We start from the raw sequence: 54,342 nt of genomic DNA, 5'->3' as shown, positions 1-54,342 counted from the left end.
CGCCGAGCTGGCCGCCATCGTCGGCGCCAAGCCGCTGCCGCGCACCGAGGTGACCAAGAAGGTGTGGGAATACATCAAGAAGAACAAGCTGCAGGACGCCACCAACAAGCGCATGATCAACGCCGACGCCAAGCTCAAGGCGGTGCTGAAGAAGGCGCAGGTGTCGATGTTCGAGATGACCAAGATCATCAGCTCGCACCTGTCCTGAAGGCACGCCGGCGCCGCGGCGCCCGCACCCTCGAAGGCCCCGCCCTCGCGCGGGGCTTTTGCATGGGACGTCGGCCGACGCCGCGCCGCCGCCCCCGCAAACGAAAACCCCCGCCGGCTGGCGGGGGCTTGCGCGGGGAACGCAGCCTGCCGCCACCGCCCCGGCGCCTGTCAGGCGCCGGGGCGGTGGCGCATGCGCCTCAACGCACGACCGCGATCTCCGAGCGCTGACCACCCTTGTAGGTGTAGAGCGTCAGCGCACCGTTCTTGATGTCGCCCTTCTCGTCGAACTCGATCAGACCGGTCACGCCCTTGTGGCTGATCTGCTTGAGCGCCGGCAGGTACTTGGCCGGATCGGCCGAGTTGGCGTTCTGCATGGCCTTGACCATCACGTGCACGGCGTCGTACACATACGGCGCGTACACCTGCACGTCCACGCCGAACTTGGCCTTGAAGTCGGCGCGGAACTTGTCCATCGCCGCCTTCTGTTCGCCCTCGACGCCACCGGCCTCGGCGCAGTAGACCTGCTCGTCGGCCATGCCGTCGCCGGCCAGCTTGGGCAGCTCGCTGGTGCAGATGCCGTCGCCGCCCATGAACTTGGCGTTGATGCCCAGCTGCTTCATCTGCTTGAGCATCGGGCCCGCCACCGCGTCCATGCCGCCGAAGAAGATCACGTCGGGCTTCTTGGCCTTGATCTTGGTCAGGATGGCGTTGAAGTCGGTGGCCTTGTCGTTGGTGAACTCGCGGTCGACCACTTCGCCACCGGCGGCCTTGACCCCCTTCTCGAATTCGTCGGCCACGCCCTGGCCGTAGGCCGTGCGGTCGTCGATCACCGCGACCTTCTTGGCACCGAGCTGCTCAACCGCGTACTTGCCCAGCGTGCCGCCCAGGTGGGTGTCATCCGCGACCACGCGGAACACGTTGTTGAAGCCTTGGCGCGTGTACTTCGGGTTGGTGGCCGACGGCGAGATCTGCGGAATGCCCGCGGCGTTGTAGATCTGCGAGGCCGGAATGGTGGTGCCGGAGTTGAGGTGACCGATCACGCCGTTGACCTTGGCGTCGACCAGCTTCTGCGCCGCGGCCGTGCCCTGCTTCGGGTCGGCGGCGTCGTCCTCGGCCAGCAGCTCGAACTTGACCGGACGCCCCTCCAGCTGGATGCCGGCGGCGTTGAGCTCCTCGATGGCCATGCGGGCGCCGTTCTCGTTGTCCTTGCCCAGGTGCGCGATCGGGCCGCTGGTCGGGCCGACGTGGCCGATCTTGACGACCATCGGCTCCACCGCCGGACCCTGGGCGGCGGGCTTGGCTTCCTCCTTCTTGCCACAGGCCGTCAGCGCGATGGCGGCCGCGGCCGCGATGGCCAATTTGGTGTACACGTGCATGGGTGCCCCTTCTGGAACGGAAATGGTTGCAACGGTTTGCGCGCAACACCGGATTGCGCGCGCGAACCCAAAAGATACACCAAAACCGATATCAATCCGGGCCGTGCGCCCGCCCGCTTCGGGTTGCCCCCAAGGTGCGCACGACTTCCGCGCGCACCACGTCGGCCAGGTCGTTGACCAGCACCGGCACCTCCTCGGCCAGCCGGCGCCCCACCCATTCGGCCCAGACTGCCTGCAGCCGCTCCTGCAGCAACGGCTGCAGGCGTGCCATGACGCGGTCGACGAGCTCGTCGACGAGCGCCTCATCGAGCGGCGCTGAAGCCGGCGGATCGGACGTGCCACAGGCCGCCCGATCCGCCGGCGTGACGCCGGGCGCCACGATGTCGGTCAGCGTCGGCACCAAGGCCGGCGGCTGGCGGCCCGGCGCCATCTCAGCCCTCCGGCACCGCCGCCGGGCGGGCCGCGCGGTCGTGCAGGCGCGGGGGCCAGCCCAGCTGCTGGTAGCGGCGCCAGCGCTGGCGTGCCTGGGCCTTGGCCGCCTCGTCGCTGCCCACCACCTCGATGACGCGCGCCGGCGCCGCCTCCTCCAGCCACGACAGCCACTCGGGCTGCGCGTTGACCACCACGTCACGGCGCCCCTCGGGCTGCTGCGCCGCCGTGGCCAGCACGATCGGCGAGCGCTGGCGCAGCGCCGCGGGCTGGTCGTGCCGCACGTGCGGCACGAAGTCATCGGCCGGCAACGTCCACAGGGCCTCGTCCAGTGGCGCCAGTTCGTCCTCGGGCACCACCACCCACACCCGCGCGCGCGCGGCGTGCGCCTTGGCCAGCAGGCGGCACAGGTAGAGGCGAACGGCGCGCCCCTCCGCCCCCACGTTGAGGTGGAACACCACCTCGGTCATGCACGCGCTCCCCGGCGTTCGCGGCGGGGACGGGCCGGCGCCTGCTGCAGCAGCCAGCGCACCAGCAGCGGCACCGGCCTGCCGGTGGCGCCCTTGTCCTTGCCGCCCTTCCAGGCGGTGCCGGCGATGTCCAGGTGCGCCCACGGCACCGCGCCGGCGAAGCGCTGCAGGAACTTGGCCGCGGTCACCGCCCCGGCCGGGCGGCCACCGACGTTGGCCACGTCCGCGAAGCGGCTCTTGAGCGCCTCGGCGTAGTCCTCGTCCAGCGGCAGCCGCCAGCACGGATCCTGCGCCGCCTCGCCAGCCTCCAGCAGCGTCTGCGCCAGCACGTCGTCGCTGGCGAACAGGCCGCTGCGCACGCCCCCCAGCGCGATCACGCAGGCACCCGTGAGCGTGGCCACGTCGACGATGGCGCGCGGCTTGAAGCGCTGCGCGTAGGTCAGCGCGTCGCACAGGATCAGCCGTCCCTCGGCGTCGGTGTTGAGGATCTCGATGGTCTGGCCGCTCAGGCTGCGCACGACGTCACCGGGCTTGACCGCGGCGCCGCCGGGCATGTTCTCGCACGCCGGGATCAGCCCGACCACGTTGAGCACCGGGCGCAGGCGCGCCAACGCCGCGAACACCCCGAGCACCGCCGCCGCCCCGCTCATGTCGAACTTCATCTCGTCCATCTCGGCGGCGGGCTTGAGCGAGATGCCGCCGGTGTCGAAGGTGATCCCCTTGCCCACCAGCACCACGGGCGCCTCGCGCTTGGGCGCGCCGCGGTAGCGCAGCACGATGAAGCGCAGCGGCTCGCGGCTGCCGCGCGCCACCGCCAGCAGCGCCCCCATGCCGAGCCGCTCGACCTCCTTCGGCCCCAGCACCTCCACCTCCAGCCCCGGTCCGGCCAGCGCCTGCGCCGCCTCGGCCAGGTCGGCCGGACGGGCATGGTTGGCCGGGCGGTTGGCCCACTCCTTGGCCAACTCCTGCCCGTGCACCGTGGCCACCGCCCAGTCGAAGGCCTGCCGCAGCGCGGCGGCCTGCGGCACGCCGACCACCACCCGACGCAGCGCGCGCGGCTTGGGGTCGGACAGCGTGGTCGTGTAGCGGTAACTGGCCTCGGCGATGGTCAGCACCGCCGCGGTGACCGCGGCCTCCTCGGCGCGCGGCAGCAGCAGCGCCAGCGTGCGCGGCGCCGCAGCCTGCAGCGCCCCCCACGCCGCGGCCACCGCCTGGCGCAGGCGGCGCGCGCTGCCGTCGCCGCAGCGCACCACCACCACGCGGCGCGCCGCCACCCCGCTGACGCGGTGACCGGCCAGCCAGTGGCCGGCCTCGGTACCGAGATCCCCATCGTGCAGCGCCTGACCGATCCAGGCCGCCAAGGCCCCGTCGGCGGCGTCGGCCGTCAGGCCATCCGGCCACGCGACGATGAGAGCATCCACCGCGACGTCGGCGGCGCCGCGCAGGTCCAGGGTCTGCAGATCGAAGTCCATAATTCGCGCTCGGTCATCCCGCAGGAGCCCCGGATGTTATTCGAATCGTCACTGCGTCGCGAGCTGGCGCGCGCCTTCGGTGCGGCGCTGGTCGTGATGCTGACGGTGGTGCTGACGATGCTGCTGGTGCGCACGCTCGGCCAGGCCAGCCGTGGCGAGGTCGATCCGCAGGCGCTGCTGCTGTTCCTGACGTACGCGGTGCTGGGCCAGCTCGGGGTGGTGCTGACGGTGGCGCTGCTGGCCGCCGTCGTGGGCACGCTGGCGCGCCTGCAGCGCGACAGCGAGCTGGTGATCTGGCGCACCTGTGGCGTGGGCCTGGGCGGCTTCGTGGCACCGATCGTGCGCTTCGCCTGGCCGGTGTGGCTGGCGGTGGCGGTGCTGGCGCTGCTGGTGACGCCATGGGCGCAGCAGCAGCGCGACGAGCTGCGCCAGCGCTACGAGCAGCGCGGCGATCTGCAGCGCATCGCGCCGGGCCAGTTCCAGGAGTCGGCCGGCGGGCGGCGCGTGCTGTTCGTCGACCGCGAGGCCGAGGCCGGGCGCGGCGGGCGCAACATTTTCGTCGCCGACACCGCCGCGGACGGCAGCACCAGCGTGGTGACGGCGCGCGCCGGCACTCTCCACGGTGACGAGCGCGGCACGTGGCTGACGCTGCTGGACGGCCAGCGCTGGCAGCGCCCGGCCGACGGTGCCGGCCGGGAACTGGCCAGCTTCGAGCGCTACACGCTGCGCGTCGCCGAGGCCCCGCCCCCGGCGACGGAGCTGCGGCGGCACAGCGCGATGCCGACCTGGATCCTGCTGGCGCGCGGACAGGCGGCCGACCATGCCGAACTGGCCTGGCGCGTCGGGCTGGTGCTCAGCGCCGTCAACCTGACGCTGCTCGGACTGGCGGCCACCTCGGCCCAGCCGCGCGTGGGCCGCGGCGGCCACCTGCTGTTCATGCTGCTGGCCTTCGTCGTGTACTACAACCTGCTGGGCGCCGGCCAGGGCTGGGCCAGCCGTGGCCGCGTCGATCCATGGACGTTCGCGCTGCTGCTGCACGGGGGCGTGGCGCTGCTGACGCTGGGCTGGTTGGCCTGGCATGAGAGCCCCCGGCCGCGCCGGCTCGCCGGAGCGACGCCATGAGGACGGTGCGCCGCCTGCTGCACGGCGAGGCGCTGGGCGCCATCCTGTTCGTGCTGGCGGGCTTTCTGGCGTTGTTCGCGTTCTTCGACCTGGTCGACGAGCTAGGGGGCTTGGGCGCGCCGTCGTTGACGCGCCCGGGCGAGCGCTTCGGGCTGGAAGACGCCCTGATGCTGGTGGCGCTGCAGCTGCCGTCGCGCGCCTACGAGCTGCTGCCCATCGCGGTGCTGATCGGCAGCGTCTACGCGCTGGCGCGGCTGGCGCGCGATTCGGAGTTCACGATCCTGCGCACCAGCGGGCTGGGCCCCGGGCGCGCGCTGCGGCTGATCCTGGGACTGGGGCTGCCGTTCGCCCTGCTGACGTTCCTGATCGGCGACTACGTCGCGCCACCGGCGGCGCGCCAGGCCCAGCTGCTCAAGGCACAGTACCGCGGCGGCATCAGCGTCGGCGCCACCGGCGCCTGGCTGCGCGAACGCGACGGCGAGGCCGTCACCATCGTCAATGTGCGGGCGTTGACGCCCCAAGGCGAGCTGCGCGCGGTACGCATCCACCGCTTCGGAGCCGATGGCCGCCTGCAGGAGATCGTCGAGGCCGCCAGCGGCAGCGCCCCGCCCGGCGGTGGCGCGTGGCAGCTGCAGCAGGTGCGGCGCGAGCGCCAGCGTGACGACGGCAGCCTGACGCTGGAGACGCTGCCGGCGTTGACGTGGCCGACCACGCTCGGGGCGGAGATGCTGCAGGTGGCGCTGCTCAAGCCCGAGCGCATGGCCACGCTCGACCTGTTCCAGTACGCGCGCCACCTGCAGCGCAACGACCAGAACGCGCAGCGCTACGCCATCGAGTTCTGGCGCAAGCTGTTCTATCCGCTCGGCTGCGTCGTGATGGTGGTGCTGGCGCTGCCGTTTGCCTACCTGCACTTCCGTCAGCAGGCGCTGTCGGGCTACGTGTTCGCCGGCGTGATGATCGGCATCAGCTACGTGCTGCTCAACGGCATCTTCGGTCACATCGGCAACCTGCTGGGCTGGGCGCCGTGGCTGGCCGCGGGGGCACCGGCGGCACTGTACCTGCTGCTGTCGCTGGCGGCGCTCGCCTGGCTGGTGCTGCGTCGCTGACGCCCCTGGAGAGTCCGACCGCATGAACCTGCACCAGTTCCGCTTCGTGCTGGAGGCCGTGCGCCGCAACCTCAACCTGACCGAGGCAGCCAAGGCCCTGCACACCTCCCAGCCCGGCGTCTCCAAGGCCATCCTGGAGCTGGAGGATGAGCTCGGCATCGACATCTTCGCGCGCCACGGCAAGCGCATCAAGCGCCTGACCGAGCCCGGCCAGCTGGTCGTGCGCAGCATCGAGATCATCATGCGCGAGGTGGCCAACCTCAAGCGCATCGGCGAGCAGTACGCCGCGCAGGACAGCGGCACCCTGTCGATCGCCACCACCCACACGCAGGCGCGCTACGTGCTGCCCGCGCCGGTGGCGCGGCTGCGCCAGCTCTACCCCAAGGTCGGCATCAGCCTGCACCAGGGCGCGCCGGATCAGGTGGCACGCTGGGTGCTCGAGGACGTGGCCGACATCGGCATCGCCACCGAGTCGCTGGCGCAGTATCCGGACCTGGTGACCCTGCCCTGTTACGAGTGGCAGCACGTGCTGGTGCTGCCGGCCGGCCACCCGTTGCTGGAGCGCGAGCGCATCACGCTGGAGGACCTGGCCGCGCAGCCGCTGATCACCTACCACCCGACCTTCACCGGGCGCACCCGCATCGACCAGGCGTTCGCGCAGCGGGGCCTGACGCCGCAGATCGTGCTGGAGGCGATCGACTCGGACGTCATCAAGACCTACGTCAAGCTTGGCCTGGGCGTCGGGATCGTCGCCGAGATGGCGGTGGCGGGCGAAGAGCGCCCGCCGGAGCTGGCGGTGCGCCCGGCCGGCCACCTGTTCGGCACCAACGTGGCGCGGGTGGCCTTCAAGCGCGGCGTCTACCTGCGGCACTTCGTGCTGAAATTCGCCGAGTCGCTCAGCGACCGCCTCTCGCGCGACCTCATCTACCGGGCCCTGGAAGGTCACGGCCATGACGACCAGCTTTGACGACGCCCCGATCCGCACCCCGGTGCCGCCCAGCCGCCTGCCGACGGTGGGCACCACCATCTTCACCGTCATGTCGGCGCTGGCGCAGCAGGTCGGCGCGGTCAACCTCGGCCAGGGTTTCCCCGACTTCGACCCCGACCCGGCGCTGCCGCAGGCGGTGACCGAGGCGATGCGCGCCGGCCACCACCAGTACCCGCCGATGGCCGGTGTGCCGGCGCTGCGCCAGGCGATCGCGCGCAAGGTGACCTCGCTCTACGGCTGCGCCTACGACCCCGACACCGAGGTCACCGTCACCGCCGGGGCCACGCAGGCCATCCTGACCGCGCTGCTGGCCGTGGTGCAGCCGGGCGACGAGGTGATCGTGCTGGAGCCGTGCTACGACAGCTACGTGCCCGGCGTCGAGCTGGCCGGCGGCGTGGCGGTGCGCGTGCCGCTGGGCGAGGGTTTTCGTCCTGACTTTGCCCGCCTGGCCGCGGCGCTGACCCCGCGCACGCGCGCCATCGTCCTCAACACCCCGCACAACCCGAGCGGCACCGTCTGGCGCACGGACGACCTGCAGACCCTGTGGGCCCTGCTGCGCGACACCGACGTGCTGCTGATCGGCGACGAGGTCTACGAGCACATGGTCTACGACGGCCAGCCGCACGCCAGCCTGGCCACGCACGCGGGGCTGGCGGCGCGCAGCTTCATCGTCAGCAGCTTCGGCAAGACCTATCACGTCACCGGCTGGAAGGTCGGCTACTGCCTGGCCCCGGCACCGCTGATGGCGGAGTTCCGCAAGGTGCACCAGTTCAACGTCTTCACCGTCAACACGCCGATGCAGCACGGGCTGGCCGCCTGCATGGCCGACCCGGCCCCGTACCTGGGCCTGAGCGCCTTCTACCAGGCCAAGCGCGACCGCTTCCGCGCCGGGCTGCAGCGCACGCGCCTGCGCCTGCTGCCGTGCGAGGGCACCTACTTTCAGTGCGTGCGCTACGGCGAGCTGGCCGTGCCCGAGCGCCGGCTGGAGGAGACGGCGTTCTGCGAATGGCTGACGCGCGAGGTCGGGGTGGCGGCCATTCCGCTTTCGGCCTTTTACGGCGACGGCCGCAGCCAGGGCATCGTGCGGCTGTGCTTCGCCAAGCGCGACGCGACGCTGGACGAGGCGCTGCGGCGGCTGGCGCGATTATGAACGCGTGGCCGAAGGCGGCAGCTCGTCGCCGGGGCGCGGCGGCTCCCCGCCCCGGCGCGCCATCAGGGCGTCGAAGGCGGCCAGATCGGCGCGTGCGCGGCGCTCCTCGAGGTACCGCTCGGCCTCCAGCGCGGCAAGCTTTTCGGCCACGGCCAGCGCAATGAACTGGTTGACACTGACGCCCTCGCGCTTGCTGACCCTGTCGACCCCGGCGCGCAGCGATTGCGGCAGCCGCAGCGGGTAGGTTCGGACGTCGCTCATCGTGGATCCCTCTGCAGAAAGCGGGCCAGCCACGGCCCGGGTGGCGAAACCGGCAGGCCGAACCGTCCCGCCGCAGCACGAAAGTGCCGAACGTTGAAGGTCAGCAGGGCGTTGGCGCCGGCGTTGACGGCCGCCTCCAGCACCAGCTCGTCGGCCGGATTGCGCAACTGCGGCCGCCACAGGTAGTGAATCGGCACCGGCTCGACAAGCAGCGCCAAGGCGTCCAGAAAGATCTCGACGTCGGCCTCCGACAGTCCCGCAGCCTCCTGGTGCGACGGACGGCGGCAGACCGCCTCGTACTCCATGAACAGACTGACGCTGGCGGCCAGCACCAGCCGCCCCCGCCGGGCCAGCCGCAGCACTTCCGCCGAGGCGCCCGCCGGGCTGCGCAGGGCCGCAACCACCACGTCGGTATCGAGCACCAGCCTCATCGTCGGCGGATGGTATCACCTGCGATGTCGTCCGAAAACCTTTTGGCCATCAGGCCTGCCACTGCGCCAGCGCCTTGTCCAGGCGCTTGACGCTGACGGGGTACGGGGTGCGCAGCTCCTGCGCGAACAGGCTCACGCGCAGCTCCTCCACCATCCAGCGCAGCGCCTGCAGCCGCTCGTCGGCGGCGCCGCGGCGCTCCTGCAGCAGGCGCCAGACGCGCTGCTCGGCGGGGCGCAGCTCGGCCAGGCGCTGCTGCTCGCGCGCCGGGTCCTGGCGCGCCTTGTCGATGCGCAACTGCACGGCCTTCAGGTAGCGCGGCAGGTGCGCCAGCTGCTCCCACGGGGTCTCCAGCAGGAAGCGCGGACCCACCAGCCGCTGCAGCTGCTGCTGCAGGTCGGCGGCGCTGGCCGGCGGCAGGTGGCGCGCTTCCTTCAGCTTGCGCTGCGCCGCGCTCCATTCGGTGAGGATCTGCTGCGCCAGCCGCGTCACTTCCTGGGCGATCAGGACCAGCCGCGGGCGGCCCTCCTTCAGCCGCGCCTCGAACGACGCCTCATCCGCCGGCAACGGCTCGGCCAGGAAGGCGCGCTCCAGTGCCAGATCGACGATCTGCTGGCGCAGCGCCTCGGCGGTACCAAGCGGCATGTACAGCACCGCCAGGCGGGTCAGCTCCGGCAACTGGCGCTCCAGCGCCTTGAGCGTATCGCGCAGCTGCAGCGCAAACAGCCGCCGCAGACCACCGCGGTGCTCGGGCGCGGCCACCTCCGGCTCGTCGTGCACCGTCACCGTGACCGCATCGCCCGCATCGCGCAGCGCCGGGTAGCCGACCAGCGTCTGGCGCCCGTGACGGATCTCGACCAGCTCCGGCCACGCGCCGAACACCCAGCGCGTGTGGCGCGCGGCGCTGTCCCACACGCCGGCGTCGGCGCCACCGCCGGCCCCGACTGGGCAGGCCGCGGCGGGGGATGGGGCCGCGCCGCCCCCGGAGGACGGGGGCGCCGATGCAGAACGATCCGGCCCCTGCCCCCCACCGGCCGCTCCGGAGGATGGAGCGGCCTGCGGGCGCTTGAGCGCGGCCAGCGCCGCAAACGCCCCGCGTGCCTGGTCGCCCCACTGGGCCTTCAGCAGCGCCAGGTCGCGCCCCATCGCCAGCTGGCGGCCGTGCTCGTCCACCACCCGCACGTTCATCAGCAGGTGCGGCGGCAGGCCGTCGAGCTTGAAGTCGCCCGGCTGCACCGGCAGGCCGCTGCGCTGGCGTACCTCCTGCAGCAGCGCCTGCAGCAGGTCGCCCTGCCCGTAGCGGCCCTCCGCGATCCAGCGTTCGGCCATCGCCTGCGCGGTGGCCGGCAGCGGCACCAGCCGCGCACGCACCTTCTGTGGCAGCGTCTTAAGCAGCGCCTGCACCTTCTCGGCCAGCATCCCCGGCACCAGCCACGCCAGCCGCTGCGGATCGACCTGGTTGAGCGCGAACAGCGGCACCTCCACCGTGACGCCGTCGCGCGCGTGCCCCGGCTCGTGCAGGTAGTGCGCGCGGCAGTCCACCCCCCCCAGGCGAAGCAGCGGTGGGTAGGCGTCGGTGGTGACGCCGGCGGCCTCGTGGCGCATCAGCTCCTCGCGGCTCAGGAACAGCCGCTGGCGCTGCTCGGCGCTGGCCTGGCGCCACCAGCGCTCCAGGTCACGTCCGCTGGCCACGTCGGCTGGCAGGTAGCGGTCGAAGAAGGCGAAGATCAGGCTTTCATCCACCAGCACGTCCTGCCGGCGCGCCTTGTGCTCCAGCGCCTGCACCTCGCGCAGCACGCGCCGGTTGTGCGTCCAGAACGGCAGCCGGCAATCCCAGGTGTCTTCGGTGAGGCCCGCCACCAGACCCTCGCGGATGAACACCTCGCGCGCGGCCACCGGGTCGAGGCGCGCGTAGGCCACGCGCCGCCCGCCGTAGACCGGCAGGCCCCACAGCGTGCCGCGCTCGTGCGCGATCACCTCGGCGCTGCGGCGGTCCCACAGCGGTGCGGAGAGCTCGCGCTGGATCAGGTGCGCGGCCACCTGCTCCAGCCACTGGGGCTCGATGGCGGCGATGCCGCGACCGTACAGACGCGTGGTCTCCACCAGCTCGGCGCAGACGATCCAGCGCGCCGGCCTGCGCTTGAGCCGCGCCCCGGGGTGCGGCCACCACTTGATGCCGCGCGCGCCCTGGTAGTGGTCCTCGGTGTCGTGCTTGAGGCCGACGTTGGGCAGCAGCCCGACCAGCAGGCTCAGGTGCAGCGCCTCGTAACTGGCGGGCTCGGCCTGCTCGCGCCAGCCGTGCTCGGCGGCCAGCGTGTGCAGCTGCTGGTGCACGTCGCGCCACTCGCGCACGCGCTTGACGCTGATGAAATGCTCGCGCAGCAGCGCCTCGTACTGGCGGTTCGACAGCTTGGGCGTCGGCGGCTGCCCCGGCGCGTGCACGCCGCCGCGCGCCTGCTGCAGCCAGTCCCAGAGCCTGAGCAGCCCGACGAACTCGCTGCGCTCGTCGTCGAAGCGCGCGTGCGCCGCATCGGCCTTGGCGGCCTGCTCCAGCGGGCGCTCGCGCACGTCCTGGATCGACAGCGCGCTGGCGATCACCAGCACCTCGCGCAGCGCGCCGCGGCGCTGCGCCTCGATCAGCATGCGGCCGATGCGCGGATCCAGCGGCAGGCGCGCGAGCTGGCGCCCCAGCTCGGTCAGCTGTCCCTGCGCATCCAGCGCCCCCAGCTCGGTGAGCGTCTGCAGCCCATCGGCCACCGCGCGGCGCGACGGCACCTCCAGGAACGGAAACGCCTCCACGTCGCCCAGCCCCAGCGCCTTCATCCGCAGGATGACGCCGGCCAGCGACGAGCGCAGGATCTCCGGATCGGTGTAGCGCGGCCGGCGCGCGAAATCCTGTTCGTCGTAGAGGCGGATGCAGATGCCCTCGGCGACGCGGCCGCAGCGGCCGGCGCGCTGGTTGGCTGCGGCCTGGCTGATCGGCTCCACCAGCAGCTGCTCGACCTTGCTGCGCAGGCTGTAGCGCTTGACGCGCGCCAGCCCGGAGTCGATCACGTAGCGGATGCCGGGCACCGTCAGGGACGTCTCGGCCACGTTGGTGGCCAGCACGATGCGCCGCGCCCCGCCCGGGTGGAAGATGCGGCTCTGCTCGGCGGCGCTCAGGCGCGCGTACAGCGGCAGCACCTCCGTGTCGCGCAGCGCCGGCTGGTGGCTCAGGTGGCGGCGCAGGTGGTCGGCGGCGTCGCGGATCTCGCGCTCGCCGGGCAGGAAGACCAGGATGTCGCCGTCGTGCGCGCCGCCGCGCCACAGCTCGTCGACCGCATCGGCGATGGCATCGTTCAGGCCCCAATCGCGGCTTTCCTCGAACGGGCGCCAGCGGATCTCGACGGGATAGGTGCGGCCGCTGACGTGGATGATGGGCGCCGGCCCGGCCGGCCCGGCGAAGTGCTGCGCGAAGCGTTCCGCATCGATCGTCGCCGAGGTGATGATGAGCTTCAGATCCGGGCGCTTCGGCAGCAGCTGCTTCAGATACCCGAGCAGGAAGTCGATGTTCAAGCTGCGCTCGTGCGCCTCGTCGATGATGAGCGTGTCGTAGGCGCGCAGCAGGGGATCGCGCTGCGTCTCGGCGAGCAAGATGCCGTCGGTCATCAGCTTGATCGCCGCGCCGGGCTGCAGCCGGTCGTGGAAGCGGATCTGGTAGCCGACCAGCGCGCCGAGCTCGGTCTGCGTCTCCTCGGCGATGCGCGCCGCCACCGACGTCGCCGCGATGCGCCGGGGCTGCGTGTGCCCGATCAGCGGGCGCCGCCGCCCCGGCTGCGACTGCCAGTCCAGGCCGCCGCCGCGCCCCAGCGCCAGCGCGATCTTGGGCAGCTGCGTCGTCTTGCCCGAGCCCGTCTCACCGCACACCACCACCACCTGATGCGCGCGCAGCGCCGCCTCGATGTCGGCGCGCCGCGCCGACACCGGCAGCGTCTCGGGAAAGGTCAGCACCGGCCCGCGGGCCGGCTGGTGGCACACTATCGCTTCGTCGCGCATGGGTGCGCGATTATCCCGGAGCCCCGCCCGTCAGCCGACCCCGCCGCGCCATGTCCACCGTGTTCAACTTCACCTTCGTGCCGTGGTTCCGCGCGGTGGCGCCCTACATCCACAAGTTCCGCCACCAGACCTTCGTCGTCGGCGTGCCGGGCGAGGCCATCGCCGCCGGCAAGCTGCCCAACCTCGTGCAGGATCTGGCCCTGATCCAGAGCATGGGCGTGCGGCTGGTGCTGGTGCACGGCTTCCGGCCCCAGGTGGACGAGCAGCTGCGCGCCAAAGGCCACACGGCGCGTTTTCACAACGGGGTGCGCATCACCGACGGCATCACGCTGGACTGCGCGCAGGAGGCCGCCGGCCAGCTGCGCTTCGAAATCGAAGCGGCCTTCAGCATGGGGCTGCCCAACACCCCGATGGCCGACGCACGCGTGCGGGTCATCTCGGGCAATTTCATCACCGCGCGCCCGGTCGGCATCGTCGACGGCGTCGACTTCCAGCACTCCGGCGTCGTGCGCAAGGTCGACGTGGCCGGCATCACGCGCGCGCTGGACATGGGGGCGCTGGTGCTGCTGTCGCCGTTTGGCTTTTCGCTCACCGGCGAGGCATTCAACCTGGCGATGGAGGAAGTGGCCACCAGCGTGGCGGTGGCGCTGCAGGCCGACAAGCTGATCTTCGTCACCGAGGTCCCCGGCATCCGGGTGCGGCCCTTCGACCCCCCCGGCGACGACAACCCGATCGACACCGAGCTGTCGCTGGCCGACGCCGAGGCCATCCTGGCCCGCGCGCCCACCCCCACCTCCCCCACCGATCCCGCCTTCTACCTGCAGCACTGCGTGCGCGCCTGCAAGGGCGGCGTCGAGCGCAGCCACATCATCCCGTTCGCGGTGGATGGTTCGCTGCTGCTGGAGGTCTACGTGCACGACGGCATCGGCACGATGGTGGTGGACGAACGGCTGGAAAACCTGCGCGAGGCCACGCCGGACGACGTCGGCGGCATCCTGCAGCTGATCGAGCCGTTCGAGAAGGACGGCACGCTGGTCAAGCGCAGCCGCACCGAGATCGAGCGCGACATCGCCAACTACACGATCCTGGAACACGACGGGGTGATCTTCGGCTGCGCCGCGCTCTACCCCTACCCCGAGGCCAAGACCGGCGAGATGGCCGCGCTGACCGTCTCGCCGCAGGCGCAGGGCCAGGGCGACGGCGAAAAGCTGCTCAAGCGCATCGAGCAGCGCGCACGCCTGATGGGGCTGGAAAGCATCTTCGTGCTGACCACGCGCACGATGCACTGGTTCCTCAAGCGCGGCTTTCAGCCCGTCTCGCCGGACTGGCTGCCGGAGGCGCGCAAGCGCAAGTACAACTGGGACCGCCGCAGCCAGGTGCTGGTCAAGCGGCTGATCTGACCGCCCGCCCGGTCATCCCCGGAGGCGACCAGCCGATCATCTCGATGTTCGACGGCATCATCATCCGGATGTACCTGCCGGATCATCGTCACCACAACCTGCCGCGCATCCACGCCCGCCACGGCGAATTCGTAGCCGCGATTGGCATCGGCGACGGCGAAATCCTGGCCGGCGGGCTGCCCCGCAAGCAGCTGCGCCTGGTTCAGGCTTGGATCGAGCTGCACCGCGACGAACCGCCTGCCGACCGGGAGCTGGCCAGCCACGGCGAGCTTCCTTACAAGATCGTCCCTCTTCGAAGAAGGGCCCGACCATGCACTGGGACGTCACCAAAGTCCTGCCGCTGCCCGACTACCGCCTTTGCGTGGAAATCGCCGACGGCCGCCGAGGCTTCTTCGACGTCAAGCCGTACCTGGCTTTCGGCATTTTCCGCGAGCTGCGCGATCCGGATTACTTCCGGCAGGTCGGCATCGTGTTCGGTGCGGTAACCTGGCCCCGCCACCAGGACATCGCACCGGAAACCCTGCTGGAGGAACTGGAACCGGTTCAGGCCGATGCCGCGCCGTCGTCCGGGCCCGTCGAGGGCGACCCGACAGATCGTTCATCCAACCAAGGCGGATCGCTGCACGCATCCGTTTCCTGACACCCCACGTCCGGACGGCGATCGCGGGCTCAGGGTGCAAACGAAAAGAAAACCGCCCCGGAAGGGGCGGTCCATGGGGAGCGCCGGACGACCCGCGGCGCCTGAGGGCGCCTGCGGGTCATGCCAGCGTCACTGCTTCTGCTCGGCGGGCTTTTGCTCGCCAGCAGGCTGCTGCGCCTGGTCGCCGGCAGGTTGGGCCGGCTGCTGCGCCTGGTCGGCGGCCGGCTGTTGCGCGGGCTGCTGAGCCTGATCCGCCGGCGCGGCAGCGGGCGCCGGGGCGGGCGCGGCGGCAGGTGCTTCTTCCTTCTTGCCGCAGGCGGTCAGGGCGGCAGCGGCCAGCAGGGCGGCCAGCAAGGTGGTCTTGTTCATCGTCGTTCCGTTCGGGGTCGAAAGCTGCACCGGGTGATCGTGACGCGTCCGGGGGCCGCCGGCTCGGCCCGAGCCCGGACACGCGGCGGCCGTTCGCGTCGCGCGCTGCCGGCCACCGACCGCCGTATTATCCCGGACGACCTAGGGTTTACCCTTGTAAGCATTCGTAACGAATGCTACCGGGCCTGTCACACACGGGCCGGCCCGGGACGCAGCCAGCCGGCTTCCCACCACTGCCGCAGCGCCGCGCGCGCCGGCTCGCTGAGGCGACGCACCTCGCCGGCGCTCAGTCTGCGCCAGTCGGCCAGCCGGCGCAGCAGCGTGGCGTCGCGGCCGCGCACGCGGTAGGCCTCGCCATTGATGAAGACGTGGCCGTCGTCCCAGACCATGCGGGTGCGGCGGTCCAGCGCCACCGGTCCGTCCTCCCACGGCTGCACGGGCGGATCGAACCAGACGCGCGGCTTGGGCTCGGTCAGGATCTCACCCAGCGCCACCGACAGCGCCTCGCGGTCGGCCAGCAGCCGCTGCAGCCCCACTTCCGCGAAGCTGCGCAGCGCCAGCGGGATGCGCGCCGGCTCGGCGGTGGCGGGCTGCGCGGCGTCGGCGTAAAGCACGTCGTCCTCCCACTCCTCGGCCATGCGCTGCACCAGCTCCGCGGCCAGGCCGCCGCGCACCGGCACGCGAAAGCCGATCGAGTACGTCATGCAGCCGTCGTCGAGCGCCACGCCGTCGTGCGCCCAGCGCGGCGGCAGGTACAGCATGTCGCCCGGCTCCAGCACCCATTCCTGCTGCGGCTCGAAGTGCTGCAGGATCTTGCACGGCAGCTCCGCACGCAGGGTCAGGTCCTTTTGCCGGCCGATGCGCCAGCGCCGCCGCCCCTGCGCCTGCAGCAGGAACACGTCGTAGCTGTCGTAGTGCGGGCCGACGCCGCCGCCCGCGCTGGCCCACGAGATCATCACGTCGTCCAGCCGCACGTCGGGCACGAAGCGGAAGCGCTGCATCAGCGCGTGCACGCGCTCGTCATGCAGATCCACCCCCTGCACCAGCAGCGTCCAGTACGGACGCGAAAGCGGCGGCAGGGCGCGCTCGCCACGCCGTGCCCGCAGGTCGAACGGACCGTGGCGCAGCGTCCAGCTGCGTGCCGGGTCGTCGGCGTCGGGATGCTGCTCGATGATGCGCGACTCCACGTCGTCGCGCGTGGCCAGTTCGAACAGCGCCTCGCGGCTGAGCAACGGCGCAAAACCGGGGATGGCCTGACGGATCAGCAGCGGCTGGCGCTGCCAGTGGCGGCGCATGAAGGTCGCAGGCGACAGGCCGCCCAGCAGCGGCGTCGGTGCCTCCAGATCCATGCCACAGGGCGCCGGCGGGGGTGCGGGGGAGCGTGACTTCATGGGAGAATTGTCCGATGAAAGTGACCCCTCCCTGCGTGGTGAGCCTGACCTGGACGCTCACCGACACCCTCGGCGATGTGCTGGACGAAAGCGATGAGCCGGTCGAATTCCTCGTCGGCGGCCACGACCTGCTGGCCAGCATCGAGCAGGCGCTGCAGGGCCGCGAGCCGGGCGACCGGCTGGAGCTGCATCTGGAGCCGAAGGACGCCTTCGGCGACTTCGACGACCGGCTGATCTTCCTCGAGCCGCGCAGCGCCTTTCCGGCCGAGCTGGAGGTGGGCATGGCCTTCGAGGGCCTGCCGCCCGGCTGCAGCGCGGACGTCCCGCGCGACCGCATCTACTTCGTCAGCGAGATCTACCCCGACCACGTCGTGATGGACGGCAATCACCCGCTGGCGGGCATGGCGCTGCGCCTGCGGCTGCGCATCCACGACGTACGCGAGGCCACGGTGGAGGAGGTCGGCCGCGGCAGCGCCGGCGGCGGCTTCTTCCAGCTGCGCGCCGGCTGAAGCCGTCCGCCACGCGGCCTCAGCCGCGCCCGGTGGAGCCGTAGCCGCCGCTGCCGCGCGCGCTGGACTGGCCGAATGCCTCGACCTCGCGAAACCGCGCCTGCACCACCGGCACGATGACCAGCTGGGCGATGCGCTCCAGCGGCTGGATCGTGAACGGGGCCGAGCCGCGGTTCCAGGCGCTGACCATCAGCTCGCCCTGATAGTCGCTGTCGATCAGGCCGACCAGATTGCCCAGCACCAGCCCGTGGCGGTGTCCCAGCCCCGAGCGCGGCAGGATCAGCGCCGCGTAGCCCGGGTCGGCCAGATGGATCGCCATGCCGGTCGGCACCAGCTCGCAGGCTCCAGGCGCCAGCACCAGCGGCGCCGTCAGGCTGGCGCGCAGGTCCAGCCCCGCGCTGCCCGGGGTCGCGTAGACCGGCGGCTGCGCGCGCAGCCGCTCGTCCAGGATCCGCAGTTCGACCTCCATCGCCGCCCCACCCTCGGGTTCAGGGTTTGCCTCCACCCTGCATGGAGCGCTTGAGCGCCTCCATCGGGTCCTCCTCGGCCGCCTTGTCGTCGGTCGGCGGCTGCGGCAGGCCGTCGGCGGGCTTGTCGCCATCCTGGCCTGCGGCGGCGTCTCCGGTATCGTCCTTCTCCTGCGCCCACGGATCGTCGGCGTCCGGGTCGCCCACCTGCATCTCCAGCAGCTGCTGGCGCACGGCCTCGGTGTCGCCCTGCACCGCCTTGGTGATGTTGCCGGTGACCAGTTCCGGACGCACCAGCAGCACCGCCACCATGATCACCTGCAGGACGATGAAGGCGACGGCCCCCTTGTAGATCTGCGGCGTGGTCACCGCCCCGATGCGCTTGCCGGTGACAGGGTCGGTGTAGTCCTCGCGCGCCGCCACGCTGCGCAGGTAGAACAGCGCGAAGCCGAACGGCGGCGTCAGGAACGAGGTCTGCAGGTTCATCGCCAGGATCACGCCGAACCAGATCAGGTCGATGCCCATCTTGTCCGCCACCGGCGCCAGCAGCGGAATGACGATGAAGGCGATCTCGAAGAAGTCGATGAAGAAGCCGAGCACGAACACCAGTAGGTTGACCACCAGCAGGAAGCCCAGCTCCCCGCCCGGCAGCTGATCGAACAGGTGCTCGACCCAGATATGGCCGTCGGCGGCGTTGAACGTGAAGCTGAAGACGGTGGAACCGATCAGGATGAACAGCACGAAGATCGACAGCTTGGTGCTGTTTTCCATGGCCTGACGCACGATCGACCACGTCAGCCGGCGCTTGATCGCCGCCATCACCAGCGCCCCCACCGCGCCCATCGCGCCGCCTTCGGTGGGCGTGGCCACGCCGAGGAAGATGGTGCCCAGCACCAGGAAGATCAGCACCAGCGGCGGGATCAGCACGAAGGTGACCTGCTCGGCCAGACGCGACAGCAGCCCCAGCCGCAGCAGCCGGTTCAGCGCCGCCAGCACCAGCGCCAGCAGCGCGCCGATCGTCGTCGACAGCACCACCACCTCGTCGGTGGGCGCCGGCACCTCCGCGGCTCGGCCCAGCAGCGGGTTCATCACCGACGCGTGCACCTGCGCCCAGCCCCAGCCGGCCGCCGTCACCAGCGCCAGCAGCACGATCAGCGAGCGGTGACCGCTGGCGCCGTCGTCCTCGCGGTAGATGCGCGCCTGCGGCGGCAGCGCCGGCACCCACGACGGCCGCACCAGCGCCACCACGACGATGAACAACAGGTACAGCCCCACCAGCATCAGCGCCGGCAGCATCGCGCCGGCGTACATGTCGCCGACCGAGCGGCCGAGCTGGTCGGCCAGCACGATCAGCACCAGCGACGGCGGAATCGCCTGCGCCAGCGTGCCCGAGGCGGTGATGACGCCGGTGGCGATGGAGCGGTTGTAGCCGTAGCGCAGCATGATCGGCAGCGAGATCAGGCCCATCGAGATGACGGCCGCCGCCACCACGCCCGTGGTGGCCGCCAGCAGCGCACCGACCAGCACCACCGCCACCGCCAGGCCACCGCGCACCGGACCGAACACCTGCCCCACCGTTTCCAGCAGATCCTCGGCCATGCGGCTGCGCTCGAGGATGATGCCCATCAGCGTGAAGAACGGGATGGCCAGCAGCGTGTCGTTCTGCATGATGCCGAAGACGCGCAGCGGCAGGGCCTGGAACAGGTTGTCGGGGAACAGCCCGATCTCCATGCCGATGAAGCCGAAGAACAGCCCGGTGGCCGCCAGCGCGAACGCCACCGGAAAGCCGGTCAGCAGGAAGACCAGCAGGCCGGCGAACATCACCGGCACGAAGTTGTCATGCAGGAAAGCACCCATCGTGTCGAACTCCGCCGGTGGACGTCAGGACTTGGTGGCGCCGCCGCGGGCGGCGCGCTCGGCCTCGGCCGCGGCGATCTCCTTGGCCAGCAGCTCGGTCTCGCTCGGTCCGGTGTGGTCCAGTGGATCCGGCCCCTGGCCGGTCAGGAACGCGATGCGCTTGACCAGCTCGCTCAAGCTTTGCAGCGCCAGCAGCGCAAAGCCCGCCGGGATCAGCAGGTACACCGGCCAGCGCACCAGCCCGCCGGCGTTGGATGACATCTCGCCGCTGACCCACGCCCGCTCGAACAACGGCCAGCCGAGCCTGATCATCATCACGCACAGCGGCAGGATGAAGACCACGATGCCCAGCACGTCGATCCAGTTGCGCGCGCGCGCACTCAGCTTGCTGGAGATGAAGTCGATGCGCACGTGCGCATTGCGCAGGAAGGCGTAGCCGCCGCCCAGCATGAAGACGGCGGCGAACAGGTACCACTGCACCTCCAGCCAGGCGTTGGAGCTGGTGCCGAACGCGCGGCGCACGATGGCGTTGCCGGCGCTGATGAGGGTGGCGGCCAGGATCAGCCACATCGCCAGCCAGCCGACCGCCCGGTTGACGGCATCGATGGCCCGGGTGAATCGCAACAACATCGTCATGATGAACTCTCCGGTGCGGTGCCTGCGTTACGTGCGCAGTCTAGCCGAGCCGCACCACCCGGGGGTATTGCCCCCCTTGGAACGGAAAAACCCCGCTCGCGCGGGGTCGTGCACGGACGCCGGGGGAGGGTGATCCCCCGGCGCGGCCGCCATCACAGCTTGACGGACTGCATGTAGCTGTCGAAGCGCGCCTCGGTGAAGCGGAACCACAGGTTGGCGTCGCGCTGGAAGTTGCGGTAGTCAGTGTAGACCTTCTTCCAGTTCGGGTTGCTCGCCATCAGCTCTTCGTACAGCCCCATGGCCTGCTTGAAGGCCTCATCCATCACGCTCTTGGGCAGGGCCAGCACCTTGGCGCCGTTGGCCACCAAGCGCTTCAGCGCCGCCGGGTTGCGCGCGTCGTACATCGCCTGCATCGTGACGTGCGCGTGGCTGGCCGCAGCCTCCACCATCGCCTTGTAGTCAGCCGGCAGGTCGTTGTAGGCCTTCTTGTTGATGTAGAAGTCGAGCTGCGCCCCGCCTTCCCACCAGCCGGGGTAGTAGTAGTTCTTGGCGACCTTGTAGAAGCCGAGCTTCTCGTCGTCGTAGGGACCGACCCACTCGGTGGCGTCGATCGTGCCCTTCTCCAGCGCCTGGTAGATCTCGCCGCCCGGGATGTTCTGCGGCACCGCACCCATGCGCGTCAGCACCTTGCCGGCAAAGCCGCCGATGCGCATCTTCAGGCCCTTGATGTCGGCCGGGCTCTTGATTTCCTTGCGGTACCAGCCACCCATCTGCGCCCCCGTGTTGCCACCGGGGAAGTTGACGATGTTGTACTGGTCGTAGAACTCGCGCATCAGCTTCATGCCGTTGCCGTCGTAGAACCAGGCGGTGAGCTGACGGCTGTTCATGCCGAACGGGATGGCGGTGCCGATGGCGAAGGTGTCGTCCTTGCCGAAGTAGTAGTACGGCGCGGTGTGCCCGGCCTCCACCGTGCCCTGCTGCACCGCGTCGACCACACCGAAGGCCGGCACCAGCTCGCCGGGCGCATGCACGGTCACCTGGAACTTGCCGCCGGACATCGCGTTGATGGCCTTGGCGAACACCTCGGCCGCGCCGTGGATGGTGTCGAGCGACTTCGGGAAGCTCGACGTCAGGCGCCAGCGCACGGTGGGCTGCGCGTGCACGGCGGGGGCGACAGCCGCGGCCAGGACACCGGCAAGGCCGGCGTGCTTGATGACGGAACGACGATCCATATTGAACGATCTCCTCAGGTTGGCCACCAGCACCCGGCGGCGGGCGACGAGTGCAGCGACCGGTTGCGAACGCCGCGCTAGTGTAGTGCAGCGCAGCACGGGCGAGAGGGACGTGTTTACCCTAGGGGAAGACGGCTGGGGGGCCGGTTTTGAAATGATTTCAAACCCATCGTGCCGCCTCTCAAGGCGGCGCACGCTCACGCCGCCGGCCGCACGACCTGCAGCGCCGGCCGCGCCGCCACCAGCGCCCCGAAGCGCTCGCGCACACGGCGCTCGATGCCGGCGGCGTCCAGCCCGAGGCGCGCCAGCAGTGCGGCCGGGTCGCCGTGCTCGACGAAGCGGTCCGGCAGCCCGAGCTGCAGCACCGGCTTGACGATGCCCTCGGCAGCCAGCAGCTCCATGACGGCGCTGCCGGCCCCGCCGGCCACGCTGCCCTCCTCCAGCGTCACCAGCGCCTCGTGCGCGGCGGCCAGCTCCAGCACCAGCTCGCGGTCCAGCGGCTTGGCCCAGCGCATGTTGGCCACCGTGGCGTCCAGCGCCTCGGCGGCCTCGAGCGCCAGATACAGCAGCGTGCCGAAGGCCAGGATCGCCACGCCGCGGCCCTGGCGCCGCAGCTGCCCGCGGCCGTACGGCAGCGCCTGCAGCCCGGAGGGGATCGGCGCGCCGATGCCGGCGCCGCGCGGATAGCGTACCGCCACCGGATGGTCGCGCTCGAACGCGGTGGTCAGCAGCTGGTAGCACTCGGTCTCGTCGGCCGGGCAGGCGACCGCCATGTTGGGCACGCAGCGCAGAAAGGCGATGTCGTAGGCGCCGCAGTGCGTCGGGCCGTCGGCGCCGACGATGCCGGCGCGGTCCAGCGCGAACACCACCGGCAGGTTCTGCAGCGCCACGTCGTGGATCGCCTGGTCGTAGGCGCGCTGCAGGAAGGTCGAGTAGATCGCCACCACCGGTTTCATCCCCTCGCACGCCAGACCGGCCGCGAACGTGACCGCATGCTGCTCGGCGATGCCGACGTCGTGGTAGCGGTCGGGAAAGCGCTGGTGGAACTCCACCATGCCGGAGCCCTCGCGCATCGCCGGCGTGATGCCGACGAGCCGCCGGTCGCGCTCGGCCATGTCGCACAGCCAGCGCCCGAACACCTGCGAGAACGTCGGCTTGGGCGGCTGCGCCGGCGGCACGATGCCGACCTTGGGGTCGAACTTGCCCGGGCCGTGGTAGGTGACGGGGTCGGCCTCGGCCAGCTTGTAGCCCTGCCCCTTCTTCGTGACGACGTGCAGGAACTGCGGCCCGGCGCCGTCGTCCAGCAGCCGGCGGATGTTGTCCAGCGTCGGGATCAGCGCGTCCAGGTCGTGGCCGTCGATGGGGCCGATGTAGTTGAAGCCGAACTTCTCGAACAGCGTGGCCGGCACCACCATGCCCTTGGCGTGCTCCTCGAAGCGGCGCGCCAGCTCCAGCAGCGGCGGCGCCACGCTGAGCACCTGCTTGCCGACCTGCTTGGCCGCGGCGTAGAAGCGCCCGCTCATCAGCTGCGCCAGGTAGCGATTCAGCGCCCCCACCGGCGGACTGATCGACATGTCGTTGTCGTTGAGGATGACCAGCAGCGGCAGCTTGGTGACCCCGGCGTTGTTGAGCGCCTCGAACGCCATGCCGGCGGTCATCGCACCGTCGCCAATGATGGCGATGGCGCGCCGGCGCTCACCCTTGGCGTGCGCGGCCACCGCCATGCCCAGCGCCGCCGAGATGCTGGTGGACGAATGCGCGGTGCCGAAGGCGTCGTACTCGCTTTCGCTGCGCACTGGAAAGCCGCTCAAGCCCCCCAGCTGGCGCAGCGTGGCCATGCGCTCGCGCCGGCCGGTCAGGATCTTGTGCGCGTAGGTCTGGTGGCCCACATCCCACACCAGCCGGTCGTGCGGGGTGTCGAACACGTAGTGCACGGCGATCGTCAATTCCACCGTGCCGAGGTTGGAGCTGAAGTGCCCCCCGGTGCGCGCCACGCTCTGCACGATGAATTCGCGCAGCTCGTCGGCCAGCGGCCGCAGCTGCGCGCGCGGCAGACGCCGCAGATCAGCCGGATCGTCGATGGTGTGCAACAAGCCCTGCGTCATCGCAAGTCCCCCAACGGTGTCAGTGGCGCCGCCGCACGACCCAGCGCGCCAGGCCGGCCAGCCGCGCGGTGTCGGCCTCCAGCCCCTGCAGCGCCGCCAGCGCCTCCTGCAGCAGCGCCTCCGCGTAGGCACGCGCCCCGTCCACCCCCAGCAGGGAGACGAAGGTCGGCTTGCCCGCCGCCGCGTCCTTGCCGGCGGTCTTGCCCAGCGTCGCGGTGTCGGCGGTGGCGTCCAGCACGTCGTCCATCACCTGAAACGCCAGCCCGAGCGCGCCTCCGTAGGCATCCAGCGCCGTCAACCGCTCCTCGTCCAACCCCGCGGCCAGCGCCCCCATGCGCACGCTGGCCCGCAACAGCGCACCGGTCTTGCGCCGGTGCATGTCCTCCAGCGCCGCCTGGTCGAGCGTGCGCCCCACCGCCGCCAGGTCGATCGCCTGCCCGCCGGCCATGCCGTGGCAACCGGCGGCCAGCGCCAGCTCGCGCGCCAGCCGCAGCGCGCGCGCCGGCGCCTGCTGCGCCCATGGCGGCGTCACCAGCCACTCGAACGCCAGCGCCTGCAGCGCATCGCCGGCCAGCAGCGCCAGCGCCTCGCCGAAGCGCACGTGCGCAGTCGGCTTGCCGCGCCGCAACACGTCGTCGTCCATGCACGGCAGGTCATCGTGCACCAGCGAGTAAGCGTGGATCAGCTCCACCGCGCCGGCCACCGCCCACACCGGCGCCTCCTCGCCGGCATCGGGCGCGCCACCGGCGGCCTCCCACGCCGCCAGCACCAGCAGCGGGCGCAGGCGCTTGCCGCCGTCCAGCACCGCGTAACGCATCGCCTCGGCCAGCCCGCCGGGCGCATCGGCCGGCAGCCGCCGCTGCAGCCACGCCTCCAGCCGCGCGCCCACGCGGGCCGCCCAGTCGGCCGTCTCATCGCGCACGTCCAGCCCCACCGTCATGCCCCGGCATCCCACGGCCGCTCGGCGCCCTCGGCGTCGATCAGGCGGATCTGCTGCTCGACGGCTTCCAGGCGCTGGCGGCAGAACGCCAGCAGCTGCGCGGCACGCTGGTAGGCACCGAGCAGCTCCTCCAACGGCAGCTGCCCCGCTTCGAGCCGGCCCAGCAGCGCCTCCAGCTCCTGCACCGCGGCCTCATAGGTGGCGGGCAGCGCCGCCGCGTCGGGGGGGGTGTCGGTTCGCGCCATGGCTGCAGTGTGTCCTGTCCCTGAAAACCCGGTCGCACGCGGCAGAGATCGCATTTGACCGAGCGCAAATAGTCGCATTGTAGGAGCGTTGCCCGATCCGCCTGCCCCGGCTACAATCCATTCGCCCCCGCGGTCGAGGGAATCTTCCCCGGCTGGCGGGGGCAATGCTTTGCAACCCAGGAGGTGCTGCGTCACCGTCGTGTCATCGTCCCTGCGCGCCGCCGCGCGGCGCGCCCAGCCCCGGTGGGGGGCCTTGTCGAGGTCAGAGATCATGTCGGACTTGAGCCTATCCATGCAGCAGGCGCGCAGCCAGCTGCCGGTTTCCGTCTATTTCGACGAGGCGCTGTTCCAGCGCGAGCTGGAGACGATCTTTCAGTCCGGCCCGCGCTACGTCGGGCATGCCAATGCCGTGCCCAACGTCGGCGACTATTTCGCGCTGCCGCAGGAGGGCGAGGGCCGCGCGCTGGTGCGCACCGAGCGCGGCGTGGAGCTCGTCAGCAACGTCTGCCGCCACCGTCAGGCGGTGATGCTCAAGGGGCGCGGCAACCTGGCCAGCGATGGCAAGGCGCACGCCGGCGGCCACATCGTCTGTCCGCTGCACCGCTGGACGTACAGCGGCGGCCAGCGCGGCATGGCCGATCTGGGCACGCTGGTCGGCGCGCCGCACTTCGCGCAGGATCCGTGCCTGAACCTGCAGCGCTGGAAGCTGCGTGAGTGGAACGGCCTGCTGTTCGAGGACAACGGGCGCGATATCGCCGCCGATCTGGCCGGCATGGCGGTGGGCGACGCGTTCAACTTCGACGGCATGGTGCTCGGCCACGTCGAGCTGCACGAATGCAACTACAACTGGAAGACCTTCATCGAGGTCTACCTGGAGGACTACCACGTCGTGCCCTTCCACCCGGGGCTGGGCAACTTCGTCACCTGTGACGACCTGCGCTGGCAGTTCGCCAGGGAATACTCGGTGCAGACGGTGGGCGTGCAGAACCTGGCGGCCAAGGCGGGCAGCCCGGTGTACCAGCGCTGGCACGAGGTGCTGATGCGCCATCGGGAAGGCCGCCTGCCGGAGCATGGCGCGGTGTGGCTGACCTACTACCCGCACATCATGGTCGAGTGGTATCCGCATGTGCTGGTCATCTCGACCCTGCACCCGATCGCGGTGGACAAGACCCTCAATCTCGTGGAGTTCTACTACCCCGAGGAGATTGCCGCGTTCGAGCCGGAATTCATGGAGGCGCAGCGCGCCGCCTACATGGAGACGGCCGTCGAGGACGACGAGATCGCCGAGCGCATGGACGCCGGCCGCAAGGCGCTGCTGCAGCGCGGCACCAGCGAGGTCGGCCCGTACCAGAGCCCGATGGAAGATGGCATGCAGCACTTCCACGAGTGGTACCGGGCCCGGATGGGCATGCGGGCGCAGGACCGGCCGGCAGCCTGAGCGCCCCGGCCGCCTCCTGCGGACATGGCGCAACACCGGGCCGGCCGCCCGCCGCGGCCGGCGCAGGCGCTGTGGATGGTCGCCGGCGCCGGGCTGTTTGCCACCATGGGGGTGTGCATCAAGCTGGCCGCGCCGCACTTCCACAGCTTCGAGATCGTCGGCTACCGCGGGCTGATCGGCGCGCTGTTCCTGGCGCTGCTGGCGCGCGCCCGCGGCGTCGGGCTGGCCACCCGCGTGCCGATGATGCACCTGTGGCGCAGCGTGGTCGGCACGATCTCGCTGCTGTGCTGGTTCTACGCCATCGCGGTGCTGCCACTGCCCACGGCGATGACGCTCAACTACATGAGCAGCGTGTGGGTGGCGGCCTTTCTGCTGGGCGGAGCGCTGCTGCTGCAGCGCGCCCGCCAGCCGCTGCGCCAGCAGACGCCGCTGTTCCTCACCGTGCTGACCGGCTTCGGCGGCGTGGTGCTGGTGCTGCGGCCCACCTTCGACGGGGCGGCCGCGCTCGGAGGGCTGACGGGCCTGCTGTCCGGCCTGACCTCGGCGCTGGCCTACCTGCAGGTGGCGGCGCTGGCGCGCGCCGGCGAGCCCGAGACGCGCACGGTGTTCTGGTTCTCGGTGGCCGCCACCGCGGTGGGCCTGGCGGGCACGCTGGCGCTGGGCCCCAGCCCGCTCGTCTGGCCGCAGGCGTTGTGGCTGCTGCCGATCGGGCTGCTGGCGATGCTGGGGCAGCTGTGCATGACGCGGGCGTACGCCAGCGGCGCCACGCTGGTGGTGGCCAACCTGCAGTATTTCGGCATCGCGTTTGCGGCCGCCTATGGCCTGCTGCTGTTCGACGACCATCTGCCCGCCAGCGGCTGGCTTGGCATCGCCCTGATCGTGGCCAGCGGGGTGGCCGCCACCTTCCTGCGCGAGCGTGCCGTGCCGCGCCTGCCCGCCGAGGAGCACGCCTGACATGACCCTCACCCCCTTTCACCCGGACGACGACGCCCCGCTGATCGACGCCAGCACGCTGCAGCGGCGCCTGCAGGCGGGTGAGGCCGTGCGCGTGTTCGACTGCAGCTTCGAGCTCGCCGACCCGGCCGCGGGCCGGCGCCAGTACGCCGATGGGCATATCCCGGGAGCCGTCCACGTGCACCTGGATGATGACCTGAGTGCCGCGCCGGGGGCGGCGCGCGCCAGCGGCGGACGCCACCCGCTGCCGACGCGCGCGGCGTTCGTCGAGCGGCTGCGCGCCTGGGGGGTGCGCCAGGGTGACACGCTGGTGGCCTACGACCGCCAAGGCGGCATGATCGCCGGGCGCCTGTGGTGGATGCTGCGCTGGTGCGGGCTGCGGGACGTGCGGCTGCTGGACGGCGGCTGGCCGGCGTGGTGCGCCGCCGGCGGCGCGGTGGCCACCGGGCTGGCGGACATGGCCGCCTCGGCCGCGGATGGCGACGTGACCCTGGCCCCGGCGCGGGTGCCCCTGGTCAGCGTCGGCGAAGTGGCGGCGCGACTGGGGCACCCAGATCTGACGCTGGTGGACGCGCGCGCCGCGGCCCGCTTTCGGGGCGAGGTCGAACCGCTCGACCCGGTGGCGGGACACATCCCGGGCGCGCTGAACCGCCCGTTCACCGACAACTTCGGCCCGGACGGCCGCTACAAGGCCGCGGCGGAGCTGCGACGGCAATGGCTGCAGCTGCTGGCCGGGCGCGACCCGGCCGGTGTCGTGGTGCATTGCGGCAGCGGTGTCAGCGCGGTGCCGCACGTGGTGGCGATGATGCTGGCCGGTCTGGGCACGCCGGCGCTGATGGCGGGCAGCTGGAGCGAGTGGTGCACGACGCCGGGCCTGCCGTGCGCGCGCTCGGTTTGATCCGGTCGCTCAGGCCAGCGCGGCCCAGTCCGGCTCCGGCAGCGCCTCCAGCCGAGGCCGCGCCACCAGATAGCCTTGGAACAGCGTCACGCCCATCGCGCGCAGCTGGTCGTACTCGGCGCGCGTCTCCACCCCTTCGGCAATCACGCGCACGCCCAGCGCGCTGCAGGTGCCCAGCACCCCGCCGACGATGGCCTGGCGCGCGCGGTGGCGGTCGATGTCGCGCACCAGCGCCATGTCCAGCTTCACCAGCTGCGGCTGGAACTCCGCCAGCAGGTTCAGCCCCGAGTACCCGGCGCCGAAGTCGTCGATGGCCGTCAGAAAACCGCGGTTCTGGTAGTCGCGCACGATCGAGAGCGCGCGCTGCGGGTCGCGGATCTTTTCCGCCTCGGTCATCTCGAAGACGAGGCGCTGCGGATCGAAGCCGACCTTGTGCGCCGCCGCCAGCGTGAGCCGAATGCAGGTGGCCGGCTCGTAGACCGCGTTGGGCAGAAAGTTGATCGACAGACGCGCCCGCAGCCCCAGCCGCTGCGCGGTGTCGATGGCCAGCACACGGCAGGTCTGGTCGAAGCCGTAGAGCTGCTCTTCGGTGACGGTGGCCAGCACCGCCCCGGCGGGCTCGCCGCCAGCGCCACGCACCAGCGCCTCGTAGGCGAACACCTCGCCCCGCGCCACATCGACGATCGGCTGGAACGCCATGCGCAGCTCGCCCCCGTTCCAGACGCGCGCGCCGCGGCAGCGCAGGCAGCCGCCGATCTCGGCCAGCTCCCCCTCGAAGAAACGCTCCAGATACGGGCGTGCATCGCTCATGCCGGCCATCCTGGCACGCGCGCCCGCCTCAGGCGCCGACGCCGTGGCGCTGGAACCAGGCCAGGCAGCGCTGCCAGCCGTCGCGCGCGGGGCCTTCGCGGTAGCTGGGGCGATAGTCGGCATGGAAGGCGTGCGGTGCGTCCGGATAGACGACGAATTCGCTGGCGCGCGCCGCCGGACTGCCCTGCGCCAGCGCGGCCTTCATGCGCTCGACCGACTCCAGCGGGATGCCGGTGTCGGCCGCGCCGTAGAGCCCGAGCACCGGCGCCTTGAGCTCGCCGACGACGTCGAGCGGATGACGCGGCTGCAGCGCGGTGCGCTGCCCCTCCAGCCGGCCGTACCAGGCCACCGCGGCCTTGACGCGCGGGCTGTGCGCGGCGTACAGCCAGGTGTGCCGCCCGCCCCAGCAAAAGCCGGTCACCGCCACGCGCGCGGCGTCACCGCCGTGTCCGGCGGCCCACGCGACGCAGGCGTCGAGGTCGGCCATCACCTGCGCATCGGGCACCCTGGCCACCAGCTCACTCATCAGGCGCGCCAGCTCGCCGTAGCTCTGCGGGTCGCCCTGGCGCACGAACAGGTCCGGCGCCAGCGCCAGATAGCCCGCGCGGGCGAAGCGCCGCGCCGTGTCGGCGATGTAGTCGTGCACGCCAAAGATCTCCGAAATCACCAGCACCACCGGCAGCCCGGTGCGTCCGGCCGGCGCGGCGCGGTAGACCGGGATCGATTCGCCCCCCACCGGCACCATCACCTCGCCGACCGTCAAGCCGTCGGCGGGGGTGCGGATCGCCGTCTGGGCCACCACCGGCAGCGCCGCCAGCGCGTAGCCGGCGCCCAGCGCACCGCGCAGCAGCGCGCGGCGGGGCAGGGCCGGCGGCGCGGCGTCCGCGGCAACATCCAGCAGGGCCAAGGCATCGGAGCGGGCGTCTGGGGTCGGCGTCATGAGAGTCTCCTGGGGACGTTGCGGATGGGCGCCATCGTACGGGACACTCCGGAGCGGAGCAGTCACGCGCGTTGGCTATGATCCTGATCAAGGATAGGCAGGCACGGTTCCCCCACCAGCGGGATGGGAATCAGGTCGTCGATCCGCTCCACGCCATCCCCAACCCATGACAGTGCCCATGAGCGAACTCCTCAACCGCCTGCGCCTGACCCAGCGCGTCTTCGCCGTCATCGTCGGCTACCTCGTCACGCTTGCCCTGGTCGTCGGCATCGGGCTGTGGGGCATGCACCGCGCCAAGGAAAGCCTGGCACAGATCCACCAGCACCGCATGGCGGTGGCCGAGGCACTCGCGACCATGCTGCGCAACTACTACGACAACCGGCTGCACGTGCTGCTGGCCTTCCAGCACGCCCCGGACAGCCCGACCAAGGGCTTGCACGACCACCCGACCTCAATGCACCTGGACGCCATCGCCAAGCAGCGCGAGGCCAACAACCAGGCGCAGAAGGTGATCGAGGACCTCCTGCCCCGCATGGACGAGGAGGAGCGGCGCCTGTACGAGGCCGTGCAGGCCGCGCGCAAGGCCTGGCAGGTCAAGCGCGACCAGGCGCTGGAGGCGATCCGGCAGGAGAACTTTGGCGTCGAGGTGATGCAGGCCTTCCTGGTCGCCGGCCGCACCGAAGGCGCGGCGTTCGAGAAGGCGATGCAGGCACTGCGCGACGAGCAGCTCAAGCGCGCCGAGCTGGAGGCACAGGCCGCGCAGCGCCGCTACGACCTGGCGCTGGGGGTGGTGGTGGCGGTGCTGCTGCTGGGCGCACTGCCGCTGACGGCGCTGATGGTGGCCACGCAGCGGCGCATGTCGTCGGGCTTCGCGGCCGCCGACGCCACCGCCACCGCGATCGCGGGGGGCGACCTGTCGCAGGCGGTGCGGGCCGACGGCGGCGACGAGATCACCCACCTGCTGCACCAGATGGAGCGCATGCGGCAGGGCCTGCGCAGCCTGATCGGCAGCGTCGTACAGGCTTCCGACAGCATCGCCAGCGCGGCCAGCCAGGTGGCCAGCGGCGTGCTCGATCTGTCGCAGCGCACCGAGCAGCAGGCCAGTTCGCTGGAGCAGACCGCCTCGGCCACCGAACAGCTCAACAGCACCGTGCACCAGAACGCAGCCAATGCGCGGCAGGCGGACGAGATGGCGGAACAGGCGTCGTCGATTGCCGAGCGCGGCGGGGACGTGGTGCGCCAGGTGGTGCAGACGATGAACGACATCAACGAGTCGTCGCAGCGCATCGCCAACATCATTGGTGTGATCGACGGCATCGCATTCCAGACCAACATCCTGGCGCTCAACGCCGCGGTGGAGGCCGCGCGCGCCGGCGAGGCCGGGCGGGGCTTCGCGGTGGTGGCCGGTGAGGTGCGCCAGCTGGCGCAGCGCAGCGCCGAGGCCGCGCGCGAGATCAAGGCGCTGATCGAGGAGTCGGTGGCCAAGGTCGGCAGCGGCAAGGATCAGGTCGACGCCGCGGGTGCGACGATGGCCGAGATCGTGCAGAGCATCGAGCGTGTCACCGAGCTGATGCGGCAGATCGCCACCTCCAGCGCCGAGCAGGCCGAGGGGCTGACCCAGATCAACCAGGCCGTGGCGCTGATGGACGGCGTCACGCAGCAGAACGCCGCGCTGGTCGAGGAGGCCTCGGCCGCCGCGGCGGCCCTGCGCGACCAGGCCCAGCAGCTGGCGCAGCAAGTGGCGCGCTTCCGGCTCTGACCGGGATGAAACGGCCGACTGCGCCTGCCCGCCGCCACCCGCACCGTCGGCGGGCCGGCCGGCGTGGGCCGGCGTGGGGGTGGACGATCGCGGCGCTGACGGCGCTGGGCTTGGCGGGCTGCGCGGCGCCGCCGCCCCCTGCCCCCGGGTCCGCCACGGTGCCGCCCACAGCAGCTTGGACGCGGCTTGCCTACGACGGCGGGGAGATCGCCTGGCGACACGACGGCTCGGCCTGCCGCCTGCACTGGCGCGGCGCGATCCACGGCGCCGCCGTCGGGCGGCTGCGCCAGGCGCTGGAGGCGCTGCCGTCGACGGCATGCCGGCAGCGCGTCGCCGAGCTGGAGGGGCTCGACGGCGTGCTCAACGACGCCATCACGGCCGGTTCGATGCTGCGCAATCGGGGGTGGGATACGATGCTCGTCGGATCGACGCCGTGTCCGACGCCGTGCTGGCTGGTGCTGGCTGGCGGGGTACGGCGCGCGATGCCCGACGGCGGTTCGCTGCTGCTCACCCCACTGCCACCGGACGCTGACTTCGCGCGCGGCCCGTGCGGTGGCGAACCCAGCCGCGCCCAGCAGCTGACGCTGATCCGCTACCTCGGGGCGATGCTGCCGGATCCCACGGCCTCCGCGCTGCATCGGATGGTGGTGACCGCCGACTGCCGGCACCCGGCGCGGCTGACGGCGGGCCAGACCCGCGCACTCGGGCTGGCCCACGCGCCCTGAGGCCGCGTCCGTGGCGCGTCAGTGGGCCTGCTCCCAGTTCGGACCGGCGCCGACCTCGGCCACCAGCGGCACGCGCAGCGTGACCACGCCGGCCATCAGGCGCGGCACCTCGCGCCGCACCCATTCCAGCTCGTCCTCGGGCACCTCGAACACCAGCTCGTCATGCACCTGCAGGATCATGCGGGTGCGCAGGCCGGCTTCGTCCAGCGCGCGCTGCACCGCCACCATGCTCATCTTGATCAGGTCGGCGGCGGTGCCCTGCATCGGTGCGTTGATCGCGGCGCGCTCGGCGGCGCTGCGGCGCGGGCCGTTGGGCGAGTTGATCTCCGGCAGGAACAGGCGCCGGCCGAACACCGTCTCCACCCAGCCGCGCGCCTTGGCCTGCGCGCGCGTGCGCTCCATGTAGGCGCGCACACCGGCGAAGCGCTCGAAGTAGCGCTCGATGTAGTTCCTCGCCGCGGTGGGGTCGATGCCCAGCGCCTTGGCCAGCCCGTAGGCGCTCATGCCGTAGATCAGGCCGAAGTTGATCGTCTTGGCGTAGCGGCGCTGCTCGGGCGTGACGGCCTCGGGCGCAAGACCGAACACCTCGGCCGCGGTGGCGCGGTGCACGTCCTGCCCCTCGGCGAACGCCTTCAGCAGCGCGGCGTCCTCGCTCAGGTGCGCCATGATGCGCAGCTCGATCTGCGAGTAGTCGGCGCTGGCGATCAGCCAGCCCGATGGGGCGATGAAGGCACGCCGGATGCGCCGCCCCTCCGGCGTGCGGATCGGGATGTTCTGCAGGTTGGGTTCGTTGCTGGCCAGCCGCCCGGTGACGGCCACCGCCTGCGCGTAGTGCGTGTGCACGCGCCCGGTGGCGGGGTTGACCATGGCCGGCAATTTGTCGGTGTAGGTGCTCTTGAGCTTGGCCAAGCTGCGATGCTGCAGCACCGTGGCCGGCAGCGGATAGTCCTCGGCGAGCTTTTCCAGCACCTCCTCGTCGGTGCTGGGTGCGCCGGTGGCGGTCTTCTTCAGCACCGGCAGGCCGAGCTTGCTGTAGAAGACGTCGGCGATCTGCTTCGGCGAGCCGAGGTTGAACGGCTGCCCCGCCAGCGCGTGCGCCTCGGCCTCCAGCTCGGCGATGCGCCGCCCCAGCTCGGCGCTCTGGCGGCGCAGCTCCTCGGCGTCGATCAGCACGCCGTGGCGCTCCATGCGCTGCAGCACGTGCGTGACGTCCATCTCCAGCCGGTAGATGCGCTCCAGCGCCGGCTCGGCCTGCAGGCGTGGCCACAGCACGCCGTGCACCGCCAGGCACATCTCGGCATCCTCGCACGCGTAGGCGGCGGCACGATCCAGCGGCACCTGCGCGAACGGAATCTGCTGCGCGCCCTTGCCACAGACCTGCTCGTAGGTGATGCCGCGCCGGCCCAGGTGGCGCTCGGCCAGGCTGTCGAGGCTGTGAGGCTTGTGCGCCTCCAGCACGTAGCTCTGCAGCATCGTGTCGTGCACGTAGCCGCGCACGGTGATGCCGTGGTTGGCCAGCACGTGCAGGTCGTACTTGACGTGCTGGCCGAGCTTGGGCGCGCCGGCATCCTCGAGCCATGGACGCAGCGCCTGCAGCACCTCCTCCAGCGGCAGCTGCGCGGGGCGGTCCGGCCCGTCGTGCCCGAGCGGAATGTAGGCCGCCTCGCCCGGGGCGACCGCCAGGGACAGGCCGACCAGCCGCGCCTGCATCTCGTCCAGCGAGGTGGTCTCGGCATCCAGCGCCACCAGCGGCGCCGTGCGCACGCGCTCGACCCACCTCTGCAGCGTCGCGCGGTCCTGCACCGTGACGCAGCGCAGCGGCGGCGTCTCCATCGCCAGCGCCGCCTGCGCCGGCGCCGCGCCGGCCTCGCCCAGCGCGCGCGCCAGGCTGCGAAAGCCGTAGCGCTCGTAGAACGCGCGCAGGCCTGCCTCGTCCGCCGGGCGGCGGCGCAGCGCCTCCAGGCTCGGCCACCCCGGCACGTGCGCGGCCAGGTCGCAGTCGGTGCGGATACGCAGCAGCTCGCGCCCCTTCGGCAGCCAGTCCAGCGCCCGGCGCAGGTGCTCGCCGGCGGCGCCCTTGATCTCGTGCGCGTGCGCGACGATGCCCTCCAGCGATCCGTAGGTCTGCAGCCACTTGGCCGCCGTCTTCGGGCCGACCTTGTCGACGCCCGGCACGTTGTCCACCGCGTCGCCGACCAGGGTCTGGAAATCCAGCATCAGCCGCGGCGGCACGCCGAACTCGGCCTGCACCCCGGCGGCGTCGCGCACCTTGCCGCTCATCGTGTCGACGATGCTGATGCGCTCGTCCACCAGCTGGCTCAGGTCCTTGTCGCCGCTGGAGATGACGACGCGCCAGCCCTGCTGCGCGGCGCCCCGCGCCAGCGTGCCGATGACGTCGTCGGCCTCCACCCCGGGCACGCGCAACACCGGCCAGCCCTGCAGCGCCGCCATCTCCATGATCGGCTCGATCTGCGCGCGCAGATCGTCCGGCATCGGCGCGCGGTGGGCCTTGTAGTCGGGGTAGAGCGCCTCGCGAAACGTCGGCCCCGGCGCGTCGAACACCACCGCCAGGTGCTCGCTCGGGTAGGCCTTGCCCAGCGCCTGCAGCATGTTGAGCATGCCGCGGATGGCGCCGGTGGGGGGGCTCGTCGGATCGCCCGGCACCGCGCGCAGATCCGGCATCGCATGGAAGGCGCGGTACAGGTAGCTGGAGCCGTCCACCAGCACCAGCAGCGGGGCGTCATCGTCGCGTCGTTCGCTCATCGCGCTATCGTACCCGTGGCCGCGACGTCATTGCCTACAATCGGGGGTCATGCCGATGTCCGCCCCTGCCCTCTCCCGCCGCCGCGCGCTGCTGGTCGCCACCTGCGCCGCAGCCTGCGGCCTTGCCGCCGCTCAGCCGGCCGCCGCACCGGCGGCCACCCCCGGGGCGCCGGAGCCCAAGGTCGAGCGCCTCGTGCACGGCGACGGCCTCAGCCGCATCGAGGAGCTGCGCGTCGGCGGACGCACCCGCAGCATCGAGGTGCAGACGCGCTCGGCGCTGCCCGGCTACGAGGTGCGGCCGATCGACCCGGCCCAGGACGACCGGCGCAGCGGGGCCGGGCAGCGCCAGTGGCGCGTGCTGGCGTTCTGACGCCATGGCGGTGTTCACCGACGTGGGCCGCGACGAGGCGGCCGAACTGATGCAGCGGCTCGGGCTGGGGCGGCTGGTGGACATGGCCGGCTGTGCCGGCGGCATCGAGAACACCAACTACTTCGTCACCACCGAGCGCGAGGGCCGGCGGCTGCAGTGGGTGTTGACGCTGTTCGAGCGCCTCACGCATGCGCAGCTGCCGTTCTACCTGCACCTGATGAAGCACCTTGCCGGCAAGGGCATCCCGGTGCCGGATCCGCAGGCCGACGCCGCGGGCGAAATCCTGCACACGGTGCGCGGCAAGCCGGCCGCGGTGGTCAACCGGCTGGCCGGCGCCAGCGTGCTCGACCCCGGCCCGGCACACTGCGCGCAGGTGGGCGCCATGCTGGCGCGCATGCACCTGGCGGCGCAGGATTATCCGCGCCAGCAGCCCAACCTGCGCGGGCTGGCGTGGTGGAACGAGACCGTGCCGGTGGTGCTGCCGCACCTGCAACCGGAGCAGGCCGCGCTGCTGCAGGACGAGCTCGCCTACCAGAACGCCGTGGCCGCCAGTGCCGCCTATCAGCGCCTGCCGCGCGGGCCGGTGCATGCCGACCTGTTCCGCGACAACGTGATGTTCGACGACGGGCGCTTGAGCGGCGTGTTCGACTTCTACTTCGCCGGCTGCGACACCTGGCTGTTCGATCTGGCGGTGACGCTCAACGACTGGTGCATCGAGCTGGCCAGCGGCGCGGCCGACGCGGCGCGCACGCAGGCGCTGCTGCAGGCCTACGAGGCGGTGCGGCCGCTCACGGCCGAGGAGCGCGCGCTGCTGCCGGCGCTGCGCCGCGCCGGGGCGCTGCGCTTCTGGATCTCGCGTCTGTGGGACTGGTACCTGCCGCGGCCGGCCAGCATGCTCAAGCCGCACGACCCCACGCACTTCGAGCGCGTGCTGCGCGCGCGCCGCGCGGAGGCCGGCGCATGAGGCTGCAGCGCGTGCCGGCGGGCACCGGCTGGCGCTGGGTGCGGCAGGGCCTGCGCACGTTCGCGCGCCAGCCGCTGGCGATGGCCGGGTTGTTCTTCCTGTTCATCCTGCTGGTCAGCGTGCTGGCGATGGTGCCCCTGCTGGGCGCGCCGCTGGCGCTGGCGCTGCTGCCGGCGGCCACGCTGGGCATCATGGCCGCCACCCAGCAGGCCGAGCGCGGCCGCTTTCCGATGCCCACCGTGCTGGCCAGCGCCTTCCAGGCCGGGCGCGAGCGTGCACGCGCGATGCTGCTGCTGGGCGGTCTGTACGCGCTGGGCTCGCTGCTGGTGATCGCGCTGGCCACGCTGCTGGCCGGCGGCGGCGCCGAAAGCCTGTCGCTGGGCGAGGACGGCCGCCCGCGGCTGGACGACCCCGTGCTGGTGCGCAACCTGGCGTGGCAGGCGGTGCTGTACCTGCCGCTCGGGCTGCTGTTCTGGCATGCGCCGGCGCTCGTGCACTGGCACGGCGTGCACCCGGTCAAGGCGCTGTTCTTCAGCTTCGTGGCCTGCTGGGCCAACAAGGCGGCGCTGACCGTCTTCATCCTCGGCTGGGCCGGGGTGTTCTTCGTGGTGGCGCTTGCGCTGGTGCTGGCCGGCTCGCTGCTGGGTGGCGCGGCGGTGATCCAGGCGCTGATGTTTCCGGTGGCCTCCCTGCTGAGCGCGGCGTTCTTCACGTCGCTGTACTACACCTTCCGCGACAGTTTCGTCAACGACGACGGCACGCCGGTGGCGTAGGCGGCGTGCATCACTCCACCGGCGTCAGCCGCGCCACCGCCAGCGCCAGCCACTTGGGGCCGTGGCGGCGGAAGTGCACATGGGCGCGCGCGTCCGCGCCGCGCCCTTCCACCGCCAGCACCTGCCCTTCGCCGAACTTGGGGTGGAACACGGTCATCCCGGCGCGGATGGCGGCGCCGGCGGCGCTCACCGGCGCTTCGGGGGTGGCAACGGCCGCGGGCGGCAGACCCGCCAGCGCCGCCGGACGTGCGTCGTCGCCCTGCCCCAGCGCGCTGCGGCCCCAGGCCGGCTGCGGCACCCCCCAGCCGGCGCCGCGCCCCCGCGGCGGGCTCAGCCACTGCAGGCTGTCGGCCGGCAGCTCGTCGAGAAAGCGGCTCGGAATGTGGTAGCGCGTACTGCCATGCAGCATGCGCGTCTGTGCCCACGTCAGAGTCAGGCGCTGGCGCGCGCGCGTGATGGCCACGTACATCAGCCGGCGCTCCTCCTCCAGCCCGTCATGCGCGGTCAGGCTGTTCTCGTGCGGAAACAGCCCCTCCTCCAGCCCGGTGATGAAGACGGCGTCGAACTCCAGCCCCTTGGCGGCGTGCACGGTCATCAGCTGCACGGCGTCCTGGCCGGCCTGTGCCTGGTGGTCGCCCGACTCCAGCGCCGCATGGGTCAGGAACGCCACCAGCGGGCTGACGGTCAGGCCATCGGGATCCGCCGCGGCCTCGCCCAGCCCCTCCTGCTGCACGAAGGCGTGCGCGGCGGCCACCAGCTCCTCCAGGTTCTCGATGCGCTCGGCGCCGTCGCGCTCGGCGCGGTAGTGCGCCAGCAGCCCGCTGTCGTCCAGCACCGTGCGCACGATGTCACCCAGCGTCAATCCGGCGCAGCGCTCGCGCATCACGTCCAGCCGCGCGACGAACGCCGTCAGCGCCGCCCCACCCCGGCCGCCCACCAGCGTGACCGCATCGGCCAGCGCACAGCCGGCCTCGCGTGCGGCCTGCTGCAGCTGCTCCAGCGTGCGCGCGCCGATGCCGCGCGGCGGAAAGTTGACCACGCGCAGGAAGCTCGTGTCGTCGCGCGGGTTGTCCAGCAGCCGCAGGTAAGCCAGCGCGTGCTTGATCTCGGCGCGCTCGAAGAAGCGCAGCCCGCCCCAGACGCGGTACGGCACGCCGGCCTGGAACAGCGCGCCCTCCAGCGCGCGGCTCTGCGCGTTGCTGCGGTACAGCACCGCGATCTCGCGCGCCGGCACGCCGTCGCGCAGCAGCTGGCCGATCTCCTCCACCACCCAGCGCGCCTCCTCGAAGTCGCTGGGCAGCTCGATGACGCGCACCGGCTCGCCCTCGCCGCGCTGCGGCCGCAGTGACTTGCCCAGGCGCTGGCGGTTGTGCTCGATCAGGTGATTGGCCGCGCGCAGGATGTGGCCGACGCTGCGGTAGTTGCGCTCGAGTTTGATCGGCGCCTCGATGCCGAACTCGCGCACGAAGTCGGCCATGTTGCCCACGCGTGCACCGCGGAACGCGTAGATGCTCTGGTCGTCGTCGCCCACCGCCATGACGGCATTGCCGCACGGCACGAAACGCCCGTCCTCGACCTCACCGGCCAGCAGCTTGAGCCAGGCGTACTGCAGCCGGTTGGTATCCTGGAACTCGTCGACCAGGATGTGGCGGAAGCGCCGCTGATAATGCTGGCGCAGCGGCCGGTGGTCGCGCAGCAGCTCGTAGCTGCGCAGCATCAGCTCGCCGAAGTCCACCACGCCCTCGCGCTGGCACTGCTCCTCGTAGCGCTGGTAGAGCTCGATCTTGAGCCGTGCGTCCGGATCGCGCGGCGCCAGGTCGCGCGGGCGCAGGCCGTCTTCCTTGGCCCCGTTGATGAAACCCTGCAGCTCCTTGGGCGCCAGCCGCTCCTCGTCGATGCCAAGGCCCTTGAGCAACCGCTTGATGGCGCCGAGCTGATCCTGCATGTCCAGGATCTGGAACGTGGCCGGCAGACCGACGGTGGCGTGGTGCGCGCGCAGCAGCCGGTGGCACAGACCATGAAAGGTGCCGACCCACATGCCGCGCACGTTCAGCGGCAGCAGCGCCGTCAGGCGCGCCAGCATCTCGCGCGCGGCCTTGTTGGTGAAGGTCACGGCCAGGATGCCGCCCGGGCCGACCTGCCCGGTGGCCAGAAGCCAGGCGATGCGGGTGGTCAGCACGCGCGTCTTGCCGGAGCCGGCACCGGCCAGCACCAGCGCGTGCTGCGGCGGCAGCGTCACGGCGGCCAGCTGCTCGGGGTTGAGCCCGCGCAGCAGCGGATGATCCGGGGTCAGGGCCGCTTCGGCACGCGCGCCACCATCCTCCCGCGGCCAGGCCAGGGCGTCGTTCATGCACGGCATTGTAGGCGCGGGCCGGCGGCAGCACCGCCCCCGTCAGCGCGCCGGCCGCAGCGGCGGCTCCAGCGTGATCTCGACGCGGCGGTTCAGTGCCCGGTTGACCGGCGTGTCGTTGGCCGCGATCGGGCGCGTGTCGGCCAGGCCGGTGGCGCGCAGGCGCGTCGGGTTGATGCCGCGCGCCTCCAGATGACGCACGACGCTGCCGGCGCGCGCGGCCGACAGCTCCCAGTTCGAGGGGAAGCGCGGGGTCTGGATCGGCACGTTGTCGGTGTGGCCCTCCACCACCACGGTGTAGTCCGGGAGGCGGTTGATCGCCGGCAGCAGGCGGTCGATCACCGCCTTGCCGGCAGCGGTGAGCTCGGCCTCGCCGGCGGCGAACAGCACCTCCGACGGGATGCGGAAGATCAGCCCGTCGTCGCGGCGCAGGAACATCACCTCCTCGTCGATCGGCACCGGCGCCGGCTCGGCTTTCGGTGCCTCGGTGGCGCCGGGCTGCGGCGCGGCGGCCTCGGCACGGCGCTCCACGGGGTGCTCGCCGGGGCCGGGCGACGGCGCCGGCAGACCCAGCGGCGGCACGATGCTGCCGCCTCCCCCCGGCAGCGGTTGCCCGCTGGGGGTGGCGCCCTGCCCCTGAGCCTGGGGACGCCCCAGCGGCGGCTTGCGGGTGATGGGCTCGGAAAACGCCAGCATCACCACCAGCATCACCAGCAGCAGCGTCATCACGTCCAGGTAGGTCAGCAGCCAGGTCTCCTCCTCCTGCGGCGGATCGGGATCGGCGTGCCAGCGCTGGAAGCGCCCGCGCTGCAGCGGGCTGACGCGCGCCGGCGCCGCCGGCGCCGGCGGCGCGCCGAAGCCGGCGCGCGCGGCGGCGGACAGGGGGCTGGCGGGCTCGGGCATGGCGGCTCACCCCTGCGGCGGGCGGGCACCACCGTTGGCCGGCGCGCCCGCACGCCCCGCTGACCTCGCCGCGCCGTTGCCACCCGCGGGGGCGCTGCCCTGGTCATGGATCTCGTCGTCGACGTGCGCGACGAAGGAGTTCAGCGTCTCGCGCATCAGCGACGGGCTGCGCTTGGCGCACATCATCGAGATGCCCTGCAGCACCATGTTCATCAGCACGACGCGCTGCTCGGTGCGGCGCTCGAGCTTGACCGCCACCGGCTTGAAGACCAGGTTGGCCAGCAGGATGCCGTAGAACGTCGTCATCAGCGCCACCGCCAGATGCCGGCCGATGACGACCAGATCGCCACTGGCCACCACGTCCATCAGGTTGATCAGCCCGACCAGCGTGCCGATCATGCCGAACGCCGGCGCGTAGCTGGCCATGACGCGGAACAGCTGCGCCTCGGCGGCCTCCTTGGCCTTCATGCGCGAGATGCGCCACTGCAGCAGGTCGAGGATGTCCTCTTCCGGGATGCGGTCGATGACCAGCTGCACGCCGGTGCGCAGGAACGGGTTGTTGACGCGTGGCAGCGCGCGCTCCACCGCCACCGGGTCGTCGCGCATCCACAGGCGCGAGATGTCGACCAGCTCCTCGATGTCGCGCTGGGTGTAGAGGCGCTCGTTGCGCATCACGATGCGGATCAGGCCGAAGACGCGCAGCACCTCCTTCATCGGGTAGCTGAGGAAGGTGGCGGCCATCGTGCCGACCAGCACGATGCCCAGCCCCGGCAGGTCGACGAACAGCCATGGATCGTCGGCGGCGAAGAAGATGAGCACCGCCAGCAGCGCGACGCTGGCGATCATGCCGATCAGGGTGGAGGGATTCATGCGGCGACGGACGGCCTGGAACGCCAAGGGAGCCGGAAACGAGTCTCCCGATGCTAGCACCGGCGGACTAGAATCGGCCACCGGGCCGGCGTCCGCCAGCCCGGTTTTTTGTGTCCGCCGCCATGGAAATCTTCGACTACGACCACGTCCTGCTGCTGCCGCGCAAGTGCCGCGTGGAAAGCCGCTCGCAGTGCGACACCAGCGTGACCTTCGGGCCGCGGCGCTTCCGCCTGCCGGTGGTGCCGGCCAACATGAAGACGGTCATCAGCGAGCCGATCGCGCGCTGGCTGGCGGCCAACGGCTACTTCTACGTGATGCACCGCTTCGACGTGGACAACGTCGCCTTCGTGCGCCGCATGCATGAACGCGGGCTGTACGCCTCGATCTCACTGGGCGTCAAGCCGGCCGACGTCGAGACCGTGCAGCGGCTGGCGGCCGAGGGCCTGGTGCCGGAGTACGTGACGATCGACATCGCGCACGGCCACGCCGACAGCGTGCAGCGCATGATCGCGCTGCTGAAGGAGCGGCTGCCGGGCAGCTTCGTCATCGCCGGCAACATCGGCACGCCCGAGGCGGTGATCGACCTGGAGCACTGGGGGGCGGACGCCACCAAGGTCGGCATCGGCCCGGGCAAGGTGTGCATCACGCGCATGAAGACGGGTTTCGGCACCGGCGGCTGGCAGCTGTCGGCGCTGAAGTGGTGCGCGCGCGTGGCCACCAAGCCGATCATCGCCGACGGCGGCATCCGCGAGCACGGCGACATCGCCAAGAGCATCCGCTTCGGCGCCACGATGGTGATGATCGGCTCGCTGTTCGCCGGCCACGAGGAATCCCCCGGCCAGACGGTGGAGGTCGACGGCCGGCTGTACAAGGAGTACTACGGCTCGGCCTCGGACTTCAACAAGGGCGAACGGCGCCACGTCGAGGGCAAGCGCATCCTGGAGCCGATCAAGGGCCGGCTGGCGGACACGCTGCGCGAGATGCAGGAGGATCTGCAGAGCTCGATCAGCTACGCCGGCGGCACCCAGCTGATGGACATCCGCCGCGTCAACTACGTGATCCTGGGCGTCAACAACGCCGGCGAGCACCTGCTGATGTGAGGCGGCGGGCGGCCCGCGCCGTCAGGCGCGGTGGCCGCGCGGACCGAACACCAGCGTCATGGCCAGCTGGTGCACGCGCGTGCCGGGCAGGCTGAGTTCCTCCAGCACGCTGAAGTGCTGGCAGCCGGGGATGGTCTCGCACACCGGCACGGCGCGCTCGCCCCACACCCGGCGCAGCAGCTGCGTCTGGCGGCGGAACTCATCGCTTTCCTCGGCGCCGACGACCACGAACGCGCGGCCGTGGCGCGGCGGGGGCAGCCAGGCCGGGCTGGCGCGCGCCACGTCCTCGGGCGTCAGCCGCAGCGTGTCGCGGATGAACGGCGCGTGCATCAGCGGCTCCAGGTCGAACAGGCCGGAGATCGCCATCACCCCGCGCACCAGGTGCGGCGGCAGCGCCGGATCCCACGCACGCCAGCGGCACGCCAGCATCATCGCCGCCAGGTGAGCGCCGGCCGAATGCCCGACCACCGTCAGCCGCCGGCCGTCGGCGCCGTAGTCCGCCGCGTGGCGGTGGATCCACGCCAGCGCGCGCACCAGCTGCAGCACGATGTCCGGGATCGTCACCGCCGGACACAGGGCGTAGTTCGGGACGAACACGCAGGCGCCGGCGTTGCGGAACGGCACTGCCAGGAACGAGTGGTCGGCCTTGTCCAGCGCGCGCCAGTAGCCGCCGTGAATGAACACCACCGCCGGCGCACCCGGTTCGTCGGCGGGAAACACGTCCAGCCGCTCGCTCGGATCATCGCCGTACGGCACGTCCAGCACGCACGGGTGCGCCGCGCGCGCGTCCTCCGAGGCCTCGGCCCAGCGCGCCAGGTGCAGCGGGTGCTGCGGCACCGCCGCGCGTGCGTCGTACATGCGATCCAGCCAATCGCCTCGCCAGCGTGCCATCGCGCCTATCCTGTGCGGGTTGCGTCGGCGCGCATCATCGCACAACGGCGCGCGGGCACCCCCGGCGCCGCGGTCGCCGCCGCGTCAGCGCGGCGCGTGACGGCGCGGCGGGGTGCCGCCAGCGCGGTGGCCGGCCCCCTCGAGGCGGCGCGCCGCGCCGGGGCCGCCGTTGCGCCAGCCCCCACCGCCCGGGCGACCGCGGCCGCCCGGGCGGCCGGAGGCGCCGCGGCCGTGCGGCTGCGGGCGCTGGCGCGGCTCCAGACCGGCCACGGTGTGCTCGGGGATCGGCTCGCGCCGCAGCGCCTCGATGGCGGCGATGCGGCGGCGGTCGCGCGGCTCGGCCATCGTCACCGCCACCCCGCTGCGGCCGGCGCGGCCGGTGCGGCCGATGCGGTGCACGTAGTCCTCCGCCTTCATCGGCAGGCCGTAGTTGAACACGTGCGAGATGGTGGGCACGTCGATGCCGCGCGCGGCCACGTCGGTGGCCACCAGGATCTGCACCCGGCCCTCGCGCAGCGCCTGCAGCCGGCGCTGGCGCACCGCCTGCGGCATCGCGCCGTGCAGCGCCACCGCCGCAAAGCCGGCCTGCTGCAGTTCCTCGGCCAGCGCGTCGCACTCCACCTGCGTGCAGGCGAACACGATGGCCTGCTGCAGCGCCTCGTCACGCAGCCAGTGCTCCAGCAGCCGGCGCTTGTGGCCGGCGTCGTCGCACCAGTGCAGACGCTGCTCGATGTGCGCGTGGCGCTGCTGCGGCGTGGCCAGCGTCAGCTGGCGCGCCTCGCGCATGATGCCGGCGGCCAGCTGCTGCACGCGCGGCGCGAACGTCGCCGAGAACATCAGCGTCTGGCGGCGCGCCGCGGTCAGGGCGTGGATCGCCGCCAGATCCTCGGCGAAGCCGAGATCCAGCATGCGGTCGGCCTCGTCCAGGACCAGATGACGCACGGCGTCGAGCTGCACGTGGCCGCCGCGCTGCAGGTCCAGCAGCCGCCCCGGCGTGGCCACGACGACATCGGCCCCCTGCAGACGCTGCAGCTGCTGCGCGTACGGCAGCCCCCCGACGACCACCGCGACGCGCAGCCGGCGGGCGTGGCGCAGCAGGTCGATGGCGTCGGCCGCCACCTGTTGGGTCAGTTCACGCGTGGGGCACAGCACCAGCGCGGCCGGCCGCGCCGGCTGCCAGCGCCCGCCGCGGCGCGCCCCCTGGGAAGCGCCCGCCGCCGGCGCGGCAGTCAGCAGCGCGTGCAGCAGCGGCAGCAGGTAGGCGGCGGTCTTGCCGCTGCCGGTCTGGCTGGACACCATCAGGTCGGACCAGAGCTCGCCATCCCGCGGCAGCGCGGCCGGGATGGCGGCCTGCTGCACCGGCGTCGGCGCGGTGAAGCCGAGGTCGGCGACGGCGCGCAGCAGCGCGGCATCCAGGCCCAGATCGGCGAACGAAAGCGAGGAAGGAAGGTGAACGGGCGCGCCGGCGGCGGCCTCACGGTCGAGACGGGACATGGGGAAAGCTCCTGCGAGGGTCAAGGGTCATCACATCGACCACCCCACGCAAACCCCACTCACACAGGCACGCCAGCAGCAGATGCAACGAAAAAGCCGGCCCAGCAAGGCCGGCTTCGCCAATTATGCCACGGATCGCGCGCTTACGCCGCCAGCAGCAGCCACTCGACCACGCGGTAGGCCAGCGCGGCCAGCAGCGCCGCCGCCGGCACCGTCACGATCCACGCCGCCACGATGCGCATGACCATCGAGCGCTTGACGATTTCCTCCTTGTACGCCTTCTTGAAGGCCTTGCGCTCCTTCTTGCTGAACCAGCCGGGCTGGAGCTCGCCACGCCGCTCCATCGCCTTGGCACGCTGCTTCATCTCGGCGAGCATGCGCTTTTTCTCCTGCACCGGCGCGGCCTCGAAGCGGCGCAGGTAAGCCTCGACGATCTCGCGATCCTCGCCCTGGTGCGCGGCGCGCACCACCGCCTCCATGCGGGCGTAGTTGACCTTGAGCAGCTCGCGCAGGAAGCCTACGCCAAAGACCGCGCCGATCGAGACGTGCGTGGTCGACACCGGCATGCCCAGCTGCGAGGCGATGATGACCGTGATCGTGGCCGCCATCGCGATGGCGTAGGCGCGCATGCGGTCCAGCTCGGTGATCTCCTTGCCGACCGTGAGGATGAGTCTGCCCCCATAGAGCGCCAGCCCCACCGCCAGCCCCAGCGCGCCCAGCACCAGGATCCACAGCGGGGTGACCGCCTTGGCCACCACCGCGCCGTGCAGCACCGCCTCGTAGATCGCCGCCAGCGGCCCGATCGCATTGGCCACGTCGTTGGCGCCGTGCGCAAAGCTCAGCAGCGCGGCGGCGAACACCAGCGGCCAGGTGAACAGCTCGTTGACGCCCTCCTTGGTGCTGGGCAGCGTGGCGGCGCGGCGCGCCACCGGGCCGCGCAGCAACACGAAGGCCGCCACCGCCACCGCCAAGCCCGCCAGCAGCGCCTGACCGAACGAGATCTTCATCACGTTGTTGAGGCCCTTGAGCAGCATGTAGGTGGCGGTGGCCCAGACCATCGCCGCGATCAGCAGCGGCACGCGGCGGCCGGCGGCCGCCCGCATGTCGGCCTGGTAGGTGATGAGCCGCTTGCTCAGGTAGAGCACGGCGGCCGCGACGGCACCACCGAACAGCGGCGAGACCACCCAGCTGAGCACGATCGAGCTGATCGTGCCCCAGTTGACCACCCCCCAGCCGCCGGCGGCGATACCCGCGCCGGCCACCGCGCCGATGATCGAGTGCGTCGTCGACACCGGCGCGCCCAGCACGGTGGCCAGGTTCAGCCACAGCGCCCCGGCCAGCAGCGCCGCCAGCATCAGCCACGTGAAGCGCTCGGGCTGGGCGAAGGCGCGCATGTCGATGATGCCGCCCTTGATCGTGCCGACCACATCGGCGCCGGCGATGATGGCGCCCAAGGCCTCGAAAATCGCCGCCAGCACGATCGCGCCGCCCAGACTGATCGCCCCCGCTCCTACGGGTGCGCCCATGTTGTTGGCCACGTCATTGGCGCCGATGTTCATAGCCATGTAAAGGCCCACCGCGGCGGCGATGACGAGGAACCAGAGCGCCTGCGTCGACAGCCCCGGCGTGGGGCGCACCATGACGGCGGCGGCGATGCCGGCGGCCAGCAGCGCCATGACGGCGGCGGCCAGCCGCAGCGACTGTTGCATGCGCTCACGCCCCGAGCGGGTGACGGGGGTCAGGATGGCACTCATGACATGTCACGGTTTTGACAAAAACCGTGAGCATACCGCAAGGCGAACCTTCCCTCCCGGAGGTGCGCCGCCGCGGGCGGGGACGGCACCGCGCGGGACGTCAGCCTTGCAGGCGCAGGAAGTGCTGGCGGTAGTGCGCCAGCTCGTCGATCGACTCGTGCACGTCCGCCAGCGCGGTGTGGCGCTGCTGCTTCTGAAACGCCTTGTAGACCTCAGGGCGCCAGCGCCGGGCCAGCTCCTTCAGCGTACTGACGTCCAGGTTGCGGTAGTGGAAGAACGCCTCCAGCCGCGGCATGTAGCGCACCAGGAAGCGCCGGTCCTGCCCGATGCTGTTGCCGCACATCGGCGAGCCGTTCTTCGGCACGTAGCGGGCGATGAAGTCGAGCAGGATGTCCTCGGCCTGGGCCTCGGTCAGCGTGCTGGCGCGCACCTTGTCGATCAGGCCGCTCCTGCCGTGCGTGCCCTTGTTCCAGCTGTCCATCGCCTCCAGCACCGCGTCGTCCTGGTGGATCACCAGCACCGGCCCCTCGATGCGGGGCTCGAGATGGGGGCCGGTGACGATGACCGCGATCTCCAGCAGGCGGTCACGCTCCGGATCCAGACCGGTCATCTCGCAGTCGATCCAGACCAGGTTCAGGTCGCTGCGCGGCAGCGTCAGCGCTTCGGTGTCCAGCGTCTCGGGCAGGCGGGCGGCGTCGTTCATGCCGCCATTGTCGCCGATGCGCGCGCCGGCAGCGGCCACGGCCTTGCACTAGACTAGCGGGCCAATGGCGTCCTCCCTGCCTTCCGCCCTGCTGTTCAGCCTGGTGTTCGCCGCCGTGCTGCTGGCACAGCTGGCGTTGCGTCTGTGGCTGCTGGGCCGCCAGATGCGGCACCTGGCCAGGCAGCGAGGACAGGTGCCGCCTGAACTGGCCGGCTGCGTCGACGAGGCCGCGCAGCGCCGCGCGGTCGACTACGCGCTGGCGCGCGCGCGCCTGGCGATGGGGGAGGCACTGCTGCAGGCCGCGCTGGTCACCGGCTGGACGCTGCTGGGTGGCCTGGAGGCGCTGGACCGAGCGCTGCGCGGCTGGCTGGGAGAGGGTCTGCCGCAGCAGGTGGGTCTGGTGGCGGCCTTCTTCGCGCTGGGCGCGCTGCTGGAGCTGCCGCTGGCCTGGTGGCGCACCTTCCGGCTGGAGCAGCGCTTCGGCTTCAACCGCACGACGCTGGCGCTGTGGTTGACCGACGGCGCCAAGGGCGCGCTGCTGGCCGCGGCGCTCGGCCTGCCGCTGCTGGCGCTGCTGCTGACGCTGATGGAGCGGGCCGGTGCGTGGTGGTGGCTGTGGGCTTGGGCCGTCTGGATGGCCTTCAGCCTGGCGTTGATGGTGGCGGTGCCGCGCTGGATCGCCCCCTGGTTCAACCGCTTCGAGCCGGTGGCCGACCCGGCGCTGCGCGCCCGGCTGGAGGCCCTGCTGCAACGCTGCGGTTTGCGGTCCGACGGCCTGTACGTGATGGACGGCAGCCGCCGCAGCGCGCACGCCAACGCCTACTTCACGGGGCTGGGCGCGGCCAAGCGGGTGGTGTTGTTCGACACGCTGCTGCAGCAGCTGTCGGCGCCGCAGCTGGAGGCGGTGCTGGCGCACGAGCTGGGCCACGCGCGGCTCGGCCACATCCCGCGCCGGCTGGCCTGGCTGGCCGCCGCCAGCGCCGCGGCCTGGGCCCTGCTGGGCTGGCTGGCGCAGCAGCCGTGGTTCTATTTCGGCCTCGGGGTCACACCCACGCTGGGTGGGGGCAACGCGGCGCTGGCGCTGGTCCTGTTCTTCATCGTGATACCGCTGGCCGGCCTGTTCGTCGCGCCGCTGGCGGCGGCGCTGTCACGCCGCGACGAGTACGCGGCCGACGCCTTCGCGGCGCGGCTGACCAGCGCCGCGGCGCTGCGCGAGGCGCTGCTGGCGCTGCACCGTGACAACGCCGCCACCCCCGCGCCGGACCCCTGGTACGCGCGCTTCTTCCACACCCATCCTGCACTGCTGCAACGGCTGCGCCACCTGCAGCGGCTGCAGGCCTCGACGGCACCGGCATGAGACGTCGCCCCCGTGAACCGGCCGATCACGCGGGCGCCGCGCTGCGCGAAGGGCTGGTGGTGGCCGCCTACGGGCGCCATCTGCTGGTTGAACACGACGGCGGCGCGCGCACCCTGTGCCACCCGCGCGGCAAGCGCCACGAGACGGTGGTCGGCGACCGCGTGCGCTGGCAGACCAGCGGCGACGCTGGCGTGATCGAGGACGTGATGCCGCGGCGCAACGTCCTGCGCCGGCAGGACGAGCTGCGCACCAAGGTCTTCGCCGCCAACGTCGACCAGGTGCTGGTGCTGCTGGCGGCCGAACCGGTGTTTTCCGAGGAGCAGCTGGCGCGCGCGCTGATCGCGGCGCGCGACGCCGGCATCGCCCCGCTGGTGGCACTCAACAAGCGCGATGTGCAGCCGGCCTTCGACGAAGCGTGGCGGCGGTTGGAGCCCTACCGCGCCATGGGCGAGACGGTGCTGCCACTGGCGCTGACCGACCCGGACGACCACGGTCTGGCGGCCCTGCGGCCGCACCTGCAGGGACGCGTCACCCTGGTGATGGGGGCCTCGGGCGTGGGCAAGAGTACGCTGATCAACCGGCTGGTGCCGGGCGCTCAGGCGCAGACGCAAGCCATCTCGCGGGCGCTGGGCACCGGCCGTCATACCACCACCCACACCACCTGGTACTGGCTGGATGCGGCGCGGCGCGAGGCGCTGATCGACTCGCCGGGGTTTCACGCCTTTGGCCTGCACCATCTGGATCCGCGACGGCTGGCGGCCCTGATGCCGGACCTCGCCGCCCACCTGGGCGGTTGCCGCTTTCTCGACTGCACGCACCGGCAGGAGCCGGGCTGCGCGGTGCGCGCCGCGCTGCAGCCGCACGGGCCGCTGTCGCCACGGCGCTGGCAGCTCTACGTCGCGCTGTACGAGGAACTGCTGGCGGCGCAGGGGCCCGGACGGACGTGAGCGCGCCGCGGCCTGCCGGCATCAAAACAGCCGCACCAGCAGCGCCAGCCCCAGCAGCAGCAGCCCGAACACGACGCTGCGCCACACCAGCCCGACCAGCGCGGCCAGGTGGCTCAGCTGCGGCTCCATCAGGCCGTCGGCCGCCGTGACCTCCTGCGCCGGCAGCAGGCGCACATGGACGGCCCCCTCGGTCGCGGCCAGCAGCAACGTGTCGCTTGCCTCGGTCCACGCGCCGGCCTGGGCGCGCCAGCGCTCCAGCACGTCCTCGAAATGCCCCACCACCGCAAAGGCCAGCGCCGTGGCGCGCGCCGGCAGGGCGTCGACCACGTGCCAGCCGCGGGTGGCGGCCTGCGCCACCGCCGGACTGACGGGATCGCCCGCCATCCCACCCTCGCCGCCCCAGCGCTGCGCCAGCTGTTGCGCCAGGCGGTACAGCACCGCCCCGGCCGGACCCAGGCCCAGCGCGGCCAGCAGCACGTAGGCCACCGCCACCCCGAGCACGTGCCGGTGCGCGTCCAGCGCCGCGTGCGCGAGCAGGCGCCGCAGCAGCTCCTCGCGCGGCCAGTCCACGGCGCCGACCCCGCGCCACTCGGCGTAGAGGGCGCGCGCACGCGCCTCGTCCCCTCCTTCCAGCGCCAGCCGGATGGCGGTGAACGGCAGGCTGAAGTGCCGGAACCCCAGTGTCGCCACCAGCACCGCCACGTGCCAGGCGAACGCCAGCAGCCCCTGCACCTGCCACAGCAGCAGGTGCACCGCCCAGGCCAGCAGCACCGGCACGCCGACCGCCACCGCCCAGACCAGCCAGCCGTGCGCAGCCTGACCGGCGTCGAGCTGCCGGCGCACCCACTGCGCCCACGCATCCAGTGCCAGGATCCGCTGCACGCCGACGCCGGGGCGCCAAGCCTGGTCGATCAGCAACGTCAGCAGCAGCGCAAACAGCGTCATGGCTGCATCATAGCGGTGCTGGCGGCGAGCAAAAACCGGTAGACGTTGCGCAGCATGCCCGCGGTGGCGCCCCAGATGAAGCGCTCGGTGACACCGTCGCGATAGGGCATGGACAGCCAGTGGCGGCGCACGCCATGCAGCTCCAGCTCGTGGTGGCGATGGTGACGCGGGTTCATCAGGAACGCCAACGGCACCTCGAAGACGTCGGCCACCTCGCGCGGATCGGCGCGCCACGGCCCGGCCGGCTGCACCAGCGCCACCACCGGCGTGATCTCGAAGCCCGAGCCGGTGCGGTAGGGGGGCAGCGTGCCCAGCGGCTCGGCCCACGGTGGCTGCAGGCCAACCTCCTCGGCCGCCTCGCGCAGCGCGCAGCGCACCGGGTCGCCCCCGTCGGCCGGATCCAGCTTGCCGCCCGGAAAGGCGATTTGTCCCCCGTGCGTGGGCAGGTGCAGCGGGCGCTGCGTCAGCAGCACCTGCGGCGTGGCGCGCCACACCAGCGGCACCAGCACCGCCGCCGGACGCAGCGGCGCGTCCACCCAGCGCGGCTCGGCACGCAGCTCCGGCTCCCACGGCGGCGGATCGGCGAACCAGGCGCGCAGCCGCGCCGGATCAAGCCGCTCCACCGGCACGCGCGGCAGATGCGCGTCGACCGCGCGCACCGGCACCTGGCGCGGATCGAACGTCGGCGCGGTCATCGCTCGGCCTCCATGCGCGCATGGTAGCGCCGCAGCCGCGCACCCGCGCGCGCCCATGCGGCCGGTGCATGACTTCATCGCGCACCGGCCTTGGACAGGCGCGGCCCGGCCCGCTAAGCTGGCGGCCATGTCCAACCACCCTCGAGGGTCTGCCATGAGCGACACCCTTCACGGCGCGGCCACCCGCCACGCCCTGCCCTCCTACCTCGACCATGACCGGCTCGGCCCGTGGGGCATCTTTCTGCAGCAGGTCGACCGCGTCACCCCCTACCTCGGCAGCCTGGCGCGCTGGGTCGAAACCCTCAAGCGTCCCAAGCGCATCCTGATCGTCGACGTACCGATCCAGCTCGATGACGGCACCATCGCCCACTTCGAGGGTTACCGCGTGCAGCACAACACCTCGCGCGGCCCCGGCAAGGGCGGCGTGCGCTACCACCAGGACGTCACGCTGTCGGAGGTGATGGCGCTGGCGGCGTGGATGTCGATCAAGAACGCCGCCGTCAACGTGCCGTTCGGCGGCGCCAAGGGCGGCATCCGCGTCGACCCCCGGCGGCTCTCGCTGCCCGAACTGGAGCGTCTGACGCGGCGCTACACCAGCGAGATCGGGCTCATCATCGGCCCGACCAAGGACATCCCCGCCCCCGACGTCAACACCAACGAGCGCGTCATGGCGTGGATGATGGACACCTATTCGATGAACGTCGGCGAGACCGCCACCGGCGTGGTCACCGGCAAGCCGATCAGCCTCGGCGGCTCGCTGGGCCGCCACGAGGCGACCGGCCGCGGCGTCTTCACCGTCGGCGCGGAAGCGGCGCGGCGCATCGGGCTGCACGTGGCCGGCGCGCGCGTGGCGGTGCAGGGCTTCGGCAACGTCGGCGGCATCGCGGCGCGGCTGTTCGCCGAGGCCGGCGCGCGCGTGGTGGCGGTGCAGGACCACGCCGGCTGCGTCTACCGCGAGGCGGGGCTGGACATCCCGGCGCTGCTGCGCCACGCCAAGGCCACCGGCAGCGTGGCCGACTTCGCCGGCGCCGAGCCGCTGGCGCGCGACGCCTTCTGGGACACGCCGTGCGACATCCTGATCCCGGCGGCGCTGGAGCAGCAGATCACCGAAGCCAACGCCGGCCGCATCCAGGCGCGCCTGATCATCGAAGGCGCCAACGGCCCGACCACGCCGGCCGCCGACGACATCCTGACCGAGCGCGGCGTGCTGGTGGTGCCGGATGTCATCGCCAACGCCGGCGGCGTGACGGTCAGCTACTTCGAGTGGGTGCAGGACTTCTCCAGCTTCTTCTGGAGCGAACAGGAGATCAACGAGCGGCTGGTGGCGATCATGAAGGGCGCGCTGGATGCCGTCTGGCAGGTCGCCGACGACAAGGGCGTGACGCTGCGCACCGCCACCTTCATCGTCGCCTGCGAGCGCATCCTGCGCGCGCGCGACCTGCGCGGGCTCTACCCCTGAGAAACCGGCCCGAACGCCGCCGGGCGGTCAGTGCAGGGCCTGGTCGTCCAGCAGCGGGGTGTCGGACAGCGGCAGCACCGGGATGCCCTCCTCCCACAGCTCGACCGCCTCGGGCAGGGTGGCGCGTCCGCGGATGCGGCGCACCGGCGCCTGCCCCTCGTGCATCGCGCGCGCCTCGGCGGCGAACCGCTCGCCGACGTCCTCCGCCCCGCGCACCCAGGCGCGCAGGCGCCGCAGCATGTCGGCCTGCGCGGCGGCGTCCGAAGGCGGCGCGCAGGCCGGCTCAGCCGCGCGGCGCGTCTGCACGTAAGGGGCGCTGAGGCGCTTGTCGATGGCACGGTCGCCGCACACCGGACACTCCACCAGGCCACGCGCGCGCTGGTCCTGGTAGTCGTCCTCGGAGGCGAACCAGCCCTCGAACACGTGCCCATGGGCGCAGGCGAGGTCGAGCACCTTCATGCGCCCCTCTCCCCCCGCTGCCAGTGCGCCGCCGGGCGCCAGTCGAGCGTGAAGTCGCCCGCGGCGACGTTCTGCCACCACAGCAGACCGGCCAGCGTCTTGCCGTCGGTGACGTCGCCGCGCGCCACCGCCTGCAGCAGCTCGCGCGGCGACAGCGCCAGCACGTCGAGGAACTCGCCCTCGTCCAATGTGCGCGCGCCGTGGCGCAGGCCGCGCGCGAACCAGATCTCGATCTCCTCGTCCGCATAGCCGATGCACGGATGCAGCACACCGGCCCGCGCCCATTCGTCGGCCTGGTAGCCCGTCTCCTCGCGCAGCTCGCGCGCCGCGCACGTCCAGCCGCCTTCGTGCGGATCACGCTTGCCGGCCGGGAACTCGACGAAGGCGCGCCGCACCGCGTAGCGGTACTGGCGCTCCAGCACCAGCCGGCCGTCGTCCAGCATCGGCACCACCATCACGGCGCCGGGATGGTGCAGGTAGACGCGCCGCGCCGTGCCGCCGTCCGGCAGCCGCACCTCGTCGCGGTGCAGCGTCAGGAACGCGCCCCGCCACAGTGTCTCCTGCCGCAGCGGCGTCTCCACCAGATGGTCGGGTTGCGGATCGAAGTGCACGGTTTCAGCGCCGCACCAGGTAACGCCAGACGAAGCCGGGAAACGCCAGCGTCGCGAACATCGCCGCCGTGATGGCGTAGAACTCCCAGCGCTGCGGATAGATCTGGCCGAGGTGCGCCTCCAGCGCCAAGGCCGCGGCGCCCACCGCGAAATACAGCAGCACCAGCTCCACCAGCCGCCCCCACAGCGGCTTGACGCCGCCGCGCGCCGGCAGCAGCGCCAGCCAGCGCTGGTTGAGGAACGGCAGGTTGGCGCCCACCAGCGCCAGCGCGATGACCAGCCAGACGGCCCCTTGCAGACTCATCCCGACAGTGTAGCCGGCCTCAGAAAACCGCGCGCACCGCCTGCACGCACAGCGTCATCAACCCGCCCGGCAGCAGGCCCAGCGCCAGCACCAGCGCGCCGTTGACCGACAGCACCGCGCGCACCTCCAGCGGCGCCTCGATCGGCGCCGTCTGCGCCGGGGCGTCGAAATACATCACCTTGATCAGGCGAATGTAGTAGAACGCCGCCACCAGCGAGGCCAGCACCGCGAACACCGCCAACCCGACATGCTGGCCGCCGCCGGCAG

51 protein-coding genes and 2 pseudogenes (1 of these 53 only partly in view) are annotated in these 54,342 nt (G+C 71.9%); 21 read left to right on the top strand and 32 right to left on the bottom strand.

Features of this window, described 5'->3' with window-relative positions; all coding sequences use genetic code 11:
* A protein-coding gene (locus Tsedi_RS00265; protein ID WP_425472706.1) for an SWIB/MDM2 domain-containing protein crosses the window boundary here: on the top strand, nt 1–208 show its 3' portion. It extends 203 nt beyond the left edge of the window; 208 of the gene's 411 nt are visible here — the last part of the coding sequence; its start codon lies off the left edge, out of view; the stop codon is at nt 206–208.
* A 199-nt stretch (nt 209–407) separates the two neighbouring features.
* Here Tsedi_RS00265 and Tsedi_RS00260 read toward each other — a convergent pair whose 3' ends face one another.
* From Tsedi_RS00260 to Tsedi_RS00245, 4 genes are all read right to left on the bottom strand, one after another.
* Entirely contained in the window at nt 408–1,586 is a 1,179-nt protein-coding gene (locus Tsedi_RS00260) for a branched-chain amino acid ABC transporter substrate-binding protein (protein WP_143892439.1), read from the bottom strand.
* Nucleotides 1,587–1,677: 91 nt separating this feature from the next.
* A complete protein-coding gene (locus Tsedi_RS00255; RefSeq protein ID WP_143892437.1) occupies nt 1,678–2,016 on the bottom strand; it encodes a hypothetical protein in 339 nt (112 codons plus the stop codon).
* 1 nt (nt 2,017) lies between these two features.
* On the bottom strand, nt 2,018–2,485 hold the full coding sequence (locus tag Tsedi_RS00250; RefSeq protein WP_143892435.1) for a DNA polymerase III subunit chi: 468 nt from the start codon (nt 2,483–2,485) through the stop codon (nt 2,018–2,020).
* On the bottom strand, nt 2,482–3,957 hold the full coding sequence (locus Tsedi_RS00245; RefSeq protein WP_143892433.1) for a leucyl aminopeptidase: 1,476 nt from the start codon (nt 3,955–3,957) through the stop codon (nt 2,482–2,484). The genes Tsedi_RS00250 and Tsedi_RS00245 overlap by 4 nt, the downstream gene beginning before the upstream one ends.
* Nucleotides 3,958–3,990: 33 nt before the next feature.
* Here Tsedi_RS00245 and lptF point away from each other — a divergent pair, with 33 nt between their 5' ends.
* The 4 genes from lptF to Tsedi_RS00225 are packed head-to-tail and all read left to right on the top strand — an operon-like array spanning nt 3,991 to nt 8,323.
* Nucleotides 3,991–5,079, top strand: a complete 1,089-nt coding sequence (lptF, locus tag Tsedi_RS00240; protein WP_143892430.1) for an LPS export ABC transporter permease LptF — start codon at nt 3,991–3,993, stop codon at nt 5,077–5,079.
* Complete coding sequence (lptG, locus tag Tsedi_RS00235; protein ID WP_143892428.1) at nt 5,076–6,185, top strand: LPS export ABC transporter permease LptG; 1,110 nt, start codon at nt 5,076–5,078, stop codon at nt 6,183–6,185. The genes lptF and lptG overlap by 4 nt, the downstream gene beginning before the upstream one ends.
* A 22-nt stretch (nt 6,186–6,207) precedes the next feature.
* Nucleotides 6,208–7,152 carry a CysB family HTH-type transcriptional regulator gene (locus Tsedi_RS00230; RefSeq protein ID WP_143892425.1) on the top strand — a complete coding sequence of 315 codons (945 nt, stop codon included), beginning with the start codon at nt 6,208–6,210 and terminating at the stop codon, nt 7,150–7,152.
* Complete coding sequence (locus tag Tsedi_RS00225) at nt 7,136–8,323, top strand: pyridoxal phosphate-dependent aminotransferase (RefSeq protein WP_143892423.1); 1,188 nt, start codon at nt 7,136–7,138, stop codon at nt 8,321–8,323. The genes Tsedi_RS00230 and Tsedi_RS00225 overlap by 17 nt, the downstream gene beginning before the upstream one ends.
* On the opposite strand, the gene Tsedi_RS00220 is transcribed toward Tsedi_RS00225, so the two are convergent.
* The 3 genes from Tsedi_RS00220 to hrpA are packed head-to-tail and all read right to left on the bottom strand — an operon-like array spanning nt 8,318 to nt 13,048.
* A complete protein-coding gene (locus tag Tsedi_RS00220; protein ID WP_143889137.1) occupies nt 8,318–8,584 on the bottom strand; it encodes a toxin-antitoxin system HicB family antitoxin in 267 nt (88 codons plus the stop codon). The two genes, Tsedi_RS00225 and Tsedi_RS00220, sit on opposite strands and share 6 nt — an antisense overlap.
* Nucleotides 8,581–9,015: a putative toxin-antitoxin system toxin component, PIN family gene (locus Tsedi_RS00215; protein ID WP_143892421.1), complete on the bottom strand. Its 435-nt coding sequence runs from the start codon at nt 9,013–9,015 to the stop codon at nt 8,581–8,583. Before Tsedi_RS00215 ends, Tsedi_RS00220 begins: the two co-directional genes overlap by 4 nt.
* A gap of 49 nt (nt 9,016–9,064) precedes the next feature.
* Nucleotides 9,065–13,048 (bottom strand): ATP-dependent RNA helicase HrpA, encoded by a 3,984-nt coding sequence (gene hrpA, locus Tsedi_RS00210; protein ID WP_143892419.1) that lies wholly within the window; start codon nt 13,046–13,048, stop codon nt 9,065–9,067.
* A 50-nt stretch (nt 13,049–13,098) separates the two neighbouring features.
* On the opposite strand from hrpA, the gene argA reads away from it, so the two are divergent.
* From argA to Tsedi_RS00195, 3 genes and pseudogenes are all read left to right on the top strand, one after another.
* Nucleotides 13,099–14,448 (top strand): amino-acid N-acetyltransferase, encoded by a 1,350-nt coding sequence (argA, locus tag Tsedi_RS00205; protein WP_143892416.1) that lies wholly within the window; start codon nt 13,099–13,101, stop codon nt 14,446–14,448.
* 44 nt (nt 14,449–14,492) lie between these two features.
* A pseudogene (locus Tsedi_RS12475) lies at nt 14,493–14,621 on the top strand (DUF4160 domain-containing protein); the annotation flags it as partial.
* A 137-nt stretch (nt 14,622–14,758) separates the two neighbouring features.
* On the top strand, nt 14,759–15,088 hold the full coding sequence (locus Tsedi_RS00195; protein WP_143892414.1) for a DUF2442 domain-containing protein: 330 nt from the start codon (nt 14,759–14,761) through the stop codon (nt 15,086–15,088).
* Between the two features lie 129 nt (nt 15,089–15,217).
* On the opposite strand, the gene Tsedi_RS00190 is transcribed toward Tsedi_RS00195, so the two are convergent.
* Nucleotides 15,218–15,487 carry a hypothetical protein gene (locus Tsedi_RS00190; RefSeq protein ID WP_425472705.1) on the bottom strand — a complete coding sequence of 90 codons (270 nt, stop codon included), beginning with the start codon at nt 15,485–15,487 and terminating at the stop codon, nt 15,218–15,220.
* Nucleotides 15,488–15,645: 158 nt separating this feature from the next.
* Nucleotides 15,646–16,806 (bottom strand): JmjC domain-containing protein, encoded by a 1,161-nt coding sequence (locus tag Tsedi_RS00185; RefSeq protein ID WP_143893015.1) that lies wholly within the window; start codon nt 16,804–16,806, stop codon nt 15,646–15,648.
* Nucleotides 16,807–16,862: 56 nt separating this feature from the next.
* On the opposite strand from Tsedi_RS00185, the gene Tsedi_RS00180 reads away from it, so the two are divergent.
* On the top strand, nt 16,863–17,357 hold the full coding sequence (locus tag Tsedi_RS00180; protein ID WP_143892412.1) for an FKBP-type peptidyl-prolyl cis-trans isomerase: 495 nt from the start codon (nt 16,863–16,865) through the stop codon (nt 17,355–17,357).
* Nucleotides 17,358–17,376: 19 nt separating this feature from the next.
* Here the strand turns inward: Tsedi_RS00180 and dut are convergent, their stop codons facing one another.
* From dut to xseB, 7 genes are all read right to left on the bottom strand, one after another.
* Nucleotides 17,377–17,826, bottom strand: coding sequence for a dUTP diphosphatase (gene dut / locus Tsedi_RS00175; RefSeq protein WP_143892410.1), 450 nt, complete (start codon nt 17,824–17,826; stop codon nt 17,377–17,379).
* Between the two features lie 19 nt (nt 17,827–17,845).
* Nucleotides 17,846–19,681: a TRAP transporter large permease gene (locus Tsedi_RS00170; RefSeq protein ID WP_143892408.1), complete on the bottom strand. Its 1,836-nt coding sequence runs from the start codon at nt 19,679–19,681 to the stop codon at nt 17,846–17,848.
* Between the two features lie 24 nt (nt 19,682–19,705).
* Complete coding sequence (locus tag Tsedi_RS00165) at nt 19,706–20,317, bottom strand: TRAP transporter small permease subunit (protein ID WP_143892406.1); 612 nt, start codon at nt 20,315–20,317, stop codon at nt 19,706–19,708.
* 152 nt (nt 20,318–20,469) lie between these two features.
* The gene (locus Tsedi_RS00160) at nt 20,470–21,549 is read right to left on the bottom strand and encodes a TRAP transporter substrate-binding protein (RefSeq protein ID WP_143892404.1); all 1,080 of its coding nucleotides are present in this window, start codon (nt 21,547–21,549) and stop codon (nt 20,470–20,472) included.
* Between the two features lie 197 nt (nt 21,550–21,746).
* Nucleotides 21,747–23,654, bottom strand: a complete 1,908-nt coding sequence (gene dxs, locus Tsedi_RS00155) for a 1-deoxy-D-xylulose-5-phosphate synthase (protein WP_143892402.1) — start codon at nt 23,652–23,654, stop codon at nt 21,747–21,749.
* A gap of 19 nt (nt 23,655–23,673) precedes the next feature.
* Complete coding sequence (locus Tsedi_RS00150; RefSeq protein ID WP_143892400.1) at nt 23,674–24,594, bottom strand: polyprenyl synthetase family protein; 921 nt, start codon at nt 24,592–24,594, stop codon at nt 23,674–23,676.
* Nucleotides 24,591–24,839: an exodeoxyribonuclease VII small subunit gene (gene xseB, locus Tsedi_RS00145; RefSeq protein ID WP_143892398.1), complete on the bottom strand. Its 249-nt coding sequence runs from the start codon at nt 24,837–24,839 to the stop codon at nt 24,591–24,593. The genes Tsedi_RS00150 and xseB overlap by 4 nt, the downstream gene beginning before the upstream one ends.
* A 271-nt stretch (nt 24,840–25,110) precedes the next feature.
* Here xseB and Tsedi_RS00140 point away from each other — a divergent pair, with 271 nt between their 5' ends.
* From Tsedi_RS00140 to Tsedi_RS00130, 3 genes are read left to right on the top strand one after another with little or no spacing between them, the layout of a single operon-like run.
* A complete protein-coding gene (locus Tsedi_RS00140; RefSeq protein WP_143892396.1) occupies nt 25,111–26,277 on the top strand; it encodes an aromatic ring-hydroxylating oxygenase subunit alpha in 1,167 nt (388 codons plus the stop codon).
* Between the two features lie 24 nt (nt 26,278–26,301).
* Nucleotides 26,302–27,231, top strand: coding sequence for a DMT family transporter (locus Tsedi_RS00135; protein ID WP_143892394.1), 930 nt, complete (start codon nt 26,302–26,304; stop codon nt 27,229–27,231).
* Between the two features lies 1 nt (nt 27,232).
* A complete protein-coding gene (locus tag Tsedi_RS00130; RefSeq protein ID WP_143892392.1) occupies nt 27,233–28,129 on the top strand; it encodes a sulfurtransferase in 897 nt (298 codons plus the stop codon).
* A 9-nt stretch (nt 28,130–28,138) separates the two neighbouring features.
* Here Tsedi_RS00130 and Tsedi_RS00125 read toward each other — a convergent pair whose 3' ends face one another.
* Nucleotides 28,139–28,939 carry an EAL domain-containing protein gene (locus Tsedi_RS00125; protein WP_246099119.1) on the bottom strand — a complete coding sequence of 267 codons (801 nt, stop codon included), beginning with the start codon at nt 28,937–28,939 and terminating at the stop codon, nt 28,139–28,141.
* Nucleotides 28,940–28,967: 28 nt separating this feature from the next.
* Complete coding sequence (locus Tsedi_RS00120; protein WP_143892390.1) at nt 28,968–29,879, bottom strand: dienelactone hydrolase family protein; 912 nt, start codon at nt 29,877–29,879, stop codon at nt 28,968–28,970.
* Nucleotides 29,880–30,057: 178 nt separating this feature from the next.
* Here Tsedi_RS00120 and Tsedi_RS00115 point away from each other — a divergent pair, with 178 nt between their 5' ends.
* Together Tsedi_RS00115 and Tsedi_RS00110 are read left to right on the top strand one after the other, a co-directional pair.
* Entirely contained in the window at nt 30,058–31,638 is a 1,581-nt protein-coding gene (locus tag Tsedi_RS00115) for a methyl-accepting chemotaxis protein (RefSeq protein ID WP_143892388.1), read from the top strand.
* A gap of 158 nt (nt 31,639–31,796) precedes the next feature.
* Complete coding sequence (locus Tsedi_RS00110) at nt 31,797–32,363, top strand: hypothetical protein (RefSeq protein ID WP_143892385.1); 567 nt, start codon at nt 31,797–31,799, stop codon at nt 32,361–32,363.
* 18 nt (nt 32,364–32,381) lie between these two features.
* Here Tsedi_RS00110 and polA read toward each other — a convergent pair whose 3' ends face one another.
* Nucleotides 32,382–35,126, bottom strand: coding sequence for a DNA polymerase I (gene polA / locus Tsedi_RS00105; protein WP_143892383.1), 2,745 nt, complete (start codon nt 35,124–35,126; stop codon nt 32,382–32,384).
* A gap of 55 nt (nt 35,127–35,181) precedes the next feature.
* On the opposite strand from polA, the gene Tsedi_RS00100 reads away from it, so the two are divergent.
* From Tsedi_RS00100 to Tsedi_RS12125, 3 genes are read left to right on the top strand one after another with little or no spacing between them, the layout of a single operon-like run.
* A complete protein-coding gene (locus Tsedi_RS00100) occupies nt 35,182–35,496 on the top strand; it encodes a hypothetical protein (RefSeq protein ID WP_221934168.1) in 315 nt (104 codons plus the stop codon).
* Nucleotides 35,497–35,500: 4 nt separating this feature from the next.
* Complete coding sequence (locus tag Tsedi_RS00095) at nt 35,501–36,460, top strand: homoserine kinase (RefSeq protein ID WP_143892379.1); 960 nt, start codon at nt 35,501–35,503, stop codon at nt 36,458–36,460.
* Nucleotides 36,457–37,233, top strand: a complete 777-nt coding sequence (locus Tsedi_RS12125) for a BPSS1780 family membrane protein (RefSeq protein ID WP_185970525.1) — start codon at nt 36,457–36,459, stop codon at nt 37,231–37,233. Before Tsedi_RS00095 ends, Tsedi_RS12125 begins: the two co-directional genes overlap by 4 nt.
* Before the next feature lie 10 nt (nt 37,234–37,243).
* Here Tsedi_RS12125 and Tsedi_RS00085 read toward each other — a convergent pair whose 3' ends face one another.
* From Tsedi_RS00085 to Tsedi_RS00075, 3 genes are read right to left on the bottom strand one after another with little or no spacing between them, the layout of a single operon-like run.
* On the bottom strand, nt 37,244–39,583 hold the full coding sequence (locus tag Tsedi_RS00085) for a UvrD-helicase domain-containing protein (RefSeq protein ID WP_143892377.1): 2,340 nt from the start codon (nt 39,581–39,583) through the stop codon (nt 37,244–37,246).
* Nucleotides 39,584–39,625: 42 nt separating this feature from the next.
* The gene (locus Tsedi_RS00080) at nt 39,626–40,486 is read right to left on the bottom strand and encodes an OmpA/MotB family protein (RefSeq protein WP_143892374.1); all 861 of its coding nucleotides are present in this window, start codon (nt 40,484–40,486) and stop codon (nt 39,626–39,628) included.
* 6 nt (nt 40,487–40,492) lie between these two features.
* The gene (locus Tsedi_RS00075) at nt 40,493–41,356 is read right to left on the bottom strand and encodes a motility protein A (RefSeq protein ID WP_143892372.1); all 864 of its coding nucleotides are present in this window, start codon (nt 41,354–41,356) and stop codon (nt 40,493–40,495) included.
* Between the two features lie 122 nt (nt 41,357–41,478).
* Between Tsedi_RS00075 and Tsedi_RS00070 the strand changes: the two genes are divergently transcribed.
* On the top strand, nt 41,479–42,456 hold the full coding sequence (locus Tsedi_RS00070; RefSeq protein ID WP_143892370.1) for a GMP reductase: 978 nt from the start codon (nt 41,479–41,481) through the stop codon (nt 42,454–42,456).
* 21 nt (nt 42,457–42,477) lie between these two features.
* Here the strand turns inward: Tsedi_RS00070 and Tsedi_RS00065 are convergent, their stop codons facing one another.
* The 4 genes from Tsedi_RS00065 to orn form a co-directional block, all read right to left on the bottom strand.
* On the bottom strand, nt 42,478–43,347 hold the full coding sequence (locus Tsedi_RS00065) for an alpha/beta hydrolase (protein ID WP_143892368.1): 870 nt from the start codon (nt 43,345–43,347) through the stop codon (nt 42,478–42,480).
* 84 nt (nt 43,348–43,431) lie between these two features.
* Nucleotides 43,432–44,841, bottom strand: a complete 1,410-nt coding sequence (locus Tsedi_RS00060) for a DEAD/DEAH box helicase (protein ID WP_143892366.1) — start codon at nt 44,839–44,841, stop codon at nt 43,432–43,434.
* Between the two features lie 143 nt (nt 44,842–44,984).
* Complete coding sequence (locus Tsedi_RS00055) at nt 44,985–46,595, bottom strand: inorganic phosphate transporter (protein WP_143892364.1); 1,611 nt, start codon at nt 46,593–46,595, stop codon at nt 44,985–44,987.
* A gap of 100 nt (nt 46,596–46,695) precedes the next feature.
* Nucleotides 46,696–47,298, bottom strand: coding sequence for an oligoribonuclease (gene orn / locus Tsedi_RS00050; protein ID WP_143892362.1), 603 nt, complete (start codon nt 47,296–47,298; stop codon nt 46,696–46,698).
* Between the two features lie 64 nt (nt 47,299–47,362).
* On the opposite strand from orn, the gene Tsedi_RS00045 reads away from it, so the two are divergent.
* Both Tsedi_RS00045 and rsgA read left to right on the top strand, forming a co-directional pair.
* Entirely contained in the window at nt 47,363–48,655 is a 1,293-nt protein-coding gene (locus Tsedi_RS00045; RefSeq protein ID WP_143892360.1) for a M48 family metallopeptidase, read from the top strand.
* Complete coding sequence (rsgA, locus tag Tsedi_RS00040) at nt 48,652–49,602, top strand: ribosome small subunit-dependent GTPase A (RefSeq protein ID WP_143892358.1); 951 nt, start codon at nt 48,652–48,654, stop codon at nt 49,600–49,602. The genes Tsedi_RS00045 and rsgA overlap by 4 nt, the downstream gene beginning before the upstream one ends.
* A gap of 21 nt (nt 49,603–49,623) precedes the next feature.
* Here the strand turns inward: rsgA and Tsedi_RS00035 are convergent, their stop codons facing one another.
* Nucleotides 49,624–50,547, bottom strand: coding sequence for a CobD/CbiB family protein (locus Tsedi_RS00035; RefSeq protein WP_143892356.1), 924 nt, complete (start codon nt 50,545–50,547; stop codon nt 49,624–49,626).
* Nucleotides 50,544–51,242 carry a CoA pyrophosphatase gene (locus Tsedi_RS00030; RefSeq protein WP_143892354.1) on the bottom strand — a complete coding sequence of 233 codons (699 nt, stop codon included), beginning with the start codon at nt 51,240–51,242 and terminating at the stop codon, nt 50,544–50,546. The genes Tsedi_RS00035 and Tsedi_RS00030 overlap by 4 nt, the downstream gene beginning before the upstream one ends.
* A 154-nt stretch (nt 51,243–51,396) precedes the next feature.
* Between Tsedi_RS00030 and Tsedi_RS00025 the strand changes: the two genes are divergently transcribed.
* Nucleotides 51,397–52,701, top strand: a complete 1,305-nt coding sequence (locus tag Tsedi_RS00025) for a Glu/Leu/Phe/Val family dehydrogenase (RefSeq protein ID WP_143892352.1) — start codon at nt 51,397–51,399, stop codon at nt 52,699–52,701.
* Nucleotides 52,702–52,728: 27 nt separating this feature from the next.
* Here the strand turns inward: Tsedi_RS00025 and Tsedi_RS00020 are convergent, their stop codons facing one another.
* The 4 genes and pseudogenes from Tsedi_RS00020 to Tsedi_RS00005 all read right to left on the bottom strand — a co-directional run.
* A complete protein-coding gene (locus Tsedi_RS00020; RefSeq protein WP_143892350.1) occupies nt 52,729–53,160 on the bottom strand; it encodes a DUF1178 family protein in 432 nt (143 codons plus the stop codon).
* Complete coding sequence (locus tag Tsedi_RS00015; protein WP_143892348.1) at nt 53,157–53,771, bottom strand: NUDIX domain-containing protein; 615 nt, start codon at nt 53,769–53,771, stop codon at nt 53,157–53,159. Before Tsedi_RS00015 ends, Tsedi_RS00020 begins: the two co-directional genes overlap by 4 nt.
* 4 nt (nt 53,772–53,775) lie before the next feature.
* A complete protein-coding gene (locus Tsedi_RS00010) occupies nt 53,776–54,075 on the bottom strand; it encodes a DUF2818 family protein (protein WP_143892347.1) in 300 nt (99 codons plus the stop codon).
* 19 nt (nt 54,076–54,094) lie between these two features.
* Nucleotides 54,095–54,342, bottom strand: a pseudogene (locus Tsedi_RS00005) (NADH:ubiquinone oxidoreductase subunit N); the annotation flags it as partial.

It is taken from the genome of Tepidimonas sediminis (assembly GCF_007556605.1).
Taxonomy (GTDB): Bacteria; Pseudomonadota; Gammaproteobacteria; order Burkholderiales; family Burkholderiaceae_C; genus Tepidimonas; species Tepidimonas sediminis.
The sequence above is the reverse complement of the archived record's forward strand: the minus strand, read 5'-3'. Positions and strand labels throughout refer to the sequence as shown.

Bases quoted from the DNA above. Each gene is read 5' to 3' on its own strand.
- Tsedi_RS00260 (WP_143892439.1), bottom strand. From the start codon at position 1,586: ATGCACGTGTACACCAAATTGGCCATCGCGGCCGCGGCCGCCATCGCG.
- lptG (WP_143892428.1), top strand. From the start codon at position 5,076: ATGAGGACGGTGCGCCGCCTGCTGCACGGCGAGGCGCTGGGCGCCATC.
- xseB (WP_143892398.1), bottom strand. From the start codon at position 24,839: ATGGCGCGAACCGACACCCCCCCCGACGCGGCGGCGCTGCCCGCCACC.
- lptF (WP_143892430.1), top strand. From the start codon at position 3,991: ATGTTATTCGAATCGTCACTGCGTCGCGAGCTGGCGCGCGCCTTCGGT.
- Tsedi_RS00140 (WP_143892396.1), top strand. From the start codon at position 25,111: ATGTCGGACTTGAGCCTATCCATGCAGCAGGCGCGCAGCCAGCTGCCG.
- dxs (WP_143892402.1), bottom strand. From the start codon at position 23,654: ATGACGCAGGGCTTGTTGCACACCATCGACGATCCGGCTGATCTGCGG.
- Tsedi_RS00180 (WP_143892412.1), top strand. From the start codon at position 16,863: ATGAAAGTGACCCCTCCCTGCGTGGTGAGCCTGACCTGGACGCTCACC.
- orn (WP_143892362.1), bottom strand. From the start codon at position 47,298: ATGAACGACGCCGCCCGCCTGCCCGAGACGCTGGACACCGAAGCGCTG.
- Tsedi_RS00255 (WP_143892437.1), bottom strand. From the start codon at position 2,016: ATGGCGCCGGGCCGCCAGCCGCCGGCCTTGGTGCCGACGCTGACCGAC.
- Tsedi_RS00085 (WP_143892377.1), bottom strand. From the start codon at position 39,583: ATGAACGACGCCCTGGCCTGGCCGCGGGAGGATGGTGGCGCGCGTGCC.
- Tsedi_RS00045 (WP_143892360.1), top strand. From the start codon at position 47,363: ATGGCGTCCTCCCTGCCTTCCGCCCTGCTGTTCAGCCTGGTGTTCGCC.
- Tsedi_RS00195 (WP_143892414.1), top strand. From the start codon at position 14,759: ATGCACTGGGACGTCACCAAAGTCCTGCCGCTGCCCGACTACCGCCTT.
- polA (WP_143892383.1), bottom strand. From the start codon at position 35,126: ATGAGCGAACGACGCGACGATGACGCCCCGCTGCTGGTGCTGGTGGAC.
- Tsedi_RS00070 (WP_143892370.1), top strand. From the start codon at position 41,479: ATGGAAATCTTCGACTACGACCACGTCCTGCTGCTGCCGCGCAAGTGC.
- Tsedi_RS00025 (WP_143892352.1), top strand. From the start codon at position 51,397: ATGAGCGACACCCTTCACGGCGCGGCCACCCGCCACGCCCTGCCCTCC.
- Tsedi_RS00245 (WP_143892433.1), bottom strand. From the start codon at position 3,957: ATGGACTTCGATCTGCAGACCCTGGACCTGCGCGGCGCCGCCGACGTC.
- Tsedi_RS00135 (WP_143892394.1), top strand. From the start codon at position 26,302: ATGGCGCAACACCGGGCCGGCCGCCCGCCGCGGCCGGCGCAGGCGCTG.
- Tsedi_RS00160 (WP_143892404.1), bottom strand. From the start codon at position 21,549: ATGGATCGTCGTTCCGTCATCAAGCACGCCGGCCTTGCCGGTGTCCTG.
- hrpA (WP_143892419.1), bottom strand. From the start codon at position 13,048: ATGCGCGACGAAGCGATAGTGTGCCACCAGCCGGCCCGCGGGCCGGTG.
- Tsedi_RS00130 (WP_143892392.1), top strand. From the start codon at position 27,233: ATGACCCTCACCCCCTTTCACCCGGACGACGACGCCCCGCTGATCGAC.
- Tsedi_RS00065 (WP_143892368.1), bottom strand. From the start codon at position 43,347: ATGGCACGCTGGCGAGGCGATTGGCTGGATCGCATGTACGACGCACGC.
- Tsedi_RS00225 (WP_143892423.1), top strand. From the start codon at position 7,136: ATGACGACCAGCTTTGACGACGCCCCGATCCGCACCCCGGTGCCGCCC.
- Tsedi_RS00030 (WP_143892354.1), bottom strand. From the start codon at position 51,242: ATGACCGCGCCGACGTTCGATCCGCGCCAGGTGCCGGTGCGCGCGGTC.
- Tsedi_RS00125 (WP_246099119.1), bottom strand. From the start codon at position 28,939: ATGAGCGATGCACGCCCGTATCTGGAGCGTTTCTTCGAGGGGGAGCTG.
- argA (WP_143892416.1), top strand. From the start codon at position 13,099: ATGTCCACCGTGTTCAACTTCACCTTCGTGCCGTGGTTCCGCGCGGTG.
- Tsedi_RS00035 (WP_143892356.1), bottom strand. From the start codon at position 50,547: ATGACGCTGTTTGCGCTGCTGCTGACGTTGCTGATCGACCAGGCTTGG.
- Tsedi_RS00100 (WP_221934168.1), top strand. From the start codon at position 35,182: ATGTCCGCCCCTGCCCTCTCCCGCCGCCGCGCGCTGCTGGTCGCCACC.
- Tsedi_RS00080 (WP_143892374.1), bottom strand. From the start codon at position 40,486: ATGCCCGAGCCCGCCAGCCCCCTGTCCGCCGCCGCGCGCGCCGGCTTC.
- Tsedi_RS00165 (WP_143892406.1), bottom strand. From the start codon at position 20,317: ATGACGATGTTGTTGCGATTCACCCGGGCCATCGATGCCGTCAACCGG.
- rsgA (WP_143892358.1), top strand. From the start codon at position 48,652: ATGAGACGTCGCCCCCGTGAACCGGCCGATCACGCGGGCGCCGCGCTG.
- dut (WP_143892410.1), bottom strand. From the start codon at position 17,826: ATGGAGGTCGAACTGCGGATCCTGGACGAGCGGCTGCGCGCGCAGCCG.
- Tsedi_RS00220 (WP_143889137.1), bottom strand. From the start codon at position 8,584: ATGAGCGACGTCCGAACCTACCCGCTGCGGCTGCCGCAATCGCTGCGC.
- Tsedi_RS00020 (WP_143892350.1), bottom strand. From the start codon at position 53,160: ATGAAGGTGCTCGACCTCGCCTGCGCCCATGGGCACGTGTTCGAGGGC.
- Tsedi_RS00055 (WP_143892364.1), bottom strand. From the start codon at position 46,595: ATGAGTGCCATCCTGACCCCCGTCACCCGCTCGGGGCGTGAGCGCATG.
- Tsedi_RS00185 (WP_143893015.1), bottom strand. From the start codon at position 16,806: ATGGATCTGGAGGCACCGACGCCGCTGCTGGGCGGCCTGTCGCCTGCG.
- Tsedi_RS00250 (WP_143892435.1), bottom strand. From the start codon at position 2,485: ATGACCGAGGTGGTGTTCCACCTCAACGTGGGGGCGGAGGGGCGCGCC.
- Tsedi_RS00075 (WP_143892372.1), bottom strand. From the start codon at position 41,356: ATGAATCCCTCCACCCTGATCGGCATGATCGCCAGCGTCGCGCTGCTG.
- Tsedi_RS12125 (WP_185970525.1), top strand. From the start codon at position 36,457: ATGAGGCTGCAGCGCGTGCCGGCGGGCACCGGCTGGCGCTGGGTGCGG.
- Tsedi_RS00150 (WP_143892400.1), bottom strand. From the start codon at position 24,594: ATGACGGTGGGGCTGGACGTGCGCGATGAGACGGCCGACTGGGCGGCC.
- Tsedi_RS00060 (WP_143892366.1), bottom strand. From the start codon at position 44,841: ATGTCCCGTCTCGACCGTGAGGCCGCCGCCGGCGCGCCCGTTCACCTT.
- Tsedi_RS00120 (WP_143892390.1), bottom strand. From the start codon at position 29,879: ATGACGCCGACCCCAGACGCCCGCTCCGATGCCTTGGCCCTGCTGGAT.
- Tsedi_RS00230 (WP_143892425.1), top strand. From the start codon at position 6,208: ATGAACCTGCACCAGTTCCGCTTCGTGCTGGAGGCCGTGCGCCGCAAC.
- Tsedi_RS00010 (WP_143892347.1), bottom strand. From the start codon at position 54,075: ATGAGTCTGCAAGGGGCCGTCTGGCTGGTCATCGCGCTGGCGCTGGTG.
- Tsedi_RS00170 (WP_143892408.1), bottom strand. From the start codon at position 19,681: ATGGGTGCTTTCCTGCATGACAACTTCGTGCCGGTGATGTTCGCCGGC.
- Tsedi_RS00215 (WP_143892421.1), bottom strand. From the start codon at position 9,015: ATGAGGCTGGTGCTCGATACCGACGTGGTGGTTGCGGCCCTGCGCAGC.
- Tsedi_RS00095 (WP_143892379.1), top strand. From the start codon at position 35,501: ATGGCGGTGTTCACCGACGTGGGCCGCGACGAGGCGGCCGAACTGATG.
- Tsedi_RS00115 (WP_143892388.1), top strand. From the start codon at position 30,058: ATGAGCGAACTCCTCAACCGCCTGCGCCTGACCCAGCGCGTCTTCGCC.